The sequence below is a fragment of the Pseudomonas duriflava genome, assembly GCF_007830155.1.
In the GTDB taxonomy this organism is placed as follows: domain Bacteria; phylum Pseudomonadota; class Gammaproteobacteria; order Pseudomonadales; family Pseudomonadaceae; genus Chryseomonas; species Chryseomonas duriflava.
Genome location: NZ_VLKY01000003.1, coordinates 230,687 through 288,357, shown reverse-complemented (window position 1 = coordinate 288,357; position 57,671 = coordinate 230,687). Strand labels below are relative to the sequence as shown.

The 57,671-nt window shown below is 56.4% G+C and carries 49 protein-coding genes and 3 pseudogenes (2 of these 52 running past the window's edge); 25 read left to right on the top strand and 27 right to left on the bottom strand.

Annotation, left to right across the window (positions count from 1 at the left end; genetic code table 11):
* From IQ22_RS05800 to IQ22_RS05770, 7 genes are all read right to left on the bottom strand, one after another.
* On the bottom strand, positions 1-1,420 hold the 5' portion of the coding sequence (locus IQ22_RS05800) for a glucan 1,4-alpha-glucosidase (RefSeq protein WP_145139433.1). 1,070 nt of this gene lie to the left of the window's left edge; the window shows 1,420 of its 2,490 coding nt (coding positions 1-1,420); it begins with the start codon at positions 1,418-1,420; its stop codon lies off the left edge, out of view.
* Positions 1,421-1,604: 184 nt separating this feature from the next.
* Positions 1,605-3,317 carry an ABC transporter ATP-binding protein gene (locus IQ22_RS05795; protein WP_145139431.1) on the bottom strand — a complete coding sequence of 571 codons (1,713 nt, stop codon included), beginning with the start codon at positions 3,315-3,317 and terminating at the stop codon, positions 1,605-1,607.
* A 145-nt stretch (positions 3,318-3,462) separates the two neighbouring features.
* The gene (spt, locus tag IQ22_RS05790) at positions 3,463-4,665 is read right to left on the bottom strand and encodes a serine palmitoyltransferase (RefSeq protein WP_167654154.1); all 1,203 of its coding nucleotides are present in this window, start codon (positions 4,663-4,665) and stop codon (positions 3,463-3,465) included.
* Positions 4,649-4,912 carry an acyl carrier protein gene (locus tag IQ22_RS05785; protein WP_145139429.1) on the bottom strand — a complete coding sequence of 88 codons (264 nt, stop codon included), beginning with the start codon at positions 4,910-4,912 and terminating at the stop codon, positions 4,649-4,651. The genes spt and IQ22_RS05785 overlap by 17 nt, the downstream gene beginning before the upstream one ends.
* 40 nt (positions 4,913-4,952) lie before the next feature.
* Positions 4,953-5,867 (bottom strand): NAD-dependent epimerase/dehydratase family protein, encoded by a 915-nt coding sequence (locus tag IQ22_RS05780; RefSeq protein ID WP_145139426.1) that lies wholly within the window; start codon positions 5,865-5,867, stop codon positions 4,953-4,955.
* 6 nt (positions 5,868-5,873) lie between these two features.
* Positions 5,874-7,625, bottom strand: coding sequence for a fatty acyl-AMP ligase (locus IQ22_RS05775; protein WP_145139424.1), 1,752 nt, complete (start codon positions 7,623-7,625; stop codon positions 5,874-5,876).
* Positions 7,626-7,667: 42 nt separating this feature from the next.
* Entirely contained in the window at positions 7,668-8,117 is a 450-nt protein-coding gene (locus IQ22_RS05770) for an HIT family protein (protein ID WP_145139421.1), read from the bottom strand.
* Here IQ22_RS05770 and IQ22_RS23145 point away from each other — a divergent pair.
* From IQ22_RS23145 to IQ22_RS05760, 3 genes are read left to right on the top strand one after another with little or no spacing between them, the layout of a single operon-like run.
* Entirely contained in the window at positions 8,116-8,256 is a 141-nt protein-coding gene (locus IQ22_RS23145) for a hypothetical protein (protein ID WP_158635411.1), read from the top strand. The two genes, IQ22_RS05770 and IQ22_RS23145, sit on opposite strands and share 2 nt — an antisense overlap.
* Positions 8,253-9,407 carry an N-acetyltransferase gene (locus tag IQ22_RS05765; protein WP_244308965.1) on the top strand — a complete coding sequence of 385 codons (1,155 nt, stop codon included), beginning with the start codon at positions 8,253-8,255 and terminating at the stop codon, positions 9,405-9,407. Before IQ22_RS23145 ends, IQ22_RS05765 begins: the two co-directional genes overlap by 4 nt.
* Positions 9,391-10,218, top strand: a complete 828-nt coding sequence (locus tag IQ22_RS05760; protein WP_145139418.1) for a nucleotidyltransferase family protein — start codon at positions 9,391-9,393, stop codon at positions 10,216-10,218. Before IQ22_RS05765 ends, IQ22_RS05760 begins: the two co-directional genes overlap by 17 nt.
* 31 nt (positions 10,219-10,249) lie before the next feature.
* Here IQ22_RS05760 and IQ22_RS05755 read toward each other — a convergent pair whose 3' ends face one another.
* Entirely contained in the window at positions 10,250-11,023 is a 774-nt protein-coding gene (locus tag IQ22_RS05755) for a phosphocholine cytidylyltransferase family protein (RefSeq protein WP_244308963.1), read from the bottom strand.
* A 146-nt stretch (positions 11,024-11,169) separates the two neighbouring features.
* Here IQ22_RS05755 and lptF point away from each other — a divergent pair, with 146 nt between their 5' ends.
* The 6 genes from lptF to IQ22_RS05725 all read left to right on the top strand — a co-directional run bounded on the left by lptF (position 11,170) and on the right by IQ22_RS05725 (position 17,324).
* Positions 11,170-12,243, top strand: coding sequence for an LPS export ABC transporter permease LptF (gene lptF, locus IQ22_RS05750; protein ID WP_145139415.1), 1,074 nt, complete (start codon positions 11,170-11,172; stop codon positions 12,241-12,243).
* Complete coding sequence (gene lptG, locus IQ22_RS05745) at positions 12,240-13,313, top strand: LPS export ABC transporter permease LptG (protein WP_145139412.1); 1,074 nt, start codon at positions 12,240-12,242, stop codon at positions 13,311-13,313. Before lptF ends, lptG begins: the two co-directional genes overlap by 4 nt.
* Before the next feature lie 63 nt (positions 13,314-13,376).
* Positions 13,377-14,561, top strand: a complete 1,185-nt coding sequence (locus tag IQ22_RS05740; protein WP_145139410.1) for a CDP-alcohol phosphatidyltransferase family protein — start codon at positions 13,377-13,379, stop codon at positions 14,559-14,561.
* Positions 14,554-15,516 carry a diacylglycerol/lipid kinase family protein gene (locus tag IQ22_RS05735; RefSeq protein WP_145139407.1) on the top strand — a complete coding sequence of 321 codons (963 nt, stop codon included), beginning with the start codon at positions 14,554-14,556 and terminating at the stop codon, positions 15,514-15,516. The genes IQ22_RS05740 and IQ22_RS05735 overlap by 8 nt, the downstream gene beginning before the upstream one ends.
* Before the next feature lie 8 nt (positions 15,517-15,524).
* On the top strand, positions 15,525-16,493 hold the full coding sequence (locus IQ22_RS05730) for a hypothetical protein (protein WP_145139404.1): 969 nt from the start codon (positions 15,525-15,527) through the stop codon (positions 16,491-16,493).
* Positions 16,494-16,556: 63 nt separating this feature from the next.
* Complete coding sequence (locus IQ22_RS05725; RefSeq protein WP_145139401.1) at positions 16,557-17,324, top strand: aspartyl/asparaginyl beta-hydroxylase domain-containing protein; 768 nt, start codon at positions 16,557-16,559, stop codon at positions 17,322-17,324.
* A gap of 24 nt (positions 17,325-17,348) precedes the next feature.
* Here IQ22_RS05725 and IQ22_RS05720 read toward each other — a convergent pair whose 3' ends face one another.
* Both IQ22_RS05720 and IQ22_RS05715 read right to left on the bottom strand, forming a co-directional pair.
* Positions 17,349-18,116, bottom strand: coding sequence for an aspartyl/asparaginyl beta-hydroxylase domain-containing protein (locus IQ22_RS05720; RefSeq protein ID WP_145139398.1), 768 nt, complete (start codon positions 18,114-18,116; stop codon positions 17,349-17,351).
* 12 nt (positions 18,117-18,128) lie between these two features.
* The gene (locus tag IQ22_RS05715) at positions 18,129-20,561 is read right to left on the bottom strand and encodes a mitochondrial fission ELM1 family protein (protein ID WP_145139395.1); all 2,433 of its coding nucleotides are present in this window, start codon (positions 20,559-20,561) and stop codon (positions 18,129-18,131) included.
* A gap of 382 nt (positions 20,562-20,943) precedes the next feature.
* Here IQ22_RS05715 and IQ22_RS05710 point away from each other — a divergent pair, with 382 nt between their 5' ends.
* Positions 20,944-22,011, top strand: coding sequence for a saccharopine dehydrogenase family protein (locus IQ22_RS05710; RefSeq protein ID WP_145139393.1), 1,068 nt, complete (start codon positions 20,944-20,946; stop codon positions 22,009-22,011).
* A gap of 95 nt (positions 22,012-22,106) precedes the next feature.
* Here the strand turns inward: IQ22_RS05710 and IQ22_RS05705 are convergent, their stop codons facing one another.
* The 3 genes from IQ22_RS05705 to IQ22_RS05695 all read right to left on the bottom strand — a co-directional run bounded on the left by IQ22_RS05705 (position 22,107) and on the right by IQ22_RS05695 (position 25,075).
* Positions 22,107-22,562, bottom strand: coding sequence for an Lrp/AsnC family transcriptional regulator (locus IQ22_RS05705; RefSeq protein ID WP_145139391.1), 456 nt, complete (start codon positions 22,560-22,562; stop codon positions 22,107-22,109).
* Between the two features lie 313 nt (positions 22,563-22,875).
* On the bottom strand, positions 22,876-23,829 hold the full coding sequence (locus IQ22_RS05700; RefSeq protein WP_145139388.1) for a DMT family transporter: 954 nt from the start codon (positions 23,827-23,829) through the stop codon (positions 22,876-22,878).
* Between the two features lie 16 nt (positions 23,830-23,845).
* Positions 23,846-25,075: a tetratricopeptide repeat protein gene (locus IQ22_RS05695; protein WP_145139386.1), complete on the bottom strand. Its 1,230-nt coding sequence runs from the start codon at positions 25,073-25,075 to the stop codon at positions 23,846-23,848.
* A 274-nt stretch (positions 25,076-25,349) separates the two neighbouring features.
* On the opposite strand from IQ22_RS05695, the gene IQ22_RS05690 reads away from it, so the two are divergent.
* Entirely contained in the window at positions 25,350-26,252 is a 903-nt protein-coding gene (locus IQ22_RS05690) for a LysR family transcriptional regulator (protein ID WP_145139383.1), read from the top strand.
* Between the two features lie 227 nt (positions 26,253-26,479).
* Positions 26,480-27,820: a leucine-rich repeat-containing protein kinase family protein gene (locus tag IQ22_RS05685; RefSeq protein ID WP_145139381.1), complete on the top strand. Its 1,341-nt coding sequence runs from the start codon at positions 26,480-26,482 to the stop codon at positions 27,818-27,820.
* Between the two features lie 69 nt (positions 27,821-27,889).
* Here the strand turns inward: IQ22_RS05685 and IQ22_RS05680 are convergent, their stop codons facing one another.
* Positions 27,890-28,642 carry an SDR family NAD(P)-dependent oxidoreductase gene (locus IQ22_RS05680; protein WP_145139378.1) on the bottom strand — a complete coding sequence of 251 codons (753 nt, stop codon included), beginning with the start codon at positions 28,640-28,642 and terminating at the stop codon, positions 27,890-27,892.
* Positions 28,643-29,132: 490 nt separating this feature from the next.
* Here IQ22_RS05680 and IQ22_RS05675 point away from each other — a divergent pair, with 490 nt between their 5' ends.
* The gene (locus tag IQ22_RS05675; RefSeq protein WP_145139375.1) at positions 29,133-29,432 is read left to right on the top strand and encodes a PilZ domain-containing protein; all 300 of its coding nucleotides are present in this window, start codon (positions 29,133-29,135) and stop codon (positions 29,430-29,432) included.
* A 678-nt stretch (positions 29,433-30,110) separates the two neighbouring features.
* Here IQ22_RS05675 and IQ22_RS05670 read toward each other — a convergent pair.
* The 3 genes from IQ22_RS05670 to IQ22_RS05660 form a co-directional block, all read right to left on the bottom strand.
* Positions 30,111-31,136, bottom strand: coding sequence for a LysR family transcriptional regulator (locus IQ22_RS05670; RefSeq protein ID WP_145139372.1), 1,026 nt, complete (start codon positions 31,134-31,136; stop codon positions 30,111-30,113).
* Between the two features lie 284 nt (positions 31,137-31,420).
* Positions 31,421-31,687, bottom strand: coding sequence for a hypothetical protein (locus IQ22_RS05665; protein ID WP_145139370.1), 267 nt, complete (start codon positions 31,685-31,687; stop codon positions 31,421-31,423).
* Positions 31,688-32,217: 530 nt separating this feature from the next.
* Positions 32,218-32,547 (bottom strand): hypothetical protein, encoded by a 330-nt coding sequence (locus IQ22_RS05660; RefSeq protein WP_145139367.1) that lies wholly within the window; start codon positions 32,545-32,547, stop codon positions 32,218-32,220.
* A gap of 483 nt (positions 32,548-33,030) precedes the next feature.
* Between IQ22_RS05660 and IQ22_RS23520 the strand changes: the two are divergent.
* Positions 33,031-33,340 (top strand): annotated as a pseudogene (locus IQ22_RS23520) (tyrosine-type recombinase/integrase); the annotation flags it as partial.
* Positions 33,341-33,454: 114 nt separating this feature from the next.
* On the opposite strand, the gene mqo reads toward IQ22_RS23520, so the two are convergent.
* From mqo to IQ22_RS05620, 7 genes are all read right to left on the bottom strand, one after another.
* Positions 33,455-35,104, bottom strand: coding sequence for a malate dehydrogenase (quinone) (gene mqo, locus IQ22_RS05650; protein WP_145139365.1), 1,650 nt, complete (start codon positions 35,102-35,104; stop codon positions 33,455-33,457).
* A gap of 437 nt (positions 35,105-35,541) precedes the next feature.
* Entirely contained in the window at positions 35,542-36,450 is a 909-nt protein-coding gene (locus tag IQ22_RS05645; protein ID WP_145139362.1) for a hydrogen peroxide-inducible genes activator, read from the bottom strand.
* A gap of 621 nt (positions 36,451-37,071) precedes the next feature.
* On the bottom strand, positions 37,072-37,863 hold the full coding sequence (gene map / locus IQ22_RS05640; protein WP_145139359.1) for a type I methionyl aminopeptidase: 792 nt from the start codon (positions 37,861-37,863) through the stop codon (positions 37,072-37,074).
* Positions 37,860-38,126 carry a ParD-like family protein gene (locus IQ22_RS05635; RefSeq protein WP_145139356.1) on the bottom strand — a complete coding sequence of 89 codons (267 nt, stop codon included), beginning with the start codon at positions 38,124-38,126 and terminating at the stop codon, positions 37,860-37,862. Before IQ22_RS05635 ends, map begins: the two co-directional genes overlap by 4 nt.
* A 127-nt stretch (positions 38,127-38,253) precedes the next feature.
* A complete protein-coding gene (locus IQ22_RS23515; RefSeq protein ID WP_145139353.1) occupies positions 38,254-38,862 on the bottom strand; it encodes an OmpA family protein in 609 nt (202 codons plus the stop codon).
* On the bottom strand, positions 38,843-39,400 hold the full coding sequence (locus tag IQ22_RS05625; protein WP_244308961.1) for a FecR family protein: 558 nt from the start codon (positions 39,398-39,400) through the stop codon (positions 38,843-38,845). Before IQ22_RS05625 ends, IQ22_RS23515 begins: the two co-directional genes overlap by 20 nt.
* Positions 39,401-39,509: 109 nt before the next feature.
* Entirely contained in the window at positions 39,510-41,222 is a 1,713-nt protein-coding gene (locus tag IQ22_RS05620; RefSeq protein WP_425298843.1) for an OPT family oligopeptide transporter, read from the bottom strand.
* 240 nt (positions 41,223-41,462) lie between these two features.
* On the opposite strand from IQ22_RS05620, the gene IQ22_RS05615 reads away from it, so the two are divergent.
* From IQ22_RS05615 to IQ22_RS05605, 3 genes and pseudogenes are all read left to right on the top strand, one after another.
* Complete coding sequence (locus tag IQ22_RS05615; protein ID WP_244308959.1) at positions 41,463-42,800, top strand: NfeD family protein; 1,338 nt, start codon at positions 41,463-41,465, stop codon at positions 42,798-42,800.
* A complete protein-coding gene (locus IQ22_RS05610; RefSeq protein WP_145139347.1) occupies positions 42,800-43,573 on the top strand; it encodes a slipin family protein in 774 nt (257 codons plus the stop codon). The genes IQ22_RS05615 and IQ22_RS05610 overlap by 1 nt, the downstream gene beginning before the upstream one ends.
* 275 nt (positions 43,574-43,848) lie before the next feature.
* Positions 43,849-44,646 (top strand): annotated as a pseudogene (locus IQ22_RS05605) (undecaprenyl-diphosphate phosphatase).
* Positions 44,647-44,704: 58 nt separating this feature from the next.
* Here IQ22_RS05605 and IQ22_RS23935 read toward each other — a convergent pair.
* Positions 44,705-45,691: a glycoside hydrolase family 5 protein gene (locus tag IQ22_RS23935; protein WP_342212449.1), complete on the bottom strand. Its 987-nt coding sequence runs from the start codon at positions 45,689-45,691 to the stop codon at positions 44,705-44,707.
* Between the two features lie 4 nt (positions 45,692-45,695).
* On the opposite strand from IQ22_RS23935, the gene IQ22_RS23930 reads away from it, so the two are divergent.
* Entirely contained in the window at positions 45,696-46,256 is a 561-nt protein-coding gene (locus tag IQ22_RS23930; protein WP_342212450.1) for a hypothetical protein, read from the top strand.
* Between the two features lie 116 nt (positions 46,257-46,372).
* On the opposite strand, the pseudogene IQ22_RS23925 reads toward IQ22_RS23930, so the two are convergent.
* Positions 46,373-47,206 (bottom strand): annotated as a pseudogene (locus IQ22_RS23925) (glycoside hydrolase family 5 protein); the annotation flags it as partial.
* Between the two features lie 749 nt (positions 47,207-47,955).
* On the opposite strand from IQ22_RS23925, the gene IQ22_RS05595 reads away from it, so the two are divergent.
* The 4 genes from IQ22_RS05595 (at position 47,956) to IQ22_RS05580 (ending at position 52,766) form a co-directional block, all read left to right on the top strand.
* Positions 47,956-48,483 carry a sigma-70 family RNA polymerase sigma factor gene (locus IQ22_RS05595; protein WP_145139344.1) on the top strand — a complete coding sequence of 176 codons (528 nt, stop codon included), beginning with the start codon at positions 47,956-47,958 and terminating at the stop codon, positions 48,481-48,483.
* On the top strand, positions 48,470-49,420 hold the full coding sequence (locus IQ22_RS05590; protein WP_145139341.1) for a FecR family protein: 951 nt from the start codon (positions 48,470-48,472) through the stop codon (positions 49,418-49,420). Before IQ22_RS05595 ends, IQ22_RS05590 begins: the two co-directional genes overlap by 14 nt.
* A gap of 157 nt (positions 49,421-49,577) precedes the next feature.
* On the top strand, positions 49,578-51,980 hold the full coding sequence (locus tag IQ22_RS05585; protein ID WP_145139338.1) for a TonB-dependent siderophore receptor: 2,403 nt from the start codon (positions 49,578-49,580) through the stop codon (positions 51,978-51,980).
* Positions 51,981-52,142: 162 nt separating this feature from the next.
* Positions 52,143-52,766: a glutathione S-transferase family protein gene (locus IQ22_RS05580; RefSeq protein ID WP_145139336.1), complete on the top strand. Its 624-nt coding sequence runs from the start codon at positions 52,143-52,145 to the stop codon at positions 52,764-52,766.
* An 18-nt stretch (positions 52,767-52,784) separates the two neighbouring features.
* Here the strand turns inward: IQ22_RS05580 and rloA2 are convergent, their stop codons facing one another.
* A complete protein-coding gene (gene rloA2 / locus IQ22_RS05575; RefSeq protein WP_145139333.1) occupies positions 52,785-53,291 on the bottom strand; it encodes a retropepsin-like aspartic peptidase RloA2 in 507 nt (168 codons plus the stop codon).
* A 371-nt stretch (positions 53,292-53,662) separates the two neighbouring features.
* On the opposite strand from rloA2, the gene IQ22_RS05570 reads away from it, so the two are divergent.
* From IQ22_RS05570 to gspF, 3 genes are all read left to right on the top strand, one after another.
* A complete protein-coding gene (locus IQ22_RS05570; RefSeq protein ID WP_145139331.1) occupies positions 53,663-54,559 on the top strand; it encodes an acyltransferase in 897 nt (298 codons plus the stop codon).
* A gap of 485 nt (positions 54,560-55,044) precedes the next feature.
* Entirely contained in the window at positions 55,045-56,817 is a 1,773-nt protein-coding gene (gspE, locus tag IQ22_RS05565; protein WP_145139328.1) for a type II secretion system ATPase GspE, read from the top strand.
* A gap of 1 nt (position 56,818) precedes the next feature.
* Positions 56,819-57,671: the 5' portion of a type II secretion system inner membrane protein GspF gene (gene gspF, locus IQ22_RS05560; RefSeq protein WP_145139326.1), read on the top strand. 359 nt of this gene lie beyond the right edge of the window; 853 of the gene's 1,212 nt are visible here — the first part of the coding sequence; the start codon lies at positions 56,819-56,821; its stop codon lies off the right edge, out of view.

Sequence of the window (57,671 nt, the reverse complement as noted above, 5' to 3'; positions counted from 1 at the left end):
CCGTCTGGTCAAGCTGTACACCGACCCATTCGATCACACCATCAACATGGGTTTTCTGTAAAAACCAACCGGTCGCACCGGGCGTATCATTGCCTGTTTTACCGTCCTGCTTTTGTTCATGAATATAGGCCGATGCATCCGCCTGCATACGAGGCGTATCCTGGGTGACCTGTACCTTTTTCAGGTACTCGAACGCCACCTTTGACGTCTGTTTATCACCAAGCGCCAACAAAGCCATGGCGCACTGGTAGAAATCACGCGGCCAGACCGCCTTGTAACCGGTCGTACCGCTTTCCGCTGGCACCGTTTCGCCCCACGGGTTGGATAAGGACGCAATCAGCGCGCCTGCGTTGCTCTTGTCTTCCTGTGCTTTGAGCACCAGGGCACTAACGTTGAGCAGCTTGCCCTGGTCAGTTGTCTGGCTGCGCATGGCAGGCAGGTTTGACAACGAGGCCAGGTAATCCTGCCAGCCGATCGCCTCACCCTCGCCGTTATAATGCGCCAGGACCTGAGCATAGCCGCGTGCAAGGGTCGCATCCGCTGCCTGATCGGCCTCCTGCCGACTGTGGCCAAAGCCTACGACCAGATCGATTGTCGTGGTCTCACCTGTGGTGGGAATCTGCGCCAGCATCGCCACGTTTCCCGGCTCTGTGCCTGTTGTGGTGTAAAGCTGGTCGAGGCGTCCATCTTTCTGAAGATCTTCGAGCCCATCGGAGACTCCCACGAATCCTACCGTTGGGCTTTGCAAGGCCTCGCTGGCCTTGACCACCAGGGTCGTTTCCTTTTCCTGTGCGTACAAGGCCGCCCCTTCGGTGAAGGCCGTATCAGCACTGCCGCTGTTGCCAAGCGCAGGATCGATATACACATACGGCTGAATGGCAGGGTCCTGACTCCGAAAAATAACCCTCATCACCAGGGTATTCGCATCGGGGTCAGTAAAAACGTGCTTTTCGATCTCGTAGCGGCCGTCTTTGTCCCGATTGACAATCCGGTAGGCCAACGATGTAGGCCGCCCTTCGCTGTCCGTCGACAGATAACTGATCTCACTGGTCGTATCCTTTGCCTCAAGATCCGTGAACCCCGGTCCTTTTACCACCAGCTGTAAGGCCCGGAGCTGAGCTTCGTGAATCAGCCCGAACATGGTTTCAGTGACGATGCCATTGGCAAGGGAAAACCAGACTTTTGACACCGGACCTGTGGCAGCAGAAGCCGAATAATGGCCATCCTGATACTGCTCATAAGAGGTTCCGATGCCGGTTTTACCCGAATAGGACCAGAACGGCGCATCCCCAGGCGCCCCAGGGGCGACACGGGTGGCGTCAGCCGGCGTGGTCGGAGCGGCGATGGCCAAAGGCCCTTGAGACAGGCTCAGCCCGATCAACAGACTAAGCAAGCTGCGGCGAAATACCCTTGTTTTCATAGGACTCTTCTTTTTAGATGAATGAACGAAGCGGTGTTTCTGAACCCAGCGGTATGGCGCGGTTCCGCTGGCCCCATGAAACTTAAGAAGAGTAGACGGTAGAGTGCGTGCCTGTTAGGAAGCCGACACGGAAGCGGCATACCCCGCTTCCTTAGTTCGCTCAAGGTATAGTTCTGCGCCCGGCTTAGCCGCTCCGCGACTGTGCCGGCATGAATGCCTTGACCAGTACCAGATCGCCTTCGGTCAATCGATAAACCTGATCGGCTACTTCGATCAGGGCCGGTCGGTGCGAGACGGCCACTACTGTCAGGTGCGGCGTTAGTGCCTTCAAGGTCTGGCTGATTGCCGACTCGGCTTCAGGATCGAGCGCACTGGTTGCCTCATCTAGAATCAGCAGCCGAGGACTGTGGGCCAGCGCACGCGCGATTACGATTCGCTGGCGCTGCCCTCCAGACAATTTGCCGCCCCGTTCTCCCACGGTAGTCTGCATACCTTGAGGTTGCCTTTCGACAAACTCCCAGGCCCCTGCCTGGCGGAGCGCGCGCTCCGCATCGGCTGCCGTCAGGGCCGGATCACCCAGGGTTACGTTGGCCAGTATACTGTCATGAAGCAGCAGGGTTTCCTGAGGCACGTAGCCGATCAGTCGGCGCCACTGCCGGCGATCCAGCGTTTCGATCGGGGTGTCATCCACCAGCACACGCCCCGCCTGTGGTGCCAGTAGCGCGCAGATAAGATCAAGAATCGTGGTTTTCCCTGCGCCAGAAGGGCCAATCAGGCTGGTGAAACTGCCGACGGGAAGCCTTAGGTTGACCGCATCGAGAATGGTTCGATCACCGTAGCTGAACGTAACACCTTCAAAGGTGATGGCCTGCTCCAGGGTAGGCTTTTGATCACCGCCGCCGGGCTCCGCATCCTCCTTTGCCGCCTTGATCGATTCCTGAAGCGCCCAATAGGCACTTTCCTGGGCTGCCATCCGGTGATAGCGCTGTTGGGCCTTGTGTAACAACCCCAGCACCCGTACGACCAGGAATATCAGCACCATGACCGAGGACAGGGGCAACTCCCATACCACCAGGGCCGCATACAGACCACCTGCCGCTAGGATAGCCAGCATAGGCTCCTGCATAGCCCGCAGCGCCTCGCGGCTCATGACCTCACGCTCCATAGCCTTGTTGAGCTCGGCTGCCTGATGCCGTAGCAGCGAGTCGGCAATATCATGTCGGGCCATGGCCTTGAGCGGCTTGACTGAGCCTAGAGTGTCCGTGAGCTGTGCGAGCAGTTCGCGCATGAGAGTAGTTTGGCTACGGCCAGCCCGCCGGGAGGTTTTGACCAGCCGTTGCAAACCCGCAAGAAGAAGGCCGCCCAGCAGCAGTGAAACCAGGGTTGCCTTCCACGAGACGATCAGGGCAATAACCGCATAAACAGCCGCCTGAATAAGCAGCGCGAGCATATTAGCGGCATGTTCGTAGCCAGTAGAGGCGCGATAAGCTTCGGTTGCAACCGAATTAGCCAGCGCGCCGGTAGGCTGACGTACGTAATACTCCCAGCGGCTACCCAGCAAGGCCTTGATCAGGTCGATACGCAAATCGGTCGCGACGTGCGCTACGGCATACCCTACCTGCCGATTTCCCAACATGACCAAGGCACTGCTCAGGCACAGCCCCGCCACGATTACGATCAGCATGGTAACCAGCGTAGGCTCCAGGCCGACACTGTTCAGCACCCCAATAACCTTCAGGGATAGTTCAGAGTGGCTCTGGTCGCCCAGCGCAATGGATAGCAATGGCAGCAAGGTGGTCAGGCCGACGCCCTCGGCAATACCGGCCAGCAGCAGGCTGATTAGCATCAGTAGCGTACGGCCCGGATAGGCTCGTCCGTAGGCAAAAAGAATACGCATGGTTTATCCGTTCACGATGGGCTCGACGCACCGCTTCTACGTTAGAAGACAGATGCTGTCAGAGCCAGACCTGCCTTTCTCGAGGCTGGTTTCAACCAGCGGGACAGGAACGTCCAATAGGCGGGCATCCTTGTCCAGCCAACGCTCAGCTGTTAACTGCCGCCTCGCGTGAGGTAATCGCCAGCTCGGCGAAGGCCCCGATGATATGGTCGATCTGCGCAGACGTATGGGCTGCGCTGACACTACAGCGCACCAATGCCTGGCCGTTCGGCGTCGCGGGGGGCAGCACCAGATTGACATAGACACCCCGTTCGATCAGACCCAGCCAAAACGCCATGCCTTGCTGGGGCGAACCCAATACGACCGGCACCACGGGACTCGCCTGTGGCCCGACCTGATAGCCCAACCCTGCCAGGCCGCTGTAGAGCTGATGGGCATTTTCCCATAGTCGCGTGCGCAGCTCCGGGCGAGCGCGCAACGCCCTCAGCGCTGCGCGAACCGACGCGACGGACGAAGGCGAAGGCGACGCTGTAAAAATATACGGACGGCTCGCATAGCGCAGCAGATCGAATTCAGGATGCTGACTGGCAGCAAATCCGCCAATGGCACCAAGGCTCTTGCTAAAGGTGCCTAGCACGACATCCACGTCATCCTCGACCCCCAGTTCCTCGGCCAACCCCCTACCATGCTGCCCGAGCACACCCACGGAATGCGCTTCGTCGACCAGTAAATAACCACCGAGCCGGCGTTTGATGTCGGCGATCTCTCTCAAAGGTGCCTGATCGCCCAGCATGCTGTAGATACCTTCGACGATAATCAGGGCATCCTTGGCCTGTTCGCCGAGCCGACGCATGCGACGCTCCAGGTCAGCCGCGTCGTTATGCCGAAACCGGATGACCTGCGCCCCACCCATACGGCAAGCGTCGTAGATGCTAGCATGGCTGTCGGCATCGAGCAGCACGATGTCATCTGGCCCGGCCAACGTGCCGATAACACCCAGATTGGCCTGATACCCGGTAGAAAAGACAATAACGGAGCGCCGTCCAAAAAAGTCGGCCAGTTCGCTCTCCAGCGCCATGTGGCTGCCATAGCTACCATTGGCCATACGCGAGCCTGTGGTCCCTGTACCCTCTTCTGCAAGAGCCTGCTGGGCTGCCTTGATACTATCGGGATCAAGTGTCAGCCCCAGGTAATTGTTCGTGCCCGCCAAAACAACGCGCTGGCTGCCGATCCTCCCCTCGGTAGGCGAATAGATTTCATCGATGCGGGTTCCGAAGGGATGGAGTTCCGTCTGAATCAAGGCGGCGCGATCCTGCGCCAGCTTGGCGAACTTATCGAACAGTGCCATTGGCAGGCTCCATAAGAGTAACAACGGCCTCTGCCAGCTGGGCTGGAGTACGAACATCGGTCAGGACATTGAGCGGAATCGAAAGGTCGAATTCATCCTCCAGCTCCATCAACAGATCCATGACCTTGATGGAGTCGAGGCCCAACTCCTGAATCAGGTCGACATCAGGATGGATTGGCGTGCTGGCCGGCGCAATACGCCCCAGGTACACAAATAACCGTTCCAGTATTTTTTCTTGTGAAATCATCTATAGGCCCTTTGATTCCATGGTTGCCGGTTTGGCCCGATCAAAAACAGCGCTCTTGTAGTGCATGCCGCAAACGAATAGCGGGCTCCCACGCCAATGCCTGACGAATGGCCTCATTACTACAGGACCAATCCGGATGACGCAATTCACCCACCTTGGACGGGGTCAGCATGGGCGCCTGCCCGGTGAGACGGGATAAGGCCAGATTCGCCCGGGCCAAGCCGTTCAGCATTACTGGCGGAAGGTTCACCTGCCGCACCGGTCCCTGGCGGACTTCGGCGGCCATAGTGGCAATATCGGCCCAACCGTATCCGTTCCCACAGCCATCGTTGAGTTCATAGCATGCCGACTCAACAACAGATGCCTCGAGCCATTTCACCACGGCACAGACCAGATCCTCTACCTGAAGAAATGTGAGCCGTGCCTCAGGTTGGCCGATAACAAAGAGCCATCCTCGCAAAAGCCATTCGAACAAGGGGCGCATTTCCCGATCACCCGGACCATACACCGCCGTAGGTCGAAAAATCGTTAGGGTCATGTCATTTGCCGCCTGCAGAAGCTGTCGCTCAGCCTCATGCTTCGAAGCCGCATACCAGGACAGGTGCGGATAACGGGCCGCCAGAGAAGACATGAAAAGAAAGCGCTCGCAACAGCCTGAGGCCTGTGCTGCCCGGAGCACATTCATACTGCCCGTGACATTGTTCCGCTGGAAATAATCTACCGTGCCGCCGCGTACTACTGCCGCGCAGTGAATCACGGCATCCGCCCCGTCTACTAGACGGGCCAGGGCATGCGGGTCTTCCAGCGCCCCCTGCACCCATTCGATACCGTCTTCTCGGGTGACAAAGGGATGTCGGCACAACGCCCGTAGCCGGACGCCTGACTGAATCAGGCGCTGGCGTAAGAGACTGCCAATGAAACCGGTTGCCCCAGTCAGGGCAACAGTGCGCTCCACCGAAGGCTAACCTGCGGCCATAGACAGCCCGCACAGGGACTGCATTTGCTGGAGAAAGCGCTTTTGAGCTTCCGCCCGGGACGGCTTACCGGACGATGTACGTGGAAGCGAATGGGGCGGCACCAGCTCGACACGGGCCGACAGGCCAAACTCGCTATTAATCAGCTTGGTCAGGGATTGCTGCAACTGGGTGCGTTGCGCTTCGTCAGTCAGGCGGCACTGCACTTGCACGACAACCTGGGGTTCGATATCAGCCGGTACAAGAAATGCGATCACATCGCCCGGACGGATATCCGGCTGGCATTCGGCCAGGTATTCAATATCCTGCGGCCAAATGTTGCGGCCCCGCACAATGAGCAAGTCCTTGCGCCGGCCAGTAATGAACAGTTCACCGCCGCTCAGGTAACCAAGGTCGCCGGTATCCAACCAGCCGCCGTCCTGGTCGATAACGGCCTGGGTAGAATCCTCGTCGCAGAAATAGCCGGACATGAGACTAGGCCCCATAAGCGTGACACGGCCAATCTGCCGGTCCGGCAGAGGGTGCCCGGTATTGTCGCGGATATCGAGCCGATGCCCCGGCAGCACGGCGCCGCAATTAACGAAAATGCTAGCCTTGCTTTCGTCCCCATCAAACGGTACCGCCCTGGAATGATGCTCAAGCTCCCAGCGATTGATACGGTCGATCTGAATGCCGGTATCGCGCCGGCTGAAACTGACCCCTAACGTACTTTCAGCTAGCCCATAGCAGGGTAGAAACGCCTTGAGGTTGAAGCCGGCTGGGGCAAACTGATCGGCGAACCGCTCAAGAATCTCGGCCCGGATGGGTTCGGCACCAACACCGGCAATCCGCCAGCTGGACAGGTCAAAACGTGACGCTTCGCCTTCGCGCACCCGACGGGAGCACATGTCATAGCCGAACGGCGGCGCAAAGGAAATGGTTCCACGGTTTTGACTGATCAGGTTTAGCCATTGCCGAGGGCGCATGGCGAAATCCTGGGTACGTAAATAGTCCACGGACAATTGCGACGCCATAGGCCCCAGAACGAAACCAACAAGCCCCATGTCGTGGTAAAAGGGCAGCCAGGACACGCACCGGTCGCCCGGACGCACGCCCAAACCATCACGGATAATGCCTTGCAGATTGGCCATGACGGCGCGTTGAGTGACGACCACACCACGTGGAAAACGGGTACTACCGGAGGTGTACTGCAGGTAGGCAATCTCATCGGGACGAGAAGGTTCGAGGTCTACCTGGGCCATTGCCTGGGCCTGAAAATCCTTGGCCGCACCAACAAACAAGGGCGCCAGCGAGGCCGCTGCTTCCTGAACAACAGGCAGTAACACAGTTGGCGCAAAGACCGCCGATGCCTCGCAGCTCAGCAGCAAACCATTCAACTTCTTGACGTAGGAATCGTGTGCGCCCAGGCCGGAAGGAATGGGCAGTGGCACAGGAACGAACCCACCGTACAGACAGCCGTAGAACAGCTCCATGAAGGTGTAATCCGTGTCGGCAATCAAGGCGACACGATCACCCCGGCGCAGGCCCAGGCCATGCAGCCGGCGCGCCATGTTCAAGGCCTCCCGGCGCAGGGCAGCATAGGAAATTACCGCTACCAGGCGACAACGGCCGTCATAGAAATTCAGGCCGGTTTCACCGAGAGCGGCATAGTCCAGGGCTTCGGTAAGGGTAGGAAAATCACCTAAACGCTGGGGTAAAGCATGTTGAGTAAGTGTTGCAGACATGTACAGTTCGGCCATCCCCAAAATCCTGCTCTCAGCGCATCGCATGCAGCGGGCCGCTTAACAAGGCCAGCAGCGTATCAGCTCGTTTCTTAAAGTCGTTTTGGCAGTTTCACTAAGCTCCATGCCCGTACTCAGCTGCGGGGGCCCTGGCCAAGCCACATCGACAAACTCTTGTCCAGCCCATATCCTGGGTTTATTGTAACGAGGAATGACATGAAAATGGACATCAGGATCGACCATCATTAGCATCAGGTAGTTCACTTTGTCGTAGCTGAAAGCCGCCTGGAGTGCCTGCTCTATATGGTCGGTTACCTGCTTGAGTTCGCTGAACGCGGCCGGACTTAGCTGCGGTAAAGCTGTAGCCGCTTCCTTCGCAATCAGGACCAAAGCACCCAAGGTAACCTGATGCGGTCTCAAAAGAACAGTCCAATGTTCATATTCACGCACTACCGTCTCAGGCGCGCCAAATTTCTGCAGAGTAGCGCTTAACGCTTCATGGGTACTCATGTCATCCTCGCGTGAGCTGGGTTCTTATGAACGTAGCCGTCCCCTGGAGCCACTGGATGTTCTGTGCGGACGCTACTACCAGGCCGTGCCGCTTCATGAAGTGGCGAATCGGATAATGAAGTTGAAGGATTCCACGTGAATCAATTTATTTCAAAGACAAATGAGTCCGTTCTGGTCAAACCGGTAGTGACCAAGGCAGATTTGAACACCTTTATCCGGTTGCCTGGCCCCTTATACCAGGGGGACCCCCACTGGGTAGAGCCCTTGCATCTTGAGCGCCGGATGCATCTGTCGCCCCGTAATCCTGTCTTCGAGCATGTGGAGTGGCAGGCCTGGATCGCCTGGTCCGGAGCACAGCCGCTCGGACGGATCACGGCGCAGGTGGACTCGCTGCATCGGGAAGTTCATGGCCCCGGTACGGGGCACTTCGGCATGCTTGAAGCCGTCGATAGGCCGGAGGTATTCAAGGCCCTTCTAGGCACCGCCGAAACCTGGCTCAGACAGAAAGGCATACGCCGTGTCACAGGTCCTTTCAGCCTGACGATTAACGAGGAAAGCGGCCTGCTCGTGGATGGCTTTGACTATCCACCGGCGTTTATGATGGGCCACAGCCAGCCCTATTACAGCAGTCGGATCGAAGCCCTGGGTTATCAACCCGCCCAGGACCTGCTGGCTTATTGGATGCAAACCGATCAGCTCGACTTCACTCCGCCAATGCGCCGGATGATGGATCGCTGGCGAGACCGTGTAACGATCAGAACACTGGACCGCAGCCGTTTCGACGAGGAAATCGAGACACTGCGGGACATCTTCAACGATGCCTGGGCCAAAAACTGGGAATTCGTTCCGTTCACTAGGGCCGAGTTCAAGGAGTTAGGTAGCAATCTCAAGCTGTTGGTGCCTGACGACCTGATTTACATCGCCGAGGTGAATGGGCAACCCAGCGCTTTTATTATCGCCCTCCCCAATCTCAACGAAGTAATCGCACCGCTCAAAGGCAAGTTGCTACCCTTTGGCTGGCTGCATGTTTTACGCAATGTGAAATTGCGCATGCCCAAGACAGCACGTGTTCCGTTAATGGGCGTGCGCCAGGCGCATCAGTTCAGCCGCCTCGGCCCTACCCTGGCGCTGCTGCTGGTCGAAGCGCTAAAGCCGCCTTTTGTTCGACGCGGCATCGAGGCGCTGGAAATGTCGTGGATTCTGGAAAGCAACACGGGTATGCGTACCATTCTCGAGCAGATCGGGACCCATCAGTACAAGCGGTATCGTGTTTATGAAAAACAGCTCTGAACCTATGGCCTATGCGGCGCTGGTTCTGTCCGCCGACCGTCACGCCGGAGACGCGGTAGCTGTGGCTGCCGGGGTTGACTGCAAGGCGCTGGCACCTGTGGGCGGTGTGCCAATGGTGCGCCGTGTGGTGCATGCACTGCAGGCCAGCCCGCTGATCCAGCGCATCACCCTGGTTGGCCCCTCGCGTGCCTTGCTCCATCGCGAACCGGAAATAGAGCGGCTTTTGGAACAGGCAGCGATTCGCTGGACCGCCAACGCCAACTCACCCAGCGCCAGTACGGCCCAGGCTCTGGCGGCCGAGCCGCCCGAGCAGGCAGTCCTCGTCACGACGGCGGACCACGCGTTGCTCAGCCCGGCGATCGTCAACCACTTCCTGGAACAGGCCCAACAGAGTCACTGCGACTTTGTAGTCGCTGTTACCCGGCTCGATACGGTAATGGCACGTTTCCCTCACACCCGGCGAACGGCCATTCGCCTCCGGGGAGGCCCCTATTGCGGGTGTAATCTGTTCGCCTTCATGACGGAACGAGGCCGCACGCTGGCACCGTTCTGGCGCAGCATCGAGCAGGAGCGCAAGCGTCCATGGCGTGTGATTGTGGGGGCGTTGGGCCTGGGCGCTATCGTGCGCTACCTGTGCGGACGTCTGACCCTTGAGCAGGCCCTGGCACGCCTATCGAAAAAGCTGGGTATTACCATTGGTGTTGTTGTGCTGCCGTTTGCAGAAGCGGCCGTCGATGTGGATACCGCTGCGGATCTATCCCTGGTGGAAAAGATCCTCGCGGAAAACGCTTCCTCAATCGGGACGGTATAGCAGCCGCTTGCAAGGCTAGGCCACGCAGCCGCTAGGCCGTAACAGCAGCAGTATTCCAGGTTCGGGCCTTTTGTTTGGCTGCCTCAAGATCCTGGGGAAAGTCCAGCTCGCCCCAGCTCAGACCCTCGATGGACTGCACGAATACCTTACCTGTGCTCTGGGCCAGAAGATCGATGATGCTGAGATACCAGCGTTGCAGGGCATCCTGCTGGCGGATAGTACGGTCCAGGGTTTCACGAAATAGCGCTGCGCCCTCGGATCGGAAATACATCATGCCGATCGACTCGCCATCCACACTGTCCAGCGCCAGCGTCTTACCAACACGAGTCAAACGATCTCCATCAAGACAGACTTTCATGTCATCACTGTCGTAATGAGCCTTGCGATCAATGGCCAGCGTGATCGGGCGAACAGGCGCCTCGAGTAAGCGCAACAGGACGGGCAGGTCAAACAGCGTGTCGCCGTTTAGCAGCAGAAACTCGTCCTGCATAGCTTGCCGGGCCATCCAGCAGCTGGCCAGGTTGTCTGCCACCTCATAAAAGGGGTTGAAGAAGGTAGAAATCGTTCCCTTACCATAGCGGGCGTTCAAGACCTGCTCGACGTGGGCAGCGGCATATCCGACCACAACGCTGATACGATCGAAACCGGCTACCAACAAGTTGTCGATCTGCCACTCGATCACTGTCTTGCCCTCGACCTCCAGAAGGCACTTGGGCAGACTTTCGGTAAAAGGAAGAAGTCGGCGCCCCTGACCGGCGCTCAGGATAATGGCCTGACGAGACTGTTTCCGTTCAAAGTGATTCAATACCGTCTCCTAATATGAGGAACTTCATCTTTTTCAGGCAGACCAACACCGCTATGCCTTGAGGATGGCCTTATGCAGCTAGCCTTACTCTAAACAGGGGGTATGTGCCGGGTGCGTTTTTGGAACCAAAGAAGGCTCCGCAGTTCATGTTTCTGATCGAACGTTACGTGATAACCGAGGTACTCCGCCCTTTTCTAGTCATGGCCGGTGTCCTCACCTTCATTTTTGCGAGCTATTCCTCAGAACGCTATCTGGCCGAAGCCGCCAACGGCACTCTGGCGCTCGATACCGTGCTGGATATCGTCTACTACAAGGTGCTCATCGCCCTTGAAGTGTTGATCCCTGTGGCTCTCTATGTCTCGGTTGTCTTGAGCCTCGGCAGGTTGTACCACGATACCGAGATGACGGCCATTGCCGCTTCCGGTGTGAGTCCCTGGCGAATCTACCGGGCCGTACTGCTGCTGGCTCTTCCCGTTGCGGTGGGCGTTGCAGCGCTTTCCCTGTATGGGCGCCCCTGGGCTTATACCAATACCTACTTGTTGGAGCAGCAGTCCAAGACCGATCTTGACGTCAATCATTTACAGCCCGAGCGCTTCAACGTTAATGCCGATAACGGCCGCATGATCCTGGCACAAAGGATTGATCGCGTAACGGGCCGACTCCAGGATGTGCTTATCTACGATGCCGGACGGGGACGCACCCACCTGTTCCGAGCGCATGAAGCCGAGGTTACCGACTCTAGCCCGCTGAACCCGGTCTTGACACTTGAACAGGGCACGGCCTATTCGTTACAGCGTCAGGGCATTCAAGACCAGACGATGCAGTTCAAGACCATGACGCTGCGCCTGGATCCAACCCCACAGACCGATGAGTTCAAGCGCAAGGCAGCCTCGAGCCATGTGCTCGAGGCGTCCGCGGCCCTGTCGGATCAGGCCGAACTGCAATGGCGGCAATCTCGCGGTCTGAGTACGCTCCTGTTGGCTCTGCTGGCCGTTCCGCTCAGCCGGACGCCTCCTCGACGCGGTCGCTTCGCCAGACTCTTGCCGGTGACGGCAGTCTTCGCTCTGGTCTTTTATGCCGGCGATATCAGCAAGAGTCTTGTCAGCAATGGCACCCTACCCCTAACGCCAGGCCTCTGGATCGTGTCCCTCGTCATGGGGCTCGCTCTGCTGCTGGCATTCTGTCGCGACCTCGGTGCGACACGGGGCCGTCCGGCATGAAAATTATCGACCGCTATCTCATCCTGAATGTTTTCCTAGGCTTTGCCGTTGCGGCAGCGCTGCTGCTGCCACTCTTCAGCACGCTGGATTTAGTCGGCGAACTCGATGATATCGACGAAGGCTACCGTCTGGTTCAGGCGCTTGAAGTGGTGTTCATGACGTTGCCTCGTCGTGCCGTGGACCTTGGCCCTTTCATTGCGCTCCTGGGCGGTATTGCTGCACTAGGCCAGTTGGCGGTTACACAAGAGCTCATCACCCTGCGGGCGGCAGGCCTATCTGCGACTCGCATCGGCATGACCACACTGGCAGCGGGGCTGATCCTGGCGGTAGCCCTGGCTATTGCTAACGAATTCATTGCGTCTCCACTGCAACAAAAAGCGCTCCAAACCCGTTCACAGGCTATGGCATCCACTAAAGGCAACTCCAAGGACGGCAGTATCTGGGGGCGCCGAAATGACCAGTTCGCCCGCATCGGTAGCCTGCGACTAGGGCATATTCCAACCCAGGTGGAGGTGTTCGAATTCGATGAGCAAGCGCGCCTTCAACAGTACCTGTATGCCGACTATGCCGATATTCAACCCAACGGTGTATGGGAGTTGCACAATGTCCAGGTCAAACGCTGGACGGCCGGTGAGGAATCGTTCGAACAACGAGACCGGATGACGTGGCAGTCGATTCTCCCGGAGCGACGGCTGCGGGACGTGTCCTTTCCGGCTGAAAGTCTTTCGTCACGTCAGCTCTATCACTACATTACCTTTCTACGTGGCTCAAGCCAGCCCTCGGCGCAATATGAAGTGGCCTTGTGGGAAAAACTGGGTACACCACTGCTGACCCTGGCGATGATTCTTTTCGCTGTTCCCTTCGCGTTCACCCAAGTACGCTCCACCAGTCTTGGCAGTAAACTGGCCCTGGGCGCCGTAGTGGGTTTGCTGATCTATTTGGTCAATCAGATCATCATGAACCTGGGCATTCTGTTTGGTCTAAGCCCGCCTTTAGTGGGTACAGCGCCAGCACTGGCCATGCTCGGGGTTGCGCTTTTTTGGGTCTTTCGATTCGACAGGAAACGCTAACGGGGCCTTGCCGGACCCTACCTATAACATCAATAACTCTTTGCGTGCTCTAAGGCAGAACTTATGACAATACAGGTCCATCTCGTCGGTCAGTGCAGTGTTCGCTTATGGGGGCTGACCTCGCGTGAACGCTTGCGGCGTATTCTCAAAAAATTCTCGCAGGCACAGCTGGCCGATGCTGGCGCTGCACTGCCGGCCGAGGGTGAGGTGCTGCTGCTGCGCGAAGATTACCTGTATGACGAACGCGTCTTGCGGGGGCTGTTGGATACCTCTGACGTAGCCCTGCAAGACCCGCGCGATGGAACGCTTGCCGCTGCACGCGTCCAGGCTGCTTCGCTGGAGGGTACTGCTCAACTGCAAGGGCCGAGCATCGAACGCTTACGCCAGGTGCGGCCGGACACTGTAGCCTCAGGGCTACAGACGCAACTGCGAAAATTTGACCAGCCCTGGGTCGCTCGAGTAACGGAAAGCAACCGCCAGCACCTGGAAAAGTCGCTGTTCAACGGTGCCTACAAGGGCGTAACGGACTTTATTACCCGTGGCGTCTGGCCAGTGCCGGCGCGCTGGGTCACACACCTGTGCGTCCGCCTGGGGTTAAGCCCCAATCATGTAACCACGGCAAGCTATGTGCTGGCGATTCTGGCTGGCTGGTGGTTCTGGCAGGGACATTTCGGGCTGGGCCTGATCACCGGCTGGATCATGACCTTTCTGGACACGGTGGACGGCAAGCTGGCCCGCGTTACCGTAACCTCCACTCGCTTCGGCAACATTTTCGACCATGCGCTGGACTTGGTACATCCACCAATTTGGTACATAGCCTGGGGCATGGGGCTAGCGGCCACCTGGTCCTATAGCGTGCCCTTGTCAGTCGTCTTTTGGACTATTTTCATCGGCTATGTGGCCGGGCGGCTATGCGAAGGGTCGTTCAAATTCGCCGCACCGTTCTCCATGTTTCTCTGGAGACCGTTCGACTCGCTTAACCGCTTGGTGACGGCACGCCGTAATCCCAATCTGTTGCTTTTGACCTTGGCCTGGGGAGCCGGCGCGAGTGATCTCGGCCTATGGCTGGTTGCGGCCTGGACAGTGTTTTCTACCCTGGTACTGGCGGTACGTGTTATCCAGGCGATTACGCTGAGCCGCCATGGTGTCGAATTGCGGCCATGGCTGAGCGAGATCGACCTGCAGGCTGAAGGACATCGCCCCGTGGTTCGCCTGTTCGCGCCCCGCTCGGGCCTGGCCGATGCGTGAACAGGCTCTGCCCCCACCGGCGCGCCTGGGCATCCTGCTGAATCCGCTCAGCGGACGCGTCAAGCGATGCCTGCCACGCCTGCGAGCGCTGGCCGCCTCAGTCCCGGGCGCAAGCATGTACGAGGCGTCACGGCCTGAGGCGGTTGCACACGCAGTGCAGCGCTGGCAGGCTGACGGCCTCGACGTGCTTGTTATCATGGGTGGAGACGGTACGCTCCAAGCTGCACTGACTGCGCTCCTGCATGAACCAACAAGGCCATTGCCAGCCCTGCTCGTTGTACCGGGCGGCACTACCAACATGAGCGCTGCCGATCTGGGCGCCCGCCTGAAGCCTGAGCCAGCCCTCAAAGCGCTGGCCGCCTGGGCTCATGGCCGTGGCAACGCGCCTCGGTCGATTTTGCGGCCTGCGCTGCGCGTGGAAGGCAGTAGCTTGCAGTTCGGCCTGTTTTTTGGCACAGGGGCTATCCTGACTGGCGTCCGCTATTTCCATCAGCATGTGCGCCCTACCGGGGTACGCGGCGCGTTAGGCCCTGCTCTGACATTCATCCGCCTGTTGCTGTCGTTGCTGCGTAACAAGCCGCATCCCCTACTGCCCGCCTCACCGGCCGCCCTGCAAGGCGATGGCCATCAGTGGCAGAACGACTGGCTACTAGTATTGGCCTCGACACTGGATACATTACTTATCGGCTGTCGTCCGTATTGGGGGAGGGAAATGGCACCCATGCACTTCACCGCGGTAGTTCATCAGCCACGCCGGCTGATGCGTGTATTGCCCTTTTTACTCTCCGGTCGTGGCGCGCGCAGAGCTCATGAGCGCGACGGCTATATCAGCCGCAACCTCACTACCCTGGACATGCATGGCACCCATCATTTCATACTGGATGGCGAGCAATTCGAGACCACAGTGCCCATTCGACTCTCCACAACAGCGCCGCTGCGCTTTTTGACCTACTGAGGCCGACGATGAACCGACTGGCCCCGCTGCCTCCACCACCCGCTGCCCTGCTGGACGCCGTGGCATGGCAAGCGACCCAACCGGTCCGGAGCGAGCTGCATGTGCTCTGCGAGACGGTACGGGCGCGCTTCGGCGAGGCGGTTATCGCTGTCCTGTTCTACGGCTCCTGTCTGCGCAGCGGCAATCCCAGCGAGGGTATCGTCGACCTGTACGCGATTGTGGACAACTACGCCCATGCACATGCCAACCCCTTGCTGCGGCTGGCCAATACCTGGCTACCGCCCAATGTCTTCATGCTGCAAGCTCGGACCGCACAGGGTGACGTCTTGCAGACCAAATGCGCCGTGCTGTCGCTGAGGGACCTCGAACGCGGTACCGCGCAGTGGTTTCAGAGCTACCTGTGGGGCCGCTTTGCCCAGCCCTCGCGCCTGGTCTATTGCCGTGACGAGCAGACGGCTCGCCGAATTCACCAATCCGTGGCGCACGCCGTTCTGCGCCTGTTGAGCCAGACGCTGCCATGCCTGCCGGAACGCTTCGATAGCGCAACACTTTGGCAGCTCGGCCTGGCGCTTAGCTATGGCACTGAACTGCGACCCGAGTCGGCCAGCCGCCCGGCTGAGCTGGTAGGACATAATCATGCCTATTACCGGCAGCTGACCACCGCCGCAGCGCCTGCCCTCGTGGGGCTAGAGCCTGTTGCCGGTGAAGCGGATGCGTACCGCCACGCTTTGTCGGCACAGGCCTGCGCCGCGAGCCGGCAGATCTGGAAGCAGAGACGCTTGCAAGGCCGGGCCTTGAACATAGCCCGGTTGATAAAGTCGGTTTTTACCTTTGAGAACGGTGTGGATTACATTGCCTGGAAGCTGGAGCGGCATCTGGGGCAGCCTGTTGAGGTTACGCCGCGCTTGCGCCGCTATCCGCTTATCTTCGGATGGCCGCTGCTCTGGCGCTTACTGCGGGATCGTCGTCTACGCTAAATCGCATCCGGATTTTCAGCCTATCGCTTACCAAGCAGCGGCTGCTTGACCAAGAGGTGAACAGTGGAAAAGACCCAGGAAAACACCACGCTTCCTACGCCAAAGCGTAAACGTAAGCATCGTCCGAGCGTGGCCGCTGGCCTTTGGGTCATCAAGCGACTGGAAAAGGCGATCCGGCATTATTCAAAGGTAGAAACCACACCGTTCATTGATCCCCGGAAGTTCTCCTGGGCTCCGATACTGGAAAACAACTGGCAGACCATCCGCGACGAGCTGGAACAGGTACTACAGGAAAAGGCACGTATTCCCAATTTCCAGGATATTTCGAAAGACCAGAAGAACATCACCCAGGATGATCGCTGGAAGACATTCTTTTTGTACGGTTACGGCTACAAGATGGATGGCAACTGCGCCCGCTGCCCGGAAACAACCCGATTGGTCGAGTCGATTCCAGGGATGTTCACGGCATTCTTCTCGATCCTCGAACCAGGCAAACATATTCCACTGCATCGCGGCCCGTATAACGGCCTTTTGCGGGCGCACCTGGGCCTGATCGTGCCGGAGCCCAAGGAACAATGTCGTATTGAGGTAGGTGGCGAGGTTCAGCATTGGGAGGAAGGTCGATGTCTGGTGTTCGACGATACCTACAAGCATCAGGTGTGGAACGACACCGAGGGCGTACGCGTGGTGCTATTCCTGGACATCCATCGCCCCCTGACCTGGCCGGGGGCCCTGCTGAACCGGTTCGTGCTGCGGCTGATTCGCTGGTCACCCTTCATCCAGGATGCGCGCAAGAATCATCGCGCTTGGGAACGTGGCCTCGAAGGGTAATCGAGGCTGCTCGCTTAACGACAACTACTCATCCAGCAGTTTCTGGGCATCGTCCCAGGCGGCCAGGTTCTTGCGAGCCTCTTGTACAAACGGACTGCGCCGCACTGCACCGAGAAACAGGTCGCCCAACAACCGCCCGGGCAGGCGCAGCGGGCGTTTGAACTGAATCAGCAGGACCACGCGAGTGCCGTCGGTATCGTTCCAGACTTCATGTGGGTAGGTGTCGTCAAACACGATGCATTCGCCGTCATGCCAGGCCACCGTCTCGCTACCCACCTGGATACGGCAACGTTCGTTGGGTGTTGGCGTCATCAGCCCCAGATGGCACGTCATGATTCGCTTGGTCACGCCGGTATGCTTGGGAATATGGGCGCCGGGCGTCAGGATGGAAAAGAAGGCGCTGTTCAGTCCTGGCACAACGGCCAAGGCCTTGGCCGTTTCCGGACAGCGACGGCAGTTTTCCTCGATCTGGTAGCCATAGCCCCAAAGAAAATAGGACTTCCAGGTACTCCCCTCTGCGATGCGCCGGTGGTCCGGTGAAATATCGCGCAACGCAGGAATTGCCGTCCCCTTGCTTAATAACTGATCGACTTCGGCCCGGATCGCTGGCCAGCTTTTTTCAAGCTCAGCCGTCCAGGGGAACAGGTGCTTGTCGAAAACCGGGAGATCACCGATTAGGGAATTCTTGGCCAGGTAGCGGTTGAGCGCAGGACGCAGCTTTTTGCCGGTTCGGTAGAGCGCACTGCGCTTGACCTTGGCTGGCGCAGCAACGGGGGATGCAGAGTCGTTCATTGAATGCTTCCTTTAGTGATCCGTCCAGGATTGGGTAGCCTGCTGAGTCATGGCCTGCTCCCCCATGAGGACGGCCCGGATCGCCTCGATGGCGCGTGCACGAGAGGCCGCGATCAAGGCCGGTGAGAGCGTTGGCACATGATCGAGTCCCCCCGGTAAAGGAGTCAGCCCCAACGCGATATGCACCTCTTCGATACGCCGCTCACGCTTGACCCGTCCCTGTGCGACCAGCTCATCGTAAAAGCGTCCAACCTTGTTCTGCTGCCGGGGCGTACCGCGGCTACCGGCGGCCCGGTCGATAATGCCCAATTTGCGCTCAAGCGCATGATGCAATCTGGCTTTGGCATGCCGACGAACCGGCAGCGGGAAAACGGCAACGGGCTTACCCGTCAGGGCCGCCTCCGTCAGCATGGACACGCTTTCGCCGGTCACGATGAATGCATCGGCCAAGGCCAGCAAGGCCTGATAGGGATTCTCATCCGACACCCCGAAACGATACTGCCAGGCTGGCGCCTCGATAGCGGCCAACAGGGATTCAGTGGCGCTCTGCCCGGTACGCGGGCTGGTCGAAACCAGCAGCGAACCGCCTCGGGCGCTCACGGCCTCACTAGCCTGACGGCCCAGAGTTCCTGCCGCCTCGGTATCCAGCACATAGGGGGCACTGCTGCCACCTACCAGCAGGGCTACCCACGGACGCGGCAAGTGGGCGAAGCGCTTCTGCCAGGCATCCAACTCGCGTCTTTCAACGGTCCCTTTGGTAATGAAAGGCACCGGCAGGTCCACGGTATTCTCACGCAACGGCAGGCTGTACTGAGGTGTCGTAAGGACAAGATCGAAGTGGGCCAGCGGTGTTCGCGGCCGCCCGATCACAACCAACTTGACCTTACCGTTCGACTGCTGCCTGATCCACTGCGCGACCGGTGCGGTACGACGGCCTGAACTAAGCACCAGATCCGGCCACGGTGTTTTCAGGCCTTGCGCTGCGTGGGCGAGCCGGCGTTGCTGTAGGGCCTGAGGTATATAGTCGAGCGGTTTGAAGGTGATTGACTTGCACTCATAAGGCCATCCCAGCGACTCGGCGATCGAGACGAGCTGGGCATTGTCGCCCGCATGTTTGCCAAGCAGCACCCAAACGGTGGGCTGGCCATCCCCGTGGCGTACTCTCCAGGGAAAGTCGGCCCGATAGCAATGCACCTGTCCGGCCGCATCGGTACAGTCGAGCTGCCAGCAACGATCGGGATAGCGGCTCGCGATACGGCGTAACAGCGCACGCCAACCGTCCAGCGTACCGATCATCGAATCGGCGGGGCCAAGCCCAGTCTTGAGGTAGACCAGCTTGCGGCCCAAGGCGAACAGCCGGTCGACTATCCAAGGCATATCCTCGACTGGCAGAGCCTCCAGGCCACTGGCCGCCACGACATCCTGTGGCGCCAGATCCGGCTCGCGCAACTGGTCGAATCGCCACAGTTCGAGCGATTCATCGTCAGGTGCCGATTGGGTCCATTTATCCACCAACGCGTAGCGGGATGCCTCCAACGCCTGGGCCAAGGCAATGACTTCTCCCGAGAGGGAGGTCGAAACCTTTGGCATGGCCGCACAGGCCTGGGCAAAGCCGGGGCTGGGCTTGGCCGACGTATAGAGTTCATAGCCTGTAGCATTGGCTGTTTGCTCAAGGCTTAGAAAATATTCGGCGTAGGGGTGGATCTGGTAGGAGTACTGGTCAGGCGTTGGCCGCCAGGGTTGCAAGTGCAGCGTCGTGTAATGGAGCAGCTTGGAGACACCATGCTGATACTCCAGGTCGCGAGCGTGCCAGACCGGGTCCAGCGGGCCCCAACAGCCCGGTTTGGCCGCAGCCTGGGCATGCAAGGACTTTTTACTGTCTCGACGCGCTGTATCGAAATTCCAGCAGGTGGCCATCCGCTCGCAGTCGATAAGCATGACCGCGGTATCGTTGGGCGACAGCGCCAGATAACCGTGTTCACCCATCGGCTGATCGAACAGCGCGGCGGGATCATCCGTATAGAGCTGATCCACATCGTTGTAAATTGCCCGCCCCTGGCGGCCGGCGAGGTCAGGAATAGCAAAGCGATAGTTGGTAAAATTGGTTCGCCAAGAACGCTGATCGAAGCCTGGCAATCCTGTCATCCGGTATATCTCGTAACGCCGATCAGGGTTGCGTACCTGCTCAAGGGCGTAGACGAAAATGCGTTCGGCCCGGTGCTGTGCCGGCTCAGTGCCCAAGAAGATACGCACGGCTGGCCGCTCTGGCGCACCGGGCCGTGCATTGAGGATGATAGGTTGAATCTGCGGTACGGGAATGGAAGAGCGGGTCACTGCCGGGCGTGCCGCCGGCAAAGAAGCCGCCTCCGTAGCGCGGGGCTGTACCGACGCGGAAGAAAAGACCTTACGAATAGCGCGTGGCGCCTTCCAAGCGAAAAAAGTCATGCGTCCTCTCATGCTTCGAGCGGGCAATCTCGGCCCGTAAGCCTTTAGCAAGAGGTCTCCGTTGAAGAGGGCCTCTCTAGTTGAATGCCGGTACAGCAGGCGTTGGACAAGCATAGACGTTTTAACGGACGGCTGACTGAATCTCAACGAGTTCTTGGCCATTGAGATGCGCCGGGGAACGTCTCTGGCTAAGACGGCTGCAATCAGCCTCACATGCCTATCGTCCTTTACACACTAACAGCTCGCTTTACCTTCATCACTTTGACGTCCGTTTCATCGAGATGACGAAAAGAAGGCCTGATAAAAGGCGCTTTGTACCTTAAAGCTGACAGGGCCTTTTCCTAAGCTGGATGCCACGTCAAACCAATAACAAGGAACTGTCATGAACATTACGCTTCTCGGGGCTGGACACATCGGTTACACCATCAGCCAGTTACTACAGGACACCGGTGACTATCAGGTGACGGTTGTCGACCGTGACCCCAGTGCGCTGGCGCGCATCGCGGTGCTCAATATCGAGACGCGTCCAATTGGCACCGCCCCCCGAGAACTGGAAGATGTGCTGGAAAGCAGCGATGCCGTGCTTAACGCCCTGCCCTATCACATGGCCATTCCCGTCGCTCAGGCGGCGAAGACAACCGGCACGCATTACTTCGACCTGACCGAAGACGTCCATGCTACCAAGACCATCCGCGCCTTGGCAGAAGATTCCCAGACGGCGTTCATGCCGCAATGCGGCTTGGCACCCGGCTTTATCGGTATCGCCGCTCACGCCCTGGCGTCCCGGTTCGATCAGGTGCGTGAGGTAAAGATGCGCGTCGGGGCCCTCCCGGAATTTCCAACCAACTCACTGAAGTACAACCTGACCTGGAGTGTGGACGGGCTTATTAACGAATACTGCCACCCCTGTGAGGCCGTCCGGCATGGCGAGTTGAGCCTGGTGCAACCGCTGGAGGGCCTTGAGCACTTTTCGCTGGATGGGGTGGAGTACGAGGCATTCAATACATCAGGTGGGCTGGGCACCCTATGCGAGACCTGGAGCGGCCGCGTTGAGAGTCTGGACTACAAGACAGTACGCTATCCAGGCCACCGTGACCTGATGAAGTTCCTGCTGGAAGAACTGCGCCTGTCGGGTGACCAGAGCACACTCAAGCGTATCCTGCGCGATTCTGTGCCAACTACCATGCAAGACGTGGTGCTGGTATTTGTTACCGTGAACGGTCTGCGTGATGGCAAGCTGGTACAAGAAGTATTTAGCCGTAAGATCTTTGCGGCCGAGCAGCGCGGCAAGTTGACTAGTGCCATCCAGATCACCACAGCGGCAGGCATCTGTACCGCCCTGGACCTGTTCCGCGAGAAAAAGCTGCCCCAGAACGGCTTTATCCGCCAGGAAGAAATCGACCTGGATGTGTTTCTTGCCAACCGCTTCGGCCGGGTATATGCCGGTTGAGAAAGGGCTATAACCCTGTAGGGCTTACAGACGCCTGACAGGTCGCAGACGGCGCACTGCGTAACACGCAGTGCTCCCTATAGGTAACTGCCTGACTACCGAGACACGTCGTTTCGCCGATCGATCTTGCGGGTGAGGATAATGGAGGTCTGGGTCTGTTTGACGCCATCAATAGCGCCGATCCGGTCGAGTAATATGTCCAGCTGGGCATGACTCTCGCAACAAATAAAGGCCAGGTAGTCAAAAGCGCCACTCACGGCAGAGACCTCTTCCACTTCCGGCATGGCGGCTAGCGCCTTGATGACCTGTGCCGCACTCTTGGGCAACACGCTAATGCTGCAGTACGCCCGCACCGAGCCACTCTCTACCGCAGCACCGAGCCGTACACCATACCCGGCGATTACCCCCTCCCGCTCAAGCCGCGCCAGCCGCGAGACGACCGTGGTTCGTGCCAGGTTGAGATGACGTGCCAGCGTGGCCGTAGACTCGCGGGCATTGGCTTGAAGCAGTCGGATCAGCTGCCAGTCGGTGGCATCGAGCTTAAAGGACATGAAGGACACGCCGCATTAGGGAAAAGCGGAGCCTAGGAGCGCGCCCTCGCCTCGTCAATGACCAAGCTAGGGCTTAGCTACCTGCACGAGTTTTCCCAGCAGAGCCAAGCTGTATTTATTCGAGTGGCCTTTTGTAGGCAAGGCAAAACCGCTTTGGTTAGCATCCCTCTTCGAGAGCCGGAGCGTGGTTCCGTTATAAGCGCTCCGGCAAGGCTGCACATTGGCCAAAAAAAAGCAGCCTTCCGTGGCTGCCTCAAGGTCCGGATTACGCTGGCCCTCTGTTACCAGAGACCCAGCTGCTGAACGTGCCGGATCACGCGGAACGGTTTGTGCCAAGAGATAAGGGCTTAGCCGGTTTATTGCAGTAGTAGATACCGAGCAGGACTAGGCAGCCGCCCAGAATCATCAGCGGTGTCAGCCGTTCATCCAGGATCAGCACGCCCAGCAGCACGGCCGACACTGGATTCAGTGCGATGAACACCCCGGACTGGGTCGCACCGATCCGCTTGATGCCGTCGTAGTACCAGATATAGGCCAGCGCGGAGCCTACTATTCCCAGATAAGCCAGGCTGAGGAACTGTTCCTGAGTCAGGCGGGCAATAACCGAGCCGTTCAAGTCGCCCGTGTACAGCGAGGTAATACAGAGCAGCACAGTCCCGAAAAGCACGGAAAAACTCACCGTATGCAACGGGCCGATCTGCCGCACCAACGGACGAGAAAAGACACTGTAGATTACCCAACTGACCACACAACCAAAGATCACCAGGTTACCCAACCAGCTGCTGTTCTCCGCCTGAAGGACAGACGCATCCTTACTGACAATCACGGTAGCAGCACCGATGATGCAGGCTACAATCCCGCCGGTCTTCACCAGCCCCAACCGCTCGCGGTCGATAAAAAAAGTGGTCAGGGCAATCATCGCCGGATTAAGCGCCACAATCAGCGAAGCCTGAGACGCGCTGATCATGTTTAACCCATAAAAGAAGCACAGGTTGTACGTAAAGATACCGAAAAAGCCCAACCAGAAAAGCTGAAACACCTGGCGGCCGGTTAGCGTAACGAACAAGCGCTTTGTCACAGCCAGGACGGCTACCAGGGTAAGACTGGCAAGCAGGAACCGCAGACTGGCTGACGCCAGTGGCGGCACGCCAGTGGATAGGTAGCGACCCGCCACAAACGTTCCACCCCAGATAATCGAGACGGCCGTAAGCTTGAGGTACACCAGAGCCTTGTCGTCCGCCTGGGTAATGGCTGCTGCATTGGACATGAACGCTTAACCTCGATCAGTGATTTACCAGCATGCGTTCAAGCTCTGACTGCATGCTTAAGTAGGTCTGGCAGAACACCTGCGTCATGGACAGGAGTTCGCGCTGCGCCCGGCTACCGCCCAGCATGGGCCACAAGGATTGGGAGCAGCTCAGGAGCCGCAGGCACTGGGCGTACTCTGCACGGGCGAAACAGGCAATGGCTCGCATGACATCCATACCGGCCTGATGCGTATCCGGCTCTACGCCGAAACCGTCGCTTTCGGCAATCATCTTTTCAATGAGCAAAGGCTGGTTGGCCCCGGCAAACGCGAAAGCCGCATGCATGTTGTGAAAGTGGGACGTCGAACTGCCAATGCTGCCGGACCACAGGATGGCTAGCTCTTTCCACACCTCATCGAAACTGTGGTCGTCGATATCCTCAAGCTTGAGCCGCCAGAGAAAACCGACCGCATCCAGATCCTGCTTGGCGAAACGGTCCTGCTTCAGGGCGTAAAATTCGAGAAAGGCCATTTTGGCCGCTTCCGGATTGCCTAACTTCCTGTAGGTGATTGCCAAGTGCCAGTACACATGCATGCGCATGCCGGGGTTGCGAATCCATTCTTCTTTAGTGTCTTCAAGAAAATCCCGCATCTCTTCCCACATGCCCTGCTCATGCAGCGCATGAGCTACGGCGTGGATGGCATAGATGTTATCGGGGTTACGTCTGACAGCTTCCAACCCCACCACCAGCGATTCGTCGAACAGACCGCTTTCGCACAAGACAAACGCCTTGATACCCAGATAGAAGGAGTACAACGGGTGAGACTCCTCCATGTACCCGTCGCAGAAATTGAACAGTGGCTTTAGCTCCGCGGTGCGCCCGGTGCAAAAGTCCAGCATGTGCAGGAAAAAGATCGCCTGGACATCCGTGGGATAAACCTGAATATGCGTTTTGAACAGATTTCGTGCGCCGGCGTAATCGAACGCGACCCACTTGCCAAACGCACGAACAAGCGTGGCCAGTTCGCTGGGCACGTCTTCGTCGATTGACTGCAAATAATGAGCGAACTTGTAGAGATCCTTTACTTCGCAGCCGGTAATGGCATCGAAGCCTTCGAGTATGCCTTTGAAAATGGCCTGGTAACGGTCGCCAGTTACTGCCGCGGTGGGAATTCCCCTTAACGATAGAAACGGCGCATTGATGGCTGGCCAGAGAGAAGAACACCCATCAGTCAGCAGACTGCCGTTCAACGTCTTGATCTTCATGTAAGCCCCCGTCATGTCCCTAGTCAGAGCAGGCGATGCCCTGGATATCGTTTACCCAACAACTGATCATAGGAGTGCTTCGTTACATCGTTTCGAGCGATTCAGAGAACCGCACATGCACCAGGCAAGACTGGTGGCCTGTACTAAGGCACAGGCTCTAGAAGAAGCTGAGAAAGCGAGCATTCAACCGCGTCACATGTTGTTATGGCGCTATAATCCACTAATCCCTATTCATAGAAAAATGAGCATTTCCTCATGACCTTATGCAGGTGCCATGACCTTCTCGCAGCTTGAAATCTTTGTGCTGGTAGCCGAATTGAAGGGCTTCACCTCGGCTGCCTCACGGCTGTCGATCACACAATCCGCGGTTTCCCATGCCATCAAGGCACTGGAAAGCGAGCTGGGCGTTGAGCTGATCAACCGGCATCAATCCACCCTGGAACTGACGGCGATTGGCGAACAGCTGCTCCTTCGGGCCCGCGCCATTCTTGGTCTTACCGAAACCATGCGGCAGGAAGCCAGCGATGCACGGGGTATGAAACGCGGCACGCTAAGGATTGGCTCGTTCGGCCCCACCTCCTCGGTCAAGCTGCTTCCCTTGATTCTGGACGCCTACCGGAAGGAGTATCCCGGCATCGAAGTGCATGTCGACGAAGGGCGCGACCGTGAAGTCGTACAGTGGCTACAGGATCGGCGTATCGATGTTGGCTTTGCCGTCCTGCCGGATGAGCGCTTCGATACGTTTGCCCTCGCCGAGGACCAGATGGTCGCCTTGGTCCCTGCCGCGCATCCTCTGGCTGCCAAGGCTGACATTTCGCTGAAGGAACTGGCACCCGGCCCGTTCATCATGACCGAGGCCGGTTCGGCCCAGTTGGTCGGCAACTTGTTCAACGCCGCCAAACTGATCCCCAATACCCGCTACCGCAGCACGCAACTGATCAGCACGCTGTCCCTCGTCGAGCGAGGTGACGGCGTGACGATCCTGGCCGAGCAGGCCCTCCCCTGCGTAACGGGCGAAACCGGTTATGTGAAAAGGCCCCTGCGGCCACGGGTCAAGCGCATCATCGGCCTGGCCGTGCTGGACGAGCGCCAGGTTTCCCCGGCGGCCCAGGCCTTTATCAAGATCGCCCTCAGGCTCAAACGTCAGGGCGTCCTCAAGCAGACCGAGAGCGGCTAACACTTTTGCTGCGCTATCGTCCCGAGACGGCCCGGCTGTCTTCTTGCATCAACAAGACAGACCCGCCTCACTTCGTGCAGCCATCCACAGTTCCGCTCGCCTTAAATGAACCAAATCACATTCGACGCCTCTGTTTGTGCCTCTCACAGGCCTAGCACAAACACAGACGTACCGCGGCCGTGCAGGCCATGCCACACTATTTTCATTTACAGGAGCGAAACGACGCCATGGATACACTCTCTCAGTTGCGCGCAGGCAATCTGACCGGCATCAAGCGGCTCGACCTGTCGTGCGGCCTCACAGAGTTTCCTCGCGAGATTTTCGAGCTGGCAGATTCGTTGGAAATCCTTAACCTGTCCGGCAACGCCCTGTCCAGCCTGCCGGCTGATTTTGGTCGGTTGAAAAAGCTGCGCGTGCTGTTCTGTTCGGACAATCCGTTCTCTCAGTTACCCGAAGTAATCGCCGAATGCCCGCAGCTACGTATGGTCGGGTTCAAGGCCTGTCAGATCCAACAGGTGCCCGCGGCGGCACTGTCTCCTGCGCTGCGCTGGCTGATCCTGACCAATAACCAGATAGAGCAGATGCCCGAAACGCTGGGCCAATGCAAAGATATGCAAAAGCTCATGCTGGCTGGTAACCGCCTGGCGCAGCTGCCCGAGTCCATGATCGCCTGCCATCGGCTTGAGTTGCTACGCATCTCGTCCAACCGCTTCGCCGCCCTGCCTGATTGGCTACTAACCCTGCCTCGCCTGACATGGCTGGCCTATGCGGATAATCCCTTGAGCGAAGCCCGGGAAGAAGCCAGTGTGTCGCCCAGCGCACCCGTCAACCGGATCGACTGGCACAGCCTGACCTTAAAACAGAAGCTGGGAGAAGGCGCCTCCGGCCTGATCTACCAGGCGGACTGGCAGAAAACCCCGGAAGAAACCCAAACCGTCGCGGTCAAACTGTTCAAAGGCAGCATGACCAGTGACGGAACGCCTCAAAGCGAAATGGCAGCCTCTTTTGCCATTGGCTCTCACCCCAATCTAGTCGATATAGCAGGTCAGGTCGTACATCACCCAGACGGCACCGATGGATTGGTCATGCAGCTGATCGACCCACAGTTCAAGAATCTTGCAGGTCCGCCTAGCCTGGATTCGTGTACCCGCGACGTCTACTCTGCTGACACGCGCTTTACCCTTCGTGACGCCTTGAGTCTGGCCACAGGTATCGCATCGGCTACCATGCACTTGCATGCTGCCGGTCTGCTGCATGGAGACCTCTATGCCCATAACATCCTGTGGAACGGCCGAGGTGGTGCTTTGCTAAGTGACTTTGGCGGCGCTTCCTTCCTGCCCCTCAATAACCCTACGCAGTCCCAAACCTTGCAACGCCTGGAAACGCGCGCCTTCGGCTGCCTGTTGGAAGAGCTGCTGGCTCATTGCGAGGCGACGTCTGACGAGCAAGACGCTTGGCAAGCCCTTGCGGCCTTGAAAGCGCGCTGCCTGGATACCGACGTCGCCGCACGCCCCAGCCTATCCGAAGTGTACCGAGACTTGGAAACGCTCAGTAAGCGGCTCGGCTGAACGCTAAAGGGCCGTTCGAGCGGAGCGGCCCTTTAGCGCTATCAATGTTGGCTACCGCATCGCTTTTGCTTAAAACTGCACGCCTTGCGTCAGGCCGCCGTCTACCAGAAAGTTCGTCCCGGTCGTGAAACTGGCTGCTGCGCTAGCCAGGAACACCGTGGCTTTGGCAACTTCATCCGGACGGGCCATGCGGCCCATGGGATTTGCAGCCAGGCATTGAGCAAACGTCTCAGGCGTGTCACGCTCGATCGAGCCCCAGACGCCATCCTCAAAATAAACATTGCCAGGCGAGACGGTATTAACTCGAATACCGTCCTTGGCATGCCGCACAGACAGAGTTTTACCGTAATGGATCAAAGCAGCCTTCAGAACACCGTAAGGCTCGGCAAACATATCCACTTCCCGGCCCGAGACGCTTGAAATCAAGACAATAGAGGCTGCCTTGGATTTCGTCAGATACGGCAGTGCCGCATTGACGAAACTCACCGAGCCCAGAAGATCAGTCTCGAAGGCCCGCCGCCAGGTTTCGAGATCGCCACCACCCGCCAGAGCGCTGACGTTTGGCACAATAATATCGACACCGCCCATGCGCTCGGCCGCCTCGTTGACCCAATGCGTCACCTGGGTTGGCTCGGTGATATCCACTACATGACCAAAGGCTTTTCCCTTTATCTCGGCCTCGGCCTGTCTGACGCCTGACTCGCCACGGGCGCAAAACCCTACCTGGGCTCCTTCTGCCAGAAAGCATTCAACAATGGCGCGCCCAATGCCTCGGGAGCCACCGCTGACTAAAACCTTTGCGCCTTCAAGTTCGAGGTTCATCTTTAATCCTTAAGCGAGAGCAATAAATCATCTGAAAATAGCGCCGCCCTACCCAGCCGGTTTAGAAACAAGCACCGAACTCGCGGCTTTGCTGCGCTCCGGCATAGGCTGATGCGGTTTTTAAACCAAGAGACAGTGTAAGCCCTGAAGCCTGCTAGTCCAGAAAAGGAGCGTACAGGTGCCCTGGATACGCGGCTATCGATGGGTTATGTCATGCCGGACCGCAATCGGTACTTTTCAGGACGGCGGTCAGGGGGATGCCCCAGCCCCTGGCAGGCCGGAACACCTTGCTGCGCACTACATTCGCTCCCCCCTGAAGGCCTTCATAAACCTGTGCGGCAACCAGCGCCGGGGCAGATGAATTTTCAAGGCGCCTATGGAACTCTTAAACAGAATAGGTTCCAAGCCATAGTCGCCGCGGCGTCTCGCTTTAACGGTTGATAGACAACTGCCAGGCGACTTTTGAAAAACTCATTTAAGGGACGAAAACATGCTTCAGCGTGAAAGGGATTACAGCGAAAAACGGGACTTCATCCGCATGCATATCGAAACGCCAGTTACTTTATGGCAGGCTGGACAAACCCTGGAAGGCGTTTGTAAGGATCTATCAAGCACAGGCATGCAGGTAGTCGCAGCGACCTCATTTAAAAAGGGCGACAAGATTCGGGTCAACATACCGTCCAAGCATGCCGAGCTGAAAGGGCTTGATGCTCTAACTGAGGTAGTGCGCGTCAGCGCCTATGAAGATGGCCGCCAAAACCTGGGACTGGCCATTCACTCGATGAGCTAAATAGATACCTCCTCGGGGCTGAGATAGTCAGCCCCGTCTTATCCGCGAACTTCAGTTCGCTAGCGTCCAAAGGCTCTTAACACGGCCACTTAGCCTAGGGCAGCGAAAGGGATTAGCACATCTGAACTCATGCCATTCGATGCGGATTAACCTGTTTCTGCATACGCGGGTGTGAGTTGGAATCCTCGATAATCCCCAAGCCTGAAAAGCCCACCTCAGCGCCCCAGCCTCTTTTGATGAATGTGCCTTTACGACACCCCTCCCCTAATAGCTACGAAGATTAAGCATTACGTGCTCATCAGAACGGCGGCAGCCAGCTGGCCACTGAGCGTCCCTGCTCAGGTTTGAGGTATCAAATCATGGACGCACTAATGTCCACTACGAACCTTTGCAACGGACTATTCATCAACTAACGAAACGATGGATAAGTCGCTGTTACTGGCACTCTGTAATGCTGCCGTTCAAATAGCATCACGCTAGATCCATAAGAAGAACCGAAACTGCTATCACCTTTATCGGCACGACAGCGTTTCACGCCAGCGATAACGTATCTCTCGACAAACCCCAGGCCCTTACAGGCCCATATAACAAAACGGGAGATTAGCCTTATGCTCCAGAACACCTCACGGCCGGCGCGCCAGCGCGGGCAGGCAATGGCCGACCATCGCACCCCTCTCATCAAGAACTGCTGGTACGTCGCTGCGCTAAGCAATGGATTGCCATATCCCCCGATTCCACAGTTGGTCGAGGTAAGGCCAGCCCCTGATGCCGAAAGCAGTTTTCTATCAGATTTCTCGCAGGGCTCAACGGTCGGGGCAATATCCACTGTGCATCAGCCAACGAGTACAAATCGAGCGCCTGGCCTACCAACGGATGCCCTGCGCGCACTAGCACTACTAAATCCTCTTCCAGCAAGGCCTCGCCTTGTAGCTCACTGTCCTCTGCGCGTAGCGCTCCGAAAACGAAATCCAGGTCACCGCCGCGCAGGTCTGCTTCCAGCTGTTCGAAACCGCCATCAAAGACCTCTACCTGAACCTGCGGGTATTGCTTTAGTAACTCGGCGATGGTTTCCGGAATGAGGCGCGTGCGGCCCAGTGGTAAGGCACCTATACGCACCTTCCCTCTCAAGGCGCCGGTCAGGGCGGCTAAGTCAGGTACGATATGGTTCAGCTCGTTCAGGGCGCGGCGAATGGCTGGCAGAATTGCCAGCGCGATCTCGGTTGGCTGTACGCCATGTCCTGAGCGCTCGAACAAGGCTTTGCCGGTACCGTTCTCCAAGGCTTTGATAGCAGCGCTAACGGCTGGTTGAGAAATCGCCAGGGTACGGGCTACTCGCCCCATGTTCTTCAACCGGCATAGGCGAGCAAAGACGATCAGACGCCGAGCATTGAGCAAGTACAACTGCTCATGCACGGTTACCGGCGGCTGCCCAAGCATGGCGGGTAATACGGCAAGTTCTGCAAGAATGCGCCGAGCGCGCACTAGCACACACTGTCCTTCTGCGGTCAGCTTCCAGCCGCCTGGTGCGCGCTCGAACAATGCTACACCAAGCTGCCGTTCCAACTCCTTGATACCATCATGCACCACAGACGTGGTGCGCAGCATCTTTTGCGCTGCACTGGACAGGGTGCGATAGTCTGCCACCCTGACCAAGGTTCGCAAGTGGAGCAAGCTGGGGGCTTCAGCAGGGTCAGGCAAAGGCATAGTGGGTATAGATATCAGAGGCAAATTGTTATTTTTCTACGATAAGCGCTCAGGACAACCGATAGCATTCAAGTGCCAAAACTAGCGCACTGCCATGGTCTGACCGGCATAGATACATAGTCTATTACCGGCTCGGCAAAAACTCACTCCGGAGATGGAGACCAGTTGTAAGCCGCCAGGAGGAGTCCATTCGGACGAGAATCTGAAGACAATATCCAGCCTTTACTACTCAGTCCGCTGTATTAAAAATTCGCAAGCAATGTCCTCCTAGGCGGCTTCGCGAATCAAGCGAGTTTCACTAAATCAAATGTCTTGCCACCATTATTTACCAAGCGACCATCGACGAGGCGGCCGATCTCTTTACCAGCGCCTGGCTGATCGTCGCTAATAAGGCGATCACCTTCTAGATGAGCATTCATCGGTCCCATTGAGCCGTCTGCTTGTCGATGCTGATAATCGTAGTACTTTCCCTCGATAAGCCGGCCAATCGAGTACGCGTCTTCAGGAGCTTTTACGTTATAAGCGGCAGAAGGGTCATACAAAGTCGTCATAGGTAACCCTTAACTAATAGCTGGTAGATCGCCTAGTCTCAATCGGCCTCTTCTAACTTGCCAGACCTAAGCGTTATCGTTTCCAGTGAGCAACAGAAAAGGCTGCTAGAGTAGCCTTTTTCGTAGGGGTGTACTTCACATAACGAGACTCGTGTGCAACCGCTACGCATACGGTTTCGCCGAAGGACATTCTGTTAAATGGCTGGCGACTTTAGGTATAGCGAATAGATGGTGTAGTTGTTTAGGTCGACACGGCTATTTATTGCTACGCCTGGATATGCGCTTTCTAGTTTAGCCACTGGGGTACACCCCAGCGACTACATCTAAATAGAGACGACACCTTAAATTTTAAAAGTGCGAATGAGCAGATTTCAGATTGATTTTAAAGATGAGTCTAAATTAGCAGCTCGGATAACTAGAGGAGATGCAGCGGCTGATTACCCCAAAACTGTCAAACCAGAATGTCTTGACCTCATGCGCACGAGGTAGGCATGAAGCCTTGGGATCTGCTGTTCTGCCCATATAACGTTTCAGACAGGACACTGGCCAGGCATCAAGCGTAGCTTCATGCTGTAGTCAAAATAGCGATCAGTTTCTACGATGCCTTTTGGCTTGAAGCCTGATTTGGAATACTTGAGGATTTCTTCGTCAGAAAATCCGGCTTCGTTCATTTTCTTGGGAACGCAGGCACAGATCCGGCCTGATATACCTCTTTGCGCAGCGCGCTGCTCGCACCCCTTTACCATTTTATCTATCTCAGCATTTCCAGCGAATGCGGCTGATTGGCCGAGCAATACTGAAAAAGCCAATACCAATGGTGCTACCGAGAACATACTTCTCATACTGTTCTTTTCTTCCATGTGTTAACAAAGCGATATCAGCAAAGCCTAAATGACTGTGTGATAAATATCACTATTTCTATAGCTGAATTGCCATTGGATCTTTTGAGCTTGGCTTATTGACGGGCCGAACCAATATCGGCATTCGATGTGCAAGTGCTCTATCACTTTGGCATTTCCTAATGCTATCGGGCATTGGCACTAGAAACTTTAACCGTCCAAGTAAGATATGTAGAACTTCAGCACTTCAGACAGTAGATACTGTGTCGATAGATAGGTTTATGTAATCGTTAGGAGATAGCTAAAACCACTACAGATCCTTGAATGACAGCTGCAGGCCTTTAGCACCCTTAGCTAGTCTACCCTTGCCATGAGTACCCCTGCGAGTTACAGCCATTGACCTTGGAATAAGGGAAGCTAGTCGGGCAAGAAGCCCCGCTCCGGCTCCGAGATAGGCCATCAGTAGGGCTGTGGATTGACAAGGGAATCCGGGCGGCTATGAGGGTTTGCATACATCAAGCCCGGCTTCGCAGCGAAAGTGGCCTGTTTCCGAGCCGGTTGCTGGATTCAGAGCACTTCTCTATCAGGCAGTACGCTCGAATCGTCAAGGCCTGGAAAAGCCCGTGGTCTCGATCGGGCCATATACGGCCCCTACACGATGCGCCGCACGAAAGCATCCCGGATCTATTGCAGGATAAAGAACCTGAGGGCAATTCAACGCCTGCTCGGCTATACGAAGCTCGAGAGCACAGTTCAATACCCAAGAATTGAGGTAGATGGCGCCTTGGAAATGGCGGAACAGAGTGAGGGCTGACCAGGGATAGCGGGCATTTACAAGCTGATACCCGTCGTGCATACCAAGACAGGTAAAACTAATACGCCAGTACCGAGGCGAACCTTGGTACTGGTGTATTAGACCACGTAGTGCTTAGAGCGCCATATCGTTCTCAGGCTTGCTTTCAACCGGGGCGGTTGAAGCGGCCTTAGTGGTATGGGCAACTGCTTCCTGATCGATCGCCGGAGGGGGCGACAGCTCTAGGATCTTGGAGGTGTATACCAGCTCTTGTTGGGCAGCGGCAGGAGAATCATTGAGCTTGGTTCCGTAGCTTGGAACAAACTGACGAATCTTCGCTTGCCATTCAGGCGTAGCTACCTTGTCCGTAAAGGCTTTTTCCAGCACGTTCAGCATGATTGGCACGGCAGTCGAGGCACCAGGAGAAGCACCCAGCAGGGCTGCAAGGCTGCTGTCCTTGGAAACCACTACTTCGGTACCCAGCTTAAGTACGCCGCCTTTTTCCTCATCGCGCTTGATGATCTGTACACGCTGGCCAGCCTGCCACAGACGCCAGTCTTCCTTCTTGGCATTGGGGAAATAGGCTTTCAGGGCCTCGAAGCGATCATCATCGGACTGCATCAATTGGCCGGCGAGGTATTCAACCAACGGGTACTGGTCTATACCAACCTTTGTCATCGGCCAGAAGTTATGCGTCGTCATGCTGCTGAACAGGTCGAGGTACGAGCCATCTTTGAGGAACTTGGTCGAGAATGTCGCGAACGGCCCGAACAGGATGACACGCTTGCCATCCAGCACGCGGGTATCCAGGTGCGGAACCGACATGGGTGGAGCACCGGTCGATGCAATACCGTAGGCCTTAGCCATATGCTGCTCGGCGATGGTTGCGTTTTCAGTAACAAGGAACGAGCCACCCACCGGGAAGCCTGCATACTCATTGGCTTCAGGGATGCCGGACTTTTGCAGTAGCTTCAGCGCGCCGCCACCGGCACCGATAAATACAAACTTAGCGTCGGTACTACTCGTACTGCCGTCTTTTAAGTTCTTGTACTCAACATGCCAGGAGCCATCTTCGTTGCGGGTAATGTCTTTAACTTCGCTGGAGAGCGTCAAGTCAAAGTTCTTCTTGGTTTTTAGATGGCCTACGAATTGGCGGGTAATCTCGCCAAAGTTAACGTCGGTTCCAATCGGCGCCCAGGTAGCAGCGATCTTCTGATTGGGATCGCGACCTTCCATCATCAGCGGAACCCATTTGGCGATCTGCACGGGATCTTCGGAGTACTGCATGGAGCGGAACAGCGGGCTGGTCTGCAAGGCGTCGTAGCGCTTTTTCAGGAACTCGATGTTGTCATCGCCCCATACAAAGCTCATATGCGGAGTCGAGTTGATGAACGAATGGGGGTTCTTCAACACACCGGCCTTGACCTGAGAGGCCCAGAACTGACGAGTAATCTGAAAGGCTTCGTTGATTTCGACGGCCTTGGAAATCTTGATATGACCGTTTTCGTCTTCAGGCGTGTAGTTCAGTTCGGCCAGGGCAGAGTGACCAGTACCTGCGTTATTCCAGCCATTAGAGCTTTCCTCGGCAACGCCATCCAGACGCTCAACCATTTGCATGGACCAGCTTGGCTCGAGCTCGTTGAGCCAGATGCCCAGCGTTGAGCTCATAATGCCGCCACCGATCAACAGCACATCTACATTCTTGCTTTCGGCAGCCTGCACCTGTTGCAGGGTGGCCGCTGAAATCGCTAAAGCGAACAGCGCTTTACTTGTCTTTCCTAACATAAAATCATCCACACAAAAGAATATAATCGCTCGATGCTTTTTGCCCAGCGTCTGATACTTCAGTGTTATGCCTGACGGGAGAAAGAGTGCTCTACTCAGGGATGAGCAGGCGCAGTTGAAAAGTCAGTCATTTCATGACCTCAACGTCGCTATATCTCGCGCTAGATTATTATTCTGTTGATAGGCCCAGTATCTGGAGCAACAGCCTTCGCACTGTTTTATTATGATGAGCGCAGTGAGTTATCACGCGCTGGCAACACCATTAACAACGTCGACGACCAGATTGCTTAGTCCGTCTTAGTATCAAGGTAAAAATGTCTCGATCAGTCGAAACAGCAAAATGATATCATTTATACCTCCAGTCTATATAGAACTATATAGCTTACTAACATTTATCAATATAAGATCCGCCGGGCTTATGCCTTCCTGCACTACTTTCAAGATTTGCTAACCGAACACAGCCGAATCGAGTCCGCCAAGACATCTATTGCCTTAGGCCGCGGATAACTGGCGCGCCAGGCAATTGCTATTGTCCGGTAAGGGACTGGAGGGCTGAAAGGACGTACTTCGATAACGCCCGGAGCATAGTGATGAGTATCCACAGCCGACAACGGCAGCACGGAGACGCCTAGCCCGGAGGCAACCATGTGGCGAATGGTCTCTAGCGACGATGATTCTACCTTCGACTGTTTGGATTCGACGCCTGGCTTGCGTACTGCAGGACACGCTTCTAGCACTTGATCCCGAAAACAGTGCCCCTCGCCCAATAAGAGCAAGCTTTTTTCGTCCAGGTTGGCACTGCTGATTGATGAAAGCTCAGCCCAGGGATGCCCTGCCGGCATCATTACGTAGAATGGCTCGTCATACAGTGGCTTGGTCAGTACGTCCGGCTCACTGAAAGGCAAGGCCACAATGATGGCATCGAGCGCGCCGCTACGGAGTTTATCCGCCAGGTTGGGTGTAAAGTTCTCTTCGATATAGAGCGGCATTTCTGGTGCTACTTTCTGCAGCTGCGGAACCAGATGAGGATAGAGATAGGGCCCTACGGTATAAATCGCACCGACCCGGAGGGGAGAACTCAGTTGGTTCTTGCCAGCAGAGGCCAACTCCTTGATGGCATGGGTCTGCTCCAGAACAACCTGGGCCTGGGCAACAATGGTTTCTCCGACCGGGGTCAATTGAACATTGTTTTTACTACGTTCAAAGATGAGCACGCCTAGTTCGTCCTCTAGCTTCTTGACGGCAACGGACAGGGTCGGCTGGCTGACATGGCAACGCGTGGCCGCTCGGCCAAAATGTTGCTCCTGCGCCAGGGTAACGATATAGCGCAATTCAGTGAGGGTCATACGTAGGCGATCCTTGATACCGCTCAAACGCAGCGGCAAAGATAAAAGGGAGTCTCGCGACGTATCGGCATGACTCAGGAAAACTTCAAGTCAGGCAGCCACCATACGTCCTTAATGCTCAGACCAGTAAGACCAATCATCGCTGCGTAGTAGCTAACTTATTGCCAAATACAGCCGTGCTTTGAGTCCATGCGATAAGGTACGACTCGCTTAGGCCAGTCTATTACATCGTAACTTGTCGGCCATATCTCGAGAGTGCTCTGAATTAATTTCAATTAAAATTGATGAGTGGATTTAAAGGGCAGACACCAAGCCATCCACAAGAACACTACTAGAATCAGTCAGCTCCTTTACGTGTCAGGATACGATTCTCTTATTAAACGTGTGCCCAGGAATTCAACGAGATAAGATCTATAGAAAGCTCTGCTTTATCTATTAAGGCCTCGCTAAATATGCCAAAGCAATAAATATCAATAACAAAACTCGCTTTAAAAAATCTGTATTTCAGCAAGTACGCGGCAGCTGAAATACCACAATCGAAAAAGGATATTAATCAGGCAATGAGGATAATGGAGGGCCTTGCTTTATTCGTATCCAGCACAACCCTCTCCACCACAGGACTCACACGATAGGAACATAGCCTTCAGGCTGATCGGGCCAAGGGGTAAGCACCTCGAAACCGCTCTCCGTCACTACGACCATGTGCTCCCACTGGGCCGACAATGAGCGGTCTTTGGTGATGACCGTCCAGCCATCCGGCAGTGTCCGGGTGTGGTGTTTGCCTGCATTGAGCATGGGCTCGATGGTAAACATCATTCCCGCCTGCAGTTTCAGGCCTTCGCCCCGGTTGCCGAAGTGAAGAACCTGCGGCTCATCGTGATACACCTTGCCGATACCGTGCCCGCAGTACTCACGCACCACACTAAAATTCTCGCGATAAGCAACGGTTTGTATGGCATACCCGATATCGCCCAGCGTCGCGCCGGGGCGAACCTCGCGAATTCCGGCACACATGGCCTCATAGGTAGTCTCTACCAGCCGCCGGGCATGCGGAGCCGGCTCGCCGACGAAGTACATGCGGCTTGTATCGCCGTACCAGCCATCCCTGATGACAGCCACGTCGATATTGATGATATCGCCTTTCTTCAGCACTTTTTCCGAAGGAATGCCATGGCAGATGACATGGTTGACCGATGTACAAACGGTCTTCGGGTAACCGTGATAGCCAATGTTAGCTGGAATGGCTTTCTGAACATTTACGATGTAATCGTGGCACAGCCGGTCCAATTCATCGGTCGTAACGCCTGGCTTGACGTGCTCGGAGATCATGGCCAACACCTCGGCAGCCAGCGCTCCGGCTTTACGAGCCATGGCAATTTCTGCTGCCGTCTTGATCGAAACCGCTCGTTTCATTGATCCACTCCTGCTTCAGCGGTGGTTACGTGACGTTTTGACGTGGCTTTCATTGCCACGATAGCGGCCAAGTCGAACCCACCGGCTTGCTCCATTGAAATGAGCAGCTTGCATAACTCTTGATGATTCAGCTCGGGATGCAGTTCTGCCAGCATGCCGATACGCAGCCAATGCTCCGCTTGCGCATTGATCGAACGGCAAAGAGCATTACTGGCAATCCTGAGATTTTCATGCATACCGTCCGAGACCTTTACGATACCCATAGCCTGGCCTTATACGGTTCATATACGGTTCATATATGGACCATATATTAAATGTGTCTGCTGTCAGATATCAATCTGAGACTACTCGAGCCTCTGCTAAGGTGGATTTAGAGAACAATGCCCAGGGCTATCGAATGACGACCTCGACGCGGCGATTACGCAGCTCTGTTGTTTCGGGCGGCGTCTTGATCAGTAGGTTGCGCTCACCATGGGAAGCCACCTTGAGTTCAAGCAGGTCAAGCCGCTGGGCACGCAAACGTCGTGCAACCGCCTGGGCTCGTTGCAGCCCCACCTGCTGATTGATATCAGCACTGCCTAGCGTGTCGGTATGGCCAATCACCGAGACGGCAGCCGGTTTTCGTGCGCGCAGGGTTGCCAGAATATCCTTTAACGTCTGCTCGGAATCGGGAGCAAGCCGGTTACTACCTCCGCTGAAATACAACAGGTAATGCACAGGTAACTTTGGCTGCGCAGCCAAGGCGGGGGTAAAGTCCATGAGGATTTGCTTGGGTGGCAGCGTAAACGTTCGCCCGGCATCACGGTCCAGGCTGATGGCCTTCTGGATCTGGTCAATGTGCGTAGCCCCTTGAGGCGTAGTTACGGTGACATCCCGTACCTCTCCGTAGGGGCTATCGACCAGAACCACATAGGAACTGGACGAACACCCCACCGTCACGGCAGCACTCAGGGCCAGACAGCAGGCAAAAAACCACCCATCAAGGGGCCTTCGGTTCATGCTCGACCTTGGCTAGAAACTGCGGGCTACGTGTGCTGATGGCGCCATGGGGTGTACGCACTTCAACGGCCTGAGGTGCCAACTTGCCAATCATCCCGGCTACATAATTCAGGGTGCCCCGTTCGAGCCGCGCCTGCAGCGCAAACGCATTACGGGCCGGGTCAAACGCAAAGGCATCCATGGTAAATGTCGAGTCAGGCCCAAAGGACATGACGGAGCCATCTTCCAGCGTCAGCCCCAACGAGCCCCCTTTGCCTGTTTCCAAAACCGCACCTAACACGACAGGCGTACCCACCGTGGCCGGGACGGAGATGCCCTCCGCTTGTACCGTCGCATCGCCTTGAACGGTCATGACATATCCCACAGGCACAGGCGCGCCCCAAGCGGACGCCGCCACACACGTGCCCCAGAGCCCCAGCAACAGTCCAGCATATATTTTCATAGGCAGCGAACCCGGTGTCCGTTTAAGCCTTTGTGCCGTCTCGATATCGAAGCGTTGTTCCATAACCGTATGGCGGCATGTAGCTGCTGTATACATACCGGGGAACTGCTGCGTTAGTTCCAAAACCGTGCGGTCTTCCCTCTATGGAATGCGATACAGTCGAGATTAAAGCGTAGATGGCTTACCGCTCCGACGAGGCCAGCACTTAAAGATTATTCAAGAGCTGCCAGAACGAAGCCCCTACGCCGGTAATGCTCTCACCTGCCACCAGACCAGCCGCCGTCGCAATCACGAACCGCTCGGCCAGGGCAGGCCAGCGCAGGCTGAACAGCCAGGCCAGAATCGCCCCGAGCGCCATCATCAGCGAGATGGAGGCCGGCAGGATAAAGGCCAACCCAAGTGCGGGTGCACTAGGCAGCCAGCGCAACCAGCGCTCCGTGGCGATTGCATCCAGCGCACCGAGCAGCAATCCGGCCAGACCACCCCAGAGCATGGCCCAGCGGATGCTGGGGGATAGCGCCTCCAATCCGTAGGTCAGTGTCTGAGCGACGGCCTTCCAGGTTGCCACCGCAGGCGCAGGCCACTCCTGCGTCAATAGCATGGCCTGAGGATCGGGAATCAATATCTTGTACACCATCACGCCGACCAGACTACCCGCCAGAATACCCAGGCATTGCGCGATCATCTGCTTGTGAGGCGTAGCGCCAATGGCGTGTCCCACCTTGAAATCATTCATGAGATCGGTGCACTGCCCAGCCGCTCCGCCGGCCGTGTTGGCACTCATAAGATTAATCGGCACCTGCCCAGGCGCTACAATCCCGAAACCAAGTTGGGACAATTGGCCGATAGCCCCAATGGGCGGGATACCGGTCGCGCCCACCACCCGTGCTGCCACAGCCGCCAGACAGATAGCCAAGGGCAGGCTCAACAGCGCCATGACGATATCAATGTCAAATAGCAGCATCTGGAGACACACAATCAAGAGAACGGCCAAGCCCAGGCAAAGCGCAGGAGCCCAGGCCGGTCGCTGCCCCAGTACAGAGGACGCCCGCCCCTGTTTACGCTTGCGCGTCTGAATCAGGCGCAGCGCCAGTGCCGTCAGGGTTGAACAAACCATCAAGCTCACGCCTGGCCAGAGCAGCCACTCCACCAATAGGGCAAATTGCGGCCCGGTACTGCCCGGCGGTAGCTCAACCAACCCTTGGGCTAACAGCCAAGGAGCCAGTCCACCCCAGGCCAGTACGGCACCAAACAGCAAGGTCAGCCCTACCCGCAAGCCAATGATCCCGCCAAAACCAACCAGCAGCAGCGACGGGTCGAACGTAAAGGTGAGCCGCTCCACCTGCGCCGTAGGCGCCCAGCGGGGAAAGGTCCAGTAAAACGTATCCACTATCTTGACCAGAGCGGAAAACAGCGCTGCGCCAAACAGCACAGACAACCGCTTGGCCGCCTCCTGTCCATGGCTATAGATCTGCTTCATGGTCTCCAAGGTAGCCATGCCTTCCGGAAACCTCAGCGCCCGGTCATTGAGCAGAGAGGGTCTTAGATACCAGGCGATCCAGATACCCAGAAAGCTGACCGAAAATACCCAGGCTATCAGTGGACCTGCTGCCAGCGCTTTTCCGGTCAGCAAGGTGTAGGCCGGAATTGGTGCTACCAGGCCGCCGGAGACAATCGATGCGGCAGCAGAGGCCGCCGTCTGGTTGATGTTGCTTTCATGCATCGTCCAACTGGGCTGCCGCTTGAAGCGGGTCGCCATCCCCTGCCAGAAGCCAAAGCCAATCAACAGGGCAATGATCGACATATTAAAGGACCAGCCAATCTTGAGCCCGGCATAGACGTTGGAGGGCGTCAGCAGCATGCCCAAGAGCAGGCCGGTTAATAGCGCACGCATGCTCATCTCACGCTCGATCGGCATGATCACCTCCACGAAGGGCGCGTCGCAGGCTGGCGGGGCTGCCAACATGGATACAGCGAATCGGTAAAGGCATCGGGCATTTCCTTGCAAGACATGACGTAAGTGACCTGGGTTAACGGGGCTTAACTTCAGCCAGGCGGTTAAATCGCCTCAATGAAGGACTCCTTAAAACAGCTCAAGGTCCCACGCAACGTCAATCCATCGCCTACGCTTAGTGAAATAGGCACGCCGGAGCCTCCAATGCGACGCACGCGCATAACTTGCAGCATGCTCTTTGTCTGGCTGGGATGGTTAGCCCTGTTGCTCAGCACCGTCCCGGCCTGGGCAGCCCCTGCCCCGGTGGTTGTCGTGCCCCTTCAGGGCGCGATCGGCCCGGCTACCTCTGCCTATGTTCTCCGCGGCCTCGAACAAGCCCGCGAGCGCGGCGCTCAACTGGTCGTCCTGCAACTGGACACTCCAGGCGGGCTCGATCTCGCTATGCGCGATATCATCAGAGCTATCCTGGACAGCCCCTTTCCGGTAGCCGGTTACGTAGCCCCTGGCGGCGCTCGGGCGGCCAGTGCCGGTACCTATATTCTTTATGCCTGCCATATTGCTGCCATGGCACCCGGCACTAATCTAGGAGCCGCCACTCCGATCTCGCTCATGGGGCAAGACGGCGAGAGTACCGCTGCGACGCGCAAGTCGATCAATGACGCCTCGGCCTATATACGCGGCCTCGCTGAATTACGCGGCCGCAATGTCCAATGGGCCGAACGCGCCGTGCGCGAGGCCGTCAGCCTGCCTGCGACAGAAGCCTTGCAGGAGCACGTCATTGACCAAATAGCAACTGACGTACCTGATCTGCTCACTCGCCTTGATGGCCTGTCAGTCTCCATTCATGGCGAGCAGCGTGTCCTGCACCCGCTCGGTGCCGAGCTGATAACCATCACGCCTACGTGGCATGAGCGTCTTCTTGCCCTGATCACCAATCCCAGCGTTGCACTGATTCTGCTTATGCTGGGCTTCTACGGGTTAGTGTTCGAGCTATTGATGCCTGGAATCGGCGTGCCGGGCATCATGGGTAGCATCTGCCTGCTCGTCGCGTTGTATGCCCTGCATTTGCTGCCCTTGAACTACGCCGGCGCGGCGCTGCTCCTGTTGGGCCTCGGCCTGATGGTGGCCGAAGCCATGGTGCCTAGTTTCGGCATTCTAGGGCTGGGAGGCCTCATTGCCTTTGCTAGCGGTGCCTTCATGCTGATTGACACCGAAGCCCCTGGCTTTGGTATTTCCCTCTGGTTGATCGCCAGTCTGGCTCTTCTGAGTGCTCTGTTTCTGGCCGTTATCGTTGGGATGGCCTTACAGGCTCGCCGGCAAAAGGTCGTGACCGGTGACGAAAAATTGACCGGCACCCTGGCTCAGGTCATCCAACTCCAGGACAACGACGTTTACCGCGGCATGGCCATTGTTCGCGGAGAGCAATGGCAGATTCGCAGCACAGCCCCTCTACACCCAGGCCAGACGGTTCAGATACAGGCCCGGCATGGACTCGTTCTGGATGTTGCTATTGTCAATGAACCTCACCCAGGAGAATCCTGATGCAAATTGGATTCAGTATTTTCGCAATTTTTCTGCTGTTCCTACTGATTGCCTTTTCCTTGCGTATCCTGCGCGAATACGAGCGAGGGGTGGTTTTTCAACTAGGCCGCTTTTGGAAAGTCAAAGGCCCTGGGCTCGTCATTATCATTCCCGGCGTGCAGCAGATGGTCCGGGTCGACTTACGCACCCGTGTGCTAGACGTCCCCTCGCAGGATGTTATCTCACGGGACAACGTGTCCGTCGCCGTAAACGCAGTGGTGTACTTCCGCGTAATCGATCCGGCCCATGCGATTATCCAGGTCGAAAATTACAACGCAGCAACCAGCCAGCTGGCCCAAACCACCTTGCGCGCTATTCTGGGCAAATACGATCTCGATACCATGCTGGCCGAGCGGGAAAAGCTCAACTCGGACATTCAGCACGTACTCGATGCGCAAACCGACGCCTGGGGCATCAAGGTTGCCAATGTCGAGATCAAGCACGTAGACATTGACGAATCCATGGTACGCGCCATTGCCAAACAGGCCGAGGCCGAACGTGACCGGCGTGCCAAGATCATTCATGCCGATGGCGAACTGCAAGCCTCGGAAAAACTAGCCCAGGCCGCCGAAAAGCTTGGCCGTCAGGAAGGAGCCATGCAGTTGCGCTACATGCAGACATTAAGCGGGCTCGCATCGGACAAGAGTTCGACAATTATTTTCCCAGTCCCCATCGACCTGTTGTCCGGCTTTCAAAGCATTCGAACAAAGGCCTCATCGGACAAGTCATCATGAGCCCCGATCAAGCCAGGCTTTAAAACCAGGTTTGAGTAACCCATCACAACTAGTGCTTGAACATCTCAGTCGATAGGAAACTAATGATCCTGTCTACCCACAATGATCGCGAGTTTTTCCGAGGCTTTCCTCGGAGGGATTGTTAATCATGCTGTCATAGCCCATCGCTCAGACACAGAGCAGGCTTTATGGCTTGCCAACAGCGGGACGCCTTTCAAGCGGGCTCGTTGTTAACAAGCCATACGCAGTACCCGCATTATTCAAGGATATTGTTCATGGAATGGCTTCACGTCCTGATTCTTTCATTGACCCAGGGCATCACCGAGTTTCTTCCCGTTTCATCGTCCGCTCACCTGATCCTGCCTTCCCAATTATTAGGGTGGCCTGACCAAGGGCTGGCGTTCGACGTTGCCGTACACGTCGGCACCCTCCTGGCCGTTATTCTGGCCTTTCGTCATGAAGTTCTGGCCACGGCAACCGGCTGGACGCGTCACCTGATAACACGCCAGCCCAGCGCTGAGAGCCGCCTGGGCTGGGCTATCATCATCGGCACGCTGCCGGCAGCTCTGGCTGGCCTACTGCTAGAGGATGCTATTGAGCAGTACACCCGTTCCGCCCTGGTGATTGCCAGCTCTACTATCGTGTTTGGCCTGGTGCTATGGTGGGCCGACGCGAAGGGCCAACGCGTCAAGGAAATGGATCGTCTGGGGTGGTCATCCGCCCTGCTGATCGGCCTGGCCCAGGCATTGGCACTTATCCCCGGTACGTCCCGCTCCGGCATCACCATGACCGCAGCCCTGCTCCTAGGCTTTACACGCCAGGCGGCGGCGCGCTTTTCGTTTCTTTTGTCCATACCGCTGATTCTCGCTGCGGGTGGACTTAAAACAGTGGAACTCATTCAAGCGGGTACGGACGCTCAATGGGTCGACATCGCCTGAGGCATAGGGCTTTCCTTCTTTTCAGCGCTACTCTGTATCAAACTGTTCCTCAAGGCACTGGACCGGATCGGCATGCTGCCATTTGTGATCTATCGCCTGATTCTGGGTATGGCACTGTTCGCCCTGTTTCTCTGATGCAATAGCGGAAAAAGGCCAATCCTTGGATTGGCCTTTTTTACGAACTGAATTTAGGTCAATTCGGGCCGACTGTAGTACAGCTGTTGCTGCTGTCTATGTACTTTTTCAACGTTGCCCATTGTGGACGAGCCTGGCCATTGACCGGCTCGACAGCCAGCTTGTTGCTGCCCCAGCCAGGGCCGGCTGCCCAGTAAGTTGCCGGCATGCAGTTCTGCTTTAAGTAAGCGAGCAGATTATCCATAGCCGTCAGCCAGCGGCTGTCGTCGTCCGGCACACCAAACTCGCCGATAAGGCCTTTACGGTTGTTCTTCTGAAGCCACTCTACAAACGGCTTGACGCGGTACACGCCAATCATAGTATTGAATTGACTCATATCCTCGGCGTTGTAGGCGCCACTGCCATCCTTGTCGAAGTACACATTGGCAGAAAACAGGATGTTGTTTGCCGAATCCTTGAGGTTCAGCAAGCCATCACTGTAGTACGGCCACAATGAGGCATTCGATAAAGCATCGCTTTCGATGATGACTGGATGGGTACGGTCTACCGTCCTCACGCCGTTGATACCGTATTGAGCAGCTTGAGCCCAGTACTTTTCCGTGCCGTATGGCTTGGCCATGATGTCATAACCATAGAGCGCCGGGTGACTGGCCCAGCGGTAGGCGAGTCGGTACATCACATCGTGGTAGTTGGCCAGGGTCACCTTGCCGGCACCGATGATTTCGCCCTTATAGCGCGCGGAGTTTTGCAGAACCAGGATAACCTTGATGTTGTATTTTTGCGCCAGATTCATGGTCTGTTGGACTAGCTGCACATGGGCCGGGTCTAGCATATTGTTCAGCTTCGGCTGGATGCGCTCCCAGAGAATAGGGAACCGGATGAGACGAACCCCCTTCTCACTCCATTCCTTAAAATACGATTCGCTAGGGAAGATGTAATTAGTCCCGTTCACACCAGGTAGTACTTGCGGTGCAAAACTGGCGCCTGACAGGTTCAGGCCTACCAGATCAAGCTCGCTGGTGGACGATGAGGTAGAGCTTGACACTGTAGTGACTGTGGATGCGGAACTACCGCTGGTACCTGACGTACCGCTCGAACTAGACGTCGTAGTAGAGCCCGAGCTGCTTCCCGTGGAGCTTGACGAACTGGAGCTGGACGTTCCGGACGTAGCCGAGTTTGCCGAGGTAGATGATTCGGAAGTGCTACTGGCTGAAGACGAGTCTGTAGTCGCGGTGCTGCTGCTTGATGTAGATGTAGATGTACCAGACGACGAGGACAAACTTGAACCAGAGGTTCCCGTGGACGTCCCGGACGTAGCAGAGCTTGCCGAAGTAGATGACCCTGAAGCGCTGCTCGACGTGGAAGAATCAGTAGACGCGGCACTGCCGCTCGAATCAGATGCGGTGGTAGTGCCCGAGGTGCTCGAAGTAGACGTATCGGATGAGGCATCTGAGCTAGCGGTTTCGGTGGACGCTGTGGATGTCGACGTGTCGGAAGAGCTGGTCGAGGTGGATGCAGCGGTCGAATCGGAAGAACTGGAGGTGCTGGAAATCGGTCCGATCGAGGTACAACTGGTGTTGTTAACGTACTTTTTCAGCGTAGCCCATTGAGGCCGTTCTTGACCATTCACCGGCTCTACTGACATGAAGTAACTTCCCCAACCCGGACCAGCCGCCCAATAGGAAGCCGGAATGCAGTTTTGCTTCAGGTAGGCCAGCATGTTGTCCATTAGCAAGTTCCAGCGAGAATCATCGTCCGGTACGCCGAACTCGCCAATGTAGCCGCGCTTGCCATTTTTCTTTAGCCATTCCACAAAGGGCTTGACCCGTTCGACGCCATACATCTCGTCAAGCGTACTCACATCAACGCTTTCATAGCTGCCGCCCGCGTTTTCATCAAAATACGAGTGCGCCGAGAAGATGATGTTGTTGGACGGATCCTTCAGGTTTAATAACGAATCATTCCATTCAGCCCAACGTGTGGCGCTGGCCCAGCCATTGCCCTCGACAATGATCGGACGCACCGTATCGACCGCACGCACGCCGTTGATACCGTACTGGGCGGCGGTTGGCCAGTAGGCCAGCGCCCCGTTCGGCTCATTCATGATGTCGTAGGCGTACAGAGACGACTGGGTACTCCAACGTTGAGCAATCTTGGTCATGATCTCCTGGTAGCGGGCATACGGAACGCTGCTCGTACCAATAATCCGGCTGCGGTACCTTGCGTAATTATGCAAGTCGAGAATGATTTTGACGTTGTACTTTTCAGCATAGGTAAAGGTACGGTCGATCAACCCCGCATAGGTCGAATCCAGCGCGCCCCCTAAAGTCGGCTGCAATCGCTCCCAAATAATCGGAAAGCGAATCAACGTGATGCCCTGGCTGCTCCAGTATTTGAAATGCGATTCACTAGGGAAGATATAGTTAGTGCCGTTAACGCCAGGTAGCACGTGAGAAGCAAAACCGGCTCCAGACAGGTTCAGTCCGACCAGATCGATGCCCGCTAACGATTTAGGCGTAACAAAGAGAGTTGCCAGTAAGGGCAAGGTACACCGCTTCATCCACTTAAAAGCCAGACTGCGGTACTGCTTACTTGAGCTTTTCATGATTTCCCCAATCGATAACTAATAGAAAAGAGCCCTTTCAGAGCAGCGCACTTCGGCCTGGATCAATACATATAATCCATTCCGACAAGCCTGACCTTTATTGACGCACACGGCGTTATTTGATGTTTTATTGGGAGGGCTTTGGCACGCCAACATAAATAAAGAGAAAAACATGCCAATATTTAACCATAAGAAAAACGATATTAATTTGATATCAAATTAGTTATATAAAAATAAAATCCTTGTAAATCAGTATGTTAAATAATATTTATCTGTTCAAATAAATAACTTTATATTGATAAACGTGATCCAAACTGCCCTATCTAGCTCATTAAATTTTAAATAGATCACATATTTATCGGAACAACTTATCAACACACTATAGGCACCCTTAAAAATTATTTATTTATTCTAAGATACAAACAGCCTATTATTACTGTATGCCGTTACGCTTTACGACCAGCATTGACCTTTTTTGTCACCTATCTTTTAAAGGCAACCATTAGAATCTGATCATTTTATAATCAGCTTATATATAGATAATTAAGTAACTTTTATTTAGCAGCACGCCGCTTTTTCTACCCCAGACATTCAGGCCCTGTCAGCTCACCGGTTTAGCGGCTTAAGCGACCTTTCGGCTCGAATCGATTGATTTTTTCTTTCTTACGCGAATAATTCTCATTTTTTAATCAGGCGAAGCGGCCATGGCGACACGCGACGTGAACACTGCTCATTGGTTGAGTATGCTGTATCGCAGCCATGGCGATTGGCTTGCCGTCTGGCTACGCAGGCAGACCGGGTGCTCTCACCGTGCTGAAGACTTGTGCCAGGACACCTTCGTGCGCTTGCTGAACAAGGCTGAACGCCCTGTTCTGCGTGAACCCCGGGCCTTTCTGATCAATATTGCCAAAGGCTTGTTGATCGATCAGTACCGGCGTGCGCAGCTTGAACGCAACTATCTGGAAGGCTTGGCGAACCAGCCGGAGGACATCCATCCCTCTCCTGAAGAGCTGGCGATTCTGGTCGAGGCTTTGGCTGAGGTGGAGCGCCTGCTCGGAACACTGTCGCCTAAAGCCCGAGCGGCCTTTTTTTATAATCGCCTCGATGGCCTTACGCACGCCGAGATCGCAACGCGTCTGGGTGTATCCGTACCTCGGGTACGCCAGTACATCGCCCAAGGTCTACGACAGTGCTACATCGCGCTATACGGAACCCCGCATGAGTCAATCTGACCCGGTCAGCCGCCACGTACTTGATCAGGCCATCGATTGGCAACTACGCTTTGGTGAGATTCATGATAACCCTGAGGATCTGAGCGCCTGGAAGGCCTGGTTGAACGCGCACCCTGAACACCTCCGGGCCTGGGAACAACTGAATGGCATCGAGCGTTACCTCACGGCAGCTAAACCACCTATGGCACGACAGACGCTTCTCAAGCGCCCTTCGACTCTACAGCGTGGACGTACCCTTCTATCTCTTGCCGTAGTCGTCCTGCTTGGCCTGGCGGTTACTGATCGCTATGTGCCGTTGCGCTATGCCTTAGCTGATGCTGTCACTCCCACCGGTGAGCAGCGCGTGCTGACGTTGCCGGACGATACGCGCCTGACCCTGGCCGGACGCAGCGCGTTAGACATCCGCTTTGATGCGCAACAACGCCGGATCGTGTTACGCACCGGTGAAATACTTATCGAAACCGGGCATGGCGATACGCGCCCCTTTATTGTCGAAACGCCAGCTGGCCACCTGCGTGCCCTCGGGACCCGTTTTATCGTAGCCGAAGAGCCTCGCGGCACTCGCCTGACCGTTTTGCGCTCCGCCGTAGCCGCACATCCTCGCCATGGGCTCGCCGAAGCGGTTATCCCGGAAGGCGATGCCGTGTTGATGACTCCTGATCAGCTCGATGAGTTTACTCACGCCGCGCCAGGGGCCGCCGCCTGGGCTCAGGGCATGCTGGTGGTGGATAACGAGCGACTCGACCAGGTCATTGCGGCTCTAGGCCGCGAGCGGGTGGGTTTGCTAACCCTTGATCCACAATTAGCGGACCTGCGAGTCACGGGTAGTTTTCCATTGCACGACACGGAGCGGGCACTACGAGCCCTGTCTGCCAATATCCCGATTCGCATCGAGCGGCATACCCCTTTCTGGCTCGCTGTAAAACCTGATTTTTAAGCCAGTTATAAAGGCTCGTGGCCTTGTTACGGCGCCTTACACAGGATGTAAACCGGCAGCGTTGTGGCATTGGAAAGTTTTTTGACCTTGCCTCTATCACTTTTTTCTTTTCGCTCGGCAATGAAACAAATTCGCATTCGCTTTTGGGAGAAGAGACATGCCTTCATTGTTCCGTCCTACGCTACTGGCTACTGCCCTTGTGCTGGGCCATGCCGCATTCGTTCATGCCCAGACCGCCGTAGGTGAGCGTAATTATCAGCTACCCACTGCTCCGTTATCCACAACCCTAACCCGTATCGCCAGCGACGCCGGGTTAACCTTGAGTCTTGATCCCGGCCTGGCCTCCGGCCGTACCTCCCATCCAGTCAATGGTCGCTACGATGCTACCGAGGCCTTGCGCGAAGCCTTGCGTGATACAGGTCTTGAGTTAGTGGAAAGCGAGCCAGGAATCTATACCCTGCGCCCCTTGCCCTCTGCTGACGACACGCTGAGCATGGCTACAACCACTATTATGGCCGGGCCGATGGAAAACGCCTGGGGGCCTGCAGAGGGATATGTGGCGAATCGCACAGCCTCAGCCACCAAGACGGACACGCCCATTCTCGAAACGGCGCGCTCCCTGTCAGTAGCGACCCGTGACCAGATGACTGACCGGGCAGTACACAACATCGACGATGCTGTTCGCTACATGCCGGGTGCCGTCTCCAGCTTTTATGGTAGCGACACCCGAGCCGACTGGCTGCGCGTCCGTGGCTTCGAGCCTACCCGCTTTCTTGATGGCCTGCGGTTGCCCGACGGCGTCTATGTTGATCCCAAGCCAGAAACCTGGAATCTTGAACGCCTGACCCTGTTGCGCGGCCCCGCTTCATCCGTTTACGGCCAGACACCGCCAGGCGGCCTGATCGAGATGGTCAGCCTGCGCCCCCAAGCCGAAGCCAGTCATGAGGTCCGTGTCGAGGCTGGAAACTATAATCATCGCCAGATCAATTTCGACACTACCGGCGCGCTCGATGATGAGGCTCGCTTTCTGTACCGCGTGAGCGGTGTGGTGCGTGACAGCGATACCCAGATCGAGCATGTTCCTGACAAGCGCTACAACATTGCCCCCAGCCTCACCTGGAACATCAATGACGACACGCACCTGACCTTCCTGTCTCAGTACACTCGTGATGACACAGGAATTACCAGTCAATTTCTGCCGCTTCGCGGTACCAAGCTCGAAGGCCCGTGGGGTGAGGTTTCACGCCATAAAAATCTAGGCGATCCGGATTGGGAATTTTACGACCGCACTTATTATTCGCTGGGCTACGCTTTCGATCATCGCTTCAACGAGACGTGGCAGTTCCGTCAGAATCTGCGTTATACCAAGAGCGACCTATCCTTCCAGGGTATTACCGTTGGTGGCTATGCAGAGGCTGTCAGTGAAGACGGCACAGTAGCGCGTAATACCAATATTGTTGACGAGGACATCAGCCAGTTTGCAGTCGACAATAACCTGCAGGGCAATTTCTCAACGGGTGAGGTGCAGCATACGTTGCTGCTGGGTCTGGACTATCAACGCTCCAATACCAACTACCAGTACCTGTTCGGCCAGGCGCCCAGTTCCAATATCAATAACCCCGTTTATGGCCAGTACTTTGACCCAGCGGCAGCCCGTCAGTACACGTTGTACGACTACAACCAGAAAACTCACCAGACTGGCCTTTATATTCAAGACCAGATGGCCCTGGATCATTGGCGCCTGACCCTGGGCGGACGTAAGGATTGGGTAACTACCGAGACTGAGTTCTATACAACCGATGCACATCCCAAGAGAGACGATTCCGCCTTCACGGGCAATGCCTCGTTGAGCTACGTGTTCGATTCCGGCCTTGTGCCCTATATTTCTTATTCGGAGTCATTCCAGCCAACCAGCGGCGCAGATGTCAGTGCGACCCAGTCCTTCAAGCCGACCGAGGGCAAGCAGTACGAGGTGGGCGTAAAGTATCAGCCAACAGGTACGAACACGCTTTTGACAGCGGCGGTATATGACCTGACGCAAAAAAACGTTTCCGTTACTGACAATGTAGGTGGAGTGACTATTACCAGTCAGACCGGCAAGGTAAAGGTTCGGGGCGTCGAGCTGGAAGCCACTTCCCACCTCACGGATAACCTCAAGCTGATTGCCTCTTATGCCTATACCGACACGGAAGTTCAGGACGGGCAGTACAAGGGTAATCGCTTGCAGCTTATTCCGGAGCATCAGGCATCGCTATGGGCGGACTATACCTGGCATGCAGGCTCACTGGACGGCTTTGGCGTTGCAGGAGGCGTTCGGTATGTTGGTGATACCTATGGCGACCAGGCAAATACCTGGCTAGGGCATACGGGCTCCAATACGATCTATGATGCTGCAGCTCATTACGACCTAAGCCGCCTCGACAGCCGCTTCGAGGGTGCTTCGGTAGGTGTGAACGTCACCAATCTTTTCAACAAGGAGTACCTCTCCACCTGTGATGGCTATTACTGCTACTACGGTGATGAGCGCAGCGTTGTCGCGAACGTGACGTATAAGTGGTGACCCCACTCGTTGGCTAACACAACAGGAAAGCCGGCCTCGTGCCGGCTCTTCTAGTGGATAGTCTCAATGACGGTTAGTACCTCCAACGCTTGCATAACCCCCCATGCATGACCGACGATCACGGTTCAGCTTTCGTTAAGCTTCACATCAAGAGAGTGCGTGATGTCGATGATCCTCTTTCATACCCCTGCCTCACCCTTCGGCCGCAAGATCGTAGTGATGCTGCATGAGACCGATCTGATCGAACAGGTCGAGCTGGAGATCGTCCAGCAAACGCCCCTCAATCCCAATCGCGACGTTATCGAGGCCAACCCGTCCGGCAAGATTCCGGTTCTGCGTCTAGACGACGGTTCAACGCTGCATGATAGCCGCGTCATTCTCGACTACCTCGATACCCTGCATCAGCAGGAACCCATGATTCCTCGTCAGGGTCCTGAGCGTTGGCGGCGCATGACCTTGGCTTCTCTGGCCGATGCGATGACCGAATCAGCCGTACAGATTCGTTATGAAACCTTCATGCGGCCGCCCGGCATGCAGTGGCGACTCTGGCTAGACAACCAGCAGGAAAAAATTGCTCGGTCGCTCGATTATTTCGAAAACACCGCATTTGCTGAATTGCAGGGGCCGTTTGACATGGCCTGCATCAGCCTGGCCTGCCTGCTGGGCTATCTGGACCTACGGGTATCCAGTTGGCACTGGCGCGGCGAATACCCCAAGCTAGCCGCTTGGTATGCCGAAGCCGACCAGCGCCCCTCCATGCAGGCCACGCGCCCAGAAAGCCGCTAAAGGCCGGGCAGGCTCCTTTTAACAGCGGGGTGAACCGGCCAGATGCTTTTCCTTGGGATCAACAGCCGCCTCGAATTTGCGTAATGCCTTGGCGCCGATCAGCAAGGGATAACGGAAACGGCTGCGGTCGGTCAGGTTCACCTCAACGGTTCTGGACTGATCGCCCAGACAAAGCTCCATTTCAATGACGGGTCGTTCCGTACCGGATGGCTCGTCGTCTTCGTCATCGCCCTCTTCGGCACGGCTCTTGATCTTGCTAATACGGGCCAGACGATGCTCATACACGGTATCGTCGGCTTTTTCGGTCGCCAAACGGAAACGGACCCACTCTTTTCCCTCTCGCGTGAACAGCTCGATATCCTTGGCTGATAGAGAGGCTGTCCAAGCGCCGGTATCCATCTTGGCCTGCAGGGCCACCCCTAATTCAGGAAGGCGGAAGGTTTCGTAACGCCCATAAAGCGTGGGCTCAGCCAGGGCCAGCGCAGGCAGGCTCATGAGGCCTAGCATGGAAAGAAAGCGTTTCACACAAAACTCCAGTCAGATCATTAGGGCGGGTCGGGATTCGACCATGGACTGAGTGTCCCGTTCTGGCGTCCTTCTGTCCACACGGCGTCCAGCGATTCGCGACTGACGATACGGTCATATTTCTTCAGTTTTAAGATTATTGCCAAAAGTTCGTTGCAGCCTATTCAAAGCAAATGACCATTTGCCCCGCCAGTAGGGTGACTCATCCAGAGAGTCCCGCATTTATCAACATGCACTCCCAGGCGTGTCTAACGATAAGAATACGTTTACGCCTGATAGGTTAGAGACGGTACCATCCACGGCCGCCGCCTCTATACGGCACGTCTATACCGCTATGTCGTCTAATAAAAAATAGAATTTCAGGAGTGTGAATGCGCCATCTGATCATTGGCCTGGCTACTAGCATTTTGCTGTTAATCAATACCCTTATTCTGATCGGCCCCCTGATGGCAGTCGCCCTGTTCAAGCTTATTCTCTCCTACAAACCCTGGCGGAACGCCTGCTCTCGAGGCGTCATGGCAGTGGCCGAAACCTGGGCGGAAATTAACAAGCACATCTTCGCGCTGTGCACACCGACCGTGTGGGATATCCGTGGTAACGAAAGTCTGCGCCGCGACCGCTCCTACTTGCTCATTTCCAACCACCAATCCTGGGTCGATATTCCTGCCCTCGTGCAAACCTTCAATCGACGGGTACCCTATTTCAAGTTTTTCCTAAAGAAAGAACTCATCTGGATCCCGTTTCTCGGCCTGGCATTCTGGGCTCTGGATTATCCGTTCATGAAGCGCTACTCGAAGTCAGTCCTGAAAAAGCGACCTGAACTCAGAGGCGTAGACCTGGAGATCACCCGTCGCGCCTGTGCGAAATTCCGCGACCAACCCGTTACCGTTGTGAATTACCTGGAGGGCACCCGCTTCACGCCAGCCAAACAGGCTCAGCAGCAATCCCCCTATCGTCACCTGCTCAAGCCAAAGGCCGGCGGGGTCGCGTTCGTTCTCGCCACCTTGGGTGAACAGCTCGATGCAATTCTCGATGTAACCATCAGCTACCCTGAAGGCCAGATACCCGGCTTCTGGAAACTATTAAGCGGCCAAATTAATCGCGTTATCGTAGATATTCAGACGCGCCCGCTGGATCCGGCGCTCTGGAAGGGGGATTACCAGAGCGACCCGGCCTTTCGTGCGCGGGTCCACCAATGGGTGGGGCAACTCTGGGCAGAAAAGGACAAGCGTCTGGAGCAACTGATCGATGAAAGGCGCCAGGACTAACTTCGACACGTTGCGAACCGGCCTCACGCGGCATAAGTAGAGGGCTAACGAGCGACTTGATACCCTTGTAAAAAGATACGAAAGGCCTGCTCAACCGCAGCGCTTATTCGGGTATCGTCAACTTCGCTTACGATACCCGACATGGCCTGTGCAAGAGTTCAGCAACCAGACCCACCCTATTTCTGGGCCATGTTCATAAAGCAAACGCCCCGTTGAGGAAGGTTCCCACTGAATGACGCTTCTACACGATGGAGGTTGCCGTACAGTTTGATGTACGCTCGCTGGCGTATTTTGATATCAGTATATGAAATTGAGTCGCCGACGCCAGCCGTACAGAAAGCCGTGCAAGTTGACGTCTCGATGGCATACTAGCTGTCAGGATGAGCCTCCTATCAATGGCGGGGGGCTTGTCTAACTGTTGTAATATTGGCCGTTGATAATTTCGCCCCCATCTATTCCTATAAATAAAGGGCCGCCATGCCGACATGAGTCTTGTCCAGAGTTCCCTGTCGTTATCACCTGAGCAGACGACACCAGTTACAGAGGCCGTCGAGTCGGTGCATCCCATTACCCTGAGCGATGACGTGGTTTGTTCCTGGCTGGTGGGCCAGTCACGGCTCAAGCAAGGCGATATCGAACGGGCACGCCGGCTTCATGCAGACTCGCCGGATGAAAGTTTCAGTCTTTTTCTCTTGCGCCTGGGTATGGTGTCCGAGCGGGACCTGGCTCAAGCCTGGGCCACCCTTCTACAGGTTCCGCTGATCACAGAAGATGAAGCGCCCGCCCTGCTGGAAGATCCACCTGAGCTGTCTGTCCGCTTTCTCAAGCAGTTTCAGGTTGTTCCTCTAGGACGTGACCAGAATGGCCCTCTGCATGTACTGGTCGCCAACCCGGCCGATTCTTATGCCATCGAAGCTCTGCAATATGCTTGCGCCTGCCCAGTTCGTCTGTCCATCGGCTTGCGTAGCGATATCGAGAACCTGATCGAGCGCTATTACGGTCAGGGCCGCTCGGCGATGGGCACTATCGTGGAAAACCTCGATGCTCAGACAACGTCGGAAGACGATATCGAACACCTGAAGGATCTGGCCTCCGAGGCGCCTGTAATTCGTCTGGTGAACCTGATTATCCAGCGCGCGGTCGAGAATCGAGCATCCGATATTCATATCGAGCCGTTTGAGAACCGGCTCAAGGTGCGCTACCGCATTGACGGCGTGCTACACGAATCCGAAGCGCCGCCAGCCAGTTCAACTGCTGCGGTGATATCCCGGGTCAAGATCATGGCCAAGCTGGACATCGCCGAGCGCCGTCTGCCGCAGGACGGACGAATCATGCTGCGCATCCAGGGCAAGGAACTGGACCTTCGGGTCTCGACCGTTCCTACCAGCTTTGGCGAGTCGGTGGTCATGCGCCTGCTCGATCGTGAATCGGTAAGCTTTGACTTTGACAGCCTCGGCTTTGCCGGTCAGTCGCTGGACACGTTTCTCAACGTACTCGAACGTCCCCATGGCATTCTGCTGGTCACCGGCCCTACCGGCTCGGGCAAAACCACGACGCTCTACACCGCCCTGTCGCGTTTGAACACGGCCGAGCGCAAGATCATTACGGTTGAAGACCCGGTGGAATACCAGCTGGAAGGGATCAACCAGATCCAGGTCAAGCCCAGCATCGGCCTCGACTTTGCCGGTGCGCTGCGCTCCATTGTCCGTCAGGATCCGGATGTAATCATGATTGGTGAGATGCGCGACCTGGAAACCTGCAGTATCGCTATCCAGTCAGCCCTGACCGGTCACTTGGTGCTCTCAACACTGCATACCAATAGCGCCGCGGGCAGTATCACCCGCTTGCTGGACATGGGCGTCGAGGACTACCTGCTCGCCTCGACCATCAATGGCATTCTGGCGCAGCGTCTGGTCCGCCGCCTCGACCCTGCCATGCGAGAAGCCTACGAGCCGCTTCCGGAAGTAATCGAACAGTATCAGCTCGAACGATATACCGATGAGCGCCCCATCCGCCTGTACCGTCCTCGTCGCGACCTTGCAACAGGCGAAGGCTATCGGGGCCGTAGTGCCATCAGTGAGCTGCTGATCATGAACGACACCTTGCGCAGCCTGTTGATGAAGCGCGCCGACGCCGCGACCCTGGAGCAGGCCGCTCGTGCCGAAGGCATGTATACGCTTTATGAAGATGGCTTGCGGCAAGCTCTGGCTGGCGTGACCACGCTGGAAGAAGTCTTACGCGTTACCAGCGGGGAATAGCATGGCCCAGTTCCGTTATCGCGCCCTCGATACTGCCGGAGAAGCTATTAACGGCCAGCTGGAAGCGCCGGGCCAGGAAGAGGCTGTCAATCAACTTCAGGAACGAGGACTGCTAGTCCTCCAGGTCGTACCGACCCAGGGTGAAGCGGCACGTGGCTGGCGGGCCTGGTTCAACCGCGACCCACTGAGTGGCGCGGGCCTCGCCCAGTTCACTCAACAACTGGCTACCTTGCTCAGCGCCGGACAACCTTTGGATCGCGCCCTGAGCATTCTGCTCAGCCAGCCCAGCGAGGATAAGTCCCGACGGCTCATTGAGCGCATTCGCGAGCGCGTCAAGGGCGGGCGGCCTTTATCGGCGGCCCTCTCCGAGGAGGGCGGCCAGTTTTCCCAGCTCTATATCAGTATGGTTCGTGCAGGCGAAGCCGGCGGCTCGCTGGAAGACACGCTTGCACAGCTAGCACTTTATCTGGAGCGCTCCCAGGCGTTGCGGGGCGAAGTTATCAACGCCTTGATCTATCCTGCCTTTCTTGTGGTGGGGGTACTCGGCTCACTGGCACTGCTCATGGCCTATGTGGTGCCGCAGTTCGTACCGATTTTCGCTGACCTCGGCGTTCCCGTACCGCTCATGACCCAAAGCGTACTCTGGCTGGGCCAGTTCCTTTCTAACTACGGCCTGCTGATCCTGATCGGCCTGATTGCTAGCTTATGGCTGCTGGGTGCCCGTCTGCGAGACCCCGAGCGGCGGATGCGCTGGGACCGTCGCCTGCTGAGTGTTCGTTTAATGGGGCCGCTGATCCAACGCCTGGAAACTGCTCGCCTGGCACGTACGCTGGGGACTCTGCTGGGTAATGGCG

Coding starts and splice junctions, on each gene's coding strand:
- IQ22_RS05795 (WP_145139431.1), bottom strand. CDS start 3,317: ATGCGTATTCTTTTTGCCTACGGACGAGCCTATCCGGGCCGTACGCTA.
- spt (WP_167654154.1), bottom strand. CDS start 4,665: ATGGCACTGTTCGATAAGTTCGCCAAGCTGGCGCAGGATCGCGCCGCC.
- IQ22_RS05785 (WP_145139429.1), bottom strand. CDS start 4,912: ATGATTTCACAAGAAAAAATACTGGAACGGTTATTTGTGTACCTGGGG.
- IQ22_RS05775 (WP_145139424.1), bottom strand. CDS start 7,625: ATGGCCGAACTGTACATGTCTGCAACACTTACTCAACATGCTTTACCC.
- IQ22_RS23145 (WP_158635411.1), top strand. CDS start 8,116: ATGTCATCCTCGCGTGAGCTGGGTTCTTATGAACGTAGCCGTCCCCTG.
- IQ22_RS05770 (WP_145139421.1), bottom strand. CDS start 8,117: ATGAGTACCCATGAAGCGTTAAGCGCTACTCTGCAGAAATTTGGCGCG.
- IQ22_RS05760 (WP_145139418.1), top strand. CDS start 9,391: ATGAAAAACAGCTCTGAACCTATGGCCTATGCGGCGCTGGTTCTGTCC.
- lptF (WP_145139415.1), top strand. CDS start 11,170: ATGTTTCTGATCGAACGTTACGTGATAACCGAGGTACTCCGCCCTTTT.
- lptG (WP_145139412.1), top strand. CDS start 12,240: ATGAAAATTATCGACCGCTATCTCATCCTGAATGTTTTCCTAGGCTTT.
- IQ22_RS05740 (WP_145139410.1), top strand. CDS start 13,377: ATGACAATACAGGTCCATCTCGTCGGTCAGTGCAGTGTTCGCTTATGG.
- IQ22_RS05735 (WP_145139407.1), top strand. CDS start 14,554: ATGCGTGAACAGGCTCTGCCCCCACCGGCGCGCCTGGGCATCCTGCTG.
- IQ22_RS05730 (WP_145139404.1), top strand. CDS start 15,525: ATGAACCGACTGGCCCCGCTGCCTCCACCACCCGCTGCCCTGCTGGAC.
- IQ22_RS05720 (WP_145139398.1), bottom strand. CDS start 18,116: ATGAACGACTCTGCATCCCCCGTTGCTGCGCCAGCCAAGGTCAAGCGC.
- IQ22_RS05715 (WP_145139395.1), bottom strand. CDS start 20,561: ATGACTTTTTTCGCTTGGAAGGCGCCACGCGCTATTCGTAAGGTCTTT.
- IQ22_RS05710 (WP_145139393.1), top strand. CDS start 20,944: ATGAACATTACGCTTCTCGGGGCTGGACACATCGGTTACACCATCAGC.
- IQ22_RS05705 (WP_145139391.1), bottom strand. CDS start 22,562: ATGTCCTTTAAGCTCGATGCCACCGACTGGCAGCTGATCCGACTGCTT.
- IQ22_RS05700 (WP_145139388.1), bottom strand. CDS start 23,829: ATGTCCAATGCAGCAGCCATTACCCAGGCGGACGACAAGGCTCTGGTG.
- IQ22_RS05695 (WP_145139386.1), bottom strand. CDS start 25,075: ATGAAGATCAAGACGTTGAACGGCAGTCTGCTGACTGATGGGTGTTCT.
- IQ22_RS05690 (WP_145139383.1), top strand. CDS start 25,350: ATGACCTTCTCGCAGCTTGAAATCTTTGTGCTGGTAGCCGAATTGAAG.
- IQ22_RS05685 (WP_145139381.1), top strand. CDS start 26,480: ATGGATACACTCTCTCAGTTGCGCGCAGGCAATCTGACCGGCATCAAG.
- IQ22_RS05680 (WP_145139378.1), bottom strand. CDS start 28,642: ATGAACCTCGAACTTGAAGGCGCAAAGGTTTTAGTCAGCGGTGGCTCC.
- IQ22_RS05675 (WP_145139375.1), top strand. CDS start 29,133: ATGCTTCAGCGTGAAAGGGATTACAGCGAAAAACGGGACTTCATCCGC.
- IQ22_RS05670 (WP_145139372.1), bottom strand. CDS start 31,136: ATGCCTTTGCCTGACCCTGCTGAAGCCCCCAGCTTGCTCCACTTGCGA.
- IQ22_RS05665 (WP_145139370.1), bottom strand. CDS start 31,687: ATGACGACTTTGTATGACCCTTCTGCCGCTTATAACGTAAAAGCTCCT.
- IQ22_RS05660 (WP_145139367.1), bottom strand. CDS start 32,547: ATGGAAGAAAAGAACAGTATGAGAAGTATGTTCTCGGTAGCACCATTG.
- mqo (WP_145139365.1), bottom strand. CDS start 35,104: ATGTTAGGAAAGACAAGTAAAGCGCTGTTCGCTTTAGCGATTTCAGCG.
- IQ22_RS05645 (WP_145139362.1), bottom strand. CDS start 36,450: ATGACCCTCACTGAATTGCGCTATATCGTTACCCTGGCGCAGGAGCAA.
- map (WP_145139359.1), bottom strand. CDS start 37,863: ATGAAACGAGCGGTTTCGATCAAGACGGCAGCAGAAATTGCCATGGCT.
- IQ22_RS05635 (WP_145139356.1), bottom strand. CDS start 38,126: ATGGGTATCGTAAAGGTCTCGGACGGTATGCATGAAAATCTCAGGATT.
- IQ22_RS23515 (WP_145139353.1), bottom strand. CDS start 38,862: ATGAACCGAAGGCCCCTTGATGGGTGGTTTTTTGCCTGCTGTCTGGCC.
- IQ22_RS05625 (WP_244308961.1), bottom strand. CDS start 39,400: ATGTATACAGCAGCTACATGCCGCCATACGGTTATGGAACAACGCTTC.
- IQ22_RS05620 (WP_425298843.1), bottom strand. CDS start 41,222: ATGCCGATCGAGCGTGAGATGAGCATGCGTGCGCTATTAACCGGCCTG.
- IQ22_RS05615 (WP_244308959.1), top strand. CDS start 41,463: ATGCGACGCACGCGCATAACTTGCAGCATGCTCTTTGTCTGGCTGGGA.
- IQ22_RS05610 (WP_145139347.1), top strand. CDS start 42,800: ATGCAAATTGGATTCAGTATTTTCGCAATTTTTCTGCTGTTCCTACTG.
- IQ22_RS05595 (WP_145139344.1), top strand. CDS start 47,956: ATGGCGACACGCGACGTGAACACTGCTCATTGGTTGAGTATGCTGTAT.
- IQ22_RS05590 (WP_145139341.1), top strand. CDS start 48,470: ATGAGTCAATCTGACCCGGTCAGCCGCCACGTACTTGATCAGGCCATC.
- IQ22_RS05585 (WP_145139338.1), top strand. CDS start 49,578: ATGCCTTCATTGTTCCGTCCTACGCTACTGGCTACTGCCCTTGTGCTG.
- IQ22_RS05580 (WP_145139336.1), top strand. CDS start 52,143: ATGTCGATGATCCTCTTTCATACCCCTGCCTCACCCTTCGGCCGCAAG.
- IQ22_RS05570 (WP_145139331.1), top strand. CDS start 53,663: ATGCGCCATCTGATCATTGGCCTGGCTACTAGCATTTTGCTGTTAATC.
- gspE (WP_145139328.1), top strand. CDS start 55,045: ATGAGTCTTGTCCAGAGTTCCCTGTCGTTATCACCTGAGCAGACGACA.